Source organism: Sorangium sp. So ce834, assembly GCF_051521425.1.
GTDB lineage: Bacteria > Myxococcota_A > Polyangia > Polyangiales > Polyangiaceae > Sorangium > Sorangium cellulosum_D.
Genome location: NZ_CP150351.1, coordinates 1 through 57,671, shown reverse-complemented (window position 1 = coordinate 57,671; position 57,671 = coordinate 1). Strand labels below are relative to the sequence as shown.

General features: G+C 72.7%; 40 protein-coding genes and 1 tRNA gene (1 of these 41 running past the window's edge). 23 read left to right on the top strand and 18 right to left on the bottom strand.

What is annotated here, in order from left to right; genetic code table 11:
* A protein-coding gene (locus tag WMF20_RS00205; protein ID WP_437609581.1) for an alkaline phosphatase PhoX crosses the window boundary here: on the top strand, window positions 1–853 show its 3' portion. 470 nt of this gene lie to the left of the window's left edge; only the last 853 of its 1,323 coding nucleotides appear in the window; the start codon falls outside the window, past its left edge; its stop codon occupies window positions 851–853.
* 25 nt (window positions 854–878) lie between these two features.
* Here the strand turns inward: WMF20_RS00205 and WMF20_RS00200 are convergent, their stop codons facing one another.
* Complete coding sequence (locus tag WMF20_RS00200) at window positions 879–3,515, bottom strand: penicillin-binding protein 1A (protein WP_437609579.1); 2,637 nt, start codon at window positions 3,513–3,515, stop codon at window positions 879–881.
* 399 nt (window positions 3,516–3,914) lie between these two features.
* Window positions 3,915–5,108: a serine/threonine-protein kinase gene (locus WMF20_RS00195; RefSeq protein ID WP_129572400.1), complete on the bottom strand. Its 1,194-nt coding sequence runs from the start codon at window positions 5,106–5,108 to the stop codon at window positions 3,915–3,917.
* Window positions 5,109–5,182: 74 nt separating this feature from the next.
* Between WMF20_RS00195 and pgeF the strand changes: the two genes are divergently transcribed.
* Window positions 5,183–6,007 carry a peptidoglycan editing factor PgeF gene (gene pgeF / locus WMF20_RS00190; RefSeq protein WP_437609576.1) on the top strand — a complete coding sequence of 275 codons (825 nt, stop codon included), beginning with the start codon at window positions 5,183–5,185 and terminating at the stop codon, window positions 6,005–6,007.
* Window positions 6,008–6,016: 9 nt separating this feature from the next.
* Window positions 6,017–7,279 carry a bifunctional nucleoside/nucleotide kinase/histidine phosphatase family protein gene (locus WMF20_RS00185; RefSeq protein ID WP_129572399.1) on the top strand — a complete coding sequence of 421 codons (1,263 nt, stop codon included), beginning with the start codon at window positions 6,017–6,019 and terminating at the stop codon, window positions 7,277–7,279.
* Between the two features lie 38 nt (window positions 7,280–7,317).
* Here the strand turns inward: WMF20_RS00185 and WMF20_RS00180 are convergent, their stop codons facing one another.
* The 3 genes from WMF20_RS00180 to rpoN all read right to left on the bottom strand — a co-directional run bounded on the left by WMF20_RS00180 (window position 7,318) and on the right by rpoN (window position 10,979).
* On the bottom strand, window positions 7,318–8,316 hold the full coding sequence (locus WMF20_RS00180) for a hypothetical protein (protein WP_129572398.1): 999 nt from the start codon (window positions 8,314–8,316) through the stop codon (window positions 7,318–7,320).
* Window positions 8,317–8,416: 100 nt separating this feature from the next.
* Window positions 8,417–9,400, bottom strand: coding sequence for a hypothetical protein (locus WMF20_RS00175; protein ID WP_437609574.1), 984 nt, complete (start codon window positions 9,398–9,400; stop codon window positions 8,417–8,419).
* A 58-nt stretch (window positions 9,401–9,458) separates the two neighbouring features.
* Window positions 9,459–10,979 carry an RNA polymerase factor sigma-54 gene (rpoN, locus tag WMF20_RS00170; protein ID WP_129572396.1) on the bottom strand — a complete coding sequence of 507 codons (1,521 nt, stop codon included), beginning with the start codon at window positions 10,977–10,979 and terminating at the stop codon, window positions 9,459–9,461.
* Window positions 10,980–11,324: 345 nt separating this feature from the next.
* Here rpoN and WMF20_RS00165 point away from each other — a divergent pair, with 345 nt between their 5' ends.
* Entirely contained in the window at window positions 11,325–12,074 is a 750-nt protein-coding gene (locus WMF20_RS00165) for a Crp/Fnr family transcriptional regulator (RefSeq protein ID WP_437609571.1), read from the top strand.
* Here WMF20_RS00165 and WMF20_RS00160 read toward each other — a convergent pair.
* The gene (locus tag WMF20_RS00160) at window positions 12,028–12,666 is read right to left on the bottom strand and encodes a response regulator (RefSeq protein ID WP_437609569.1); all 639 of its coding nucleotides are present in this window, start codon (window positions 12,664–12,666) and stop codon (window positions 12,028–12,030) included. The genes WMF20_RS00165 and WMF20_RS00160 overlap by 47 nt on opposite strands.
* A 547-nt stretch (window positions 12,667–13,213) precedes the next feature.
* Here WMF20_RS00160 and WMF20_RS00155 point away from each other — a divergent pair.
* From WMF20_RS00155 to WMF20_RS00135, 5 genes are all read left to right on the top strand, one after another.
* Window positions 13,214–13,298: transfer RNA gene (locus WMF20_RS00155), tRNA-Leu, on the top strand.
* A 330-nt stretch (window positions 13,299–13,628) separates the two neighbouring features.
* Window positions 13,629–16,664, top strand: coding sequence for a preprotein translocase subunit SecA (gene secA / locus WMF20_RS00150; protein ID WP_437609567.1), 3,036 nt, complete (start codon window positions 13,629–13,631; stop codon window positions 16,662–16,664).
* 143 nt (window positions 16,665–16,807) lie between these two features.
* Window positions 16,808–17,458 (top strand): fructose-6-phosphate aldolase, encoded by a 651-nt coding sequence (gene fsa, locus WMF20_RS00145; protein WP_437609565.1) that lies wholly within the window; start codon window positions 16,808–16,810, stop codon window positions 17,456–17,458.
* Between the two features lie 77 nt (window positions 17,459–17,535).
* Complete coding sequence (gene ybeY, locus WMF20_RS00140; RefSeq protein WP_437609563.1) at window positions 17,536–18,075, top strand: rRNA maturation RNase YbeY; 540 nt, start codon at window positions 17,536–17,538, stop codon at window positions 18,073–18,075.
* Window positions 18,076–18,139: 64 nt separating this feature from the next.
* On the top strand, window positions 18,140–18,448 hold the full coding sequence (locus tag WMF20_RS00135) for an HU family DNA-binding protein (protein WP_020464737.1): 309 nt from the start codon (window positions 18,140–18,142) through the stop codon (window positions 18,446–18,448).
* Here the strand turns inward: WMF20_RS00135 and lnt are convergent.
* A complete protein-coding gene (gene lnt / locus WMF20_RS00130) occupies window positions 18,435–20,204 on the bottom strand; it encodes an apolipoprotein N-acyltransferase (RefSeq protein ID WP_437609561.1) in 1,770 nt (589 codons plus the stop codon). The genes WMF20_RS00135 and lnt overlap by 14 nt on opposite strands.
* A gap of 237 nt (window positions 20,205–20,441) precedes the next feature.
* Window positions 20,442–21,374, bottom strand: a complete 933-nt coding sequence (locus tag WMF20_RS00125) for a hypothetical protein (protein ID WP_437609559.1) — start codon at window positions 21,372–21,374, stop codon at window positions 20,442–20,444.
* 234 nt (window positions 21,375–21,608) lie between these two features.
* Here WMF20_RS00125 and WMF20_RS00120 point away from each other — a divergent pair, with 234 nt between their 5' ends.
* The 3 genes from WMF20_RS00120 (at window position 21,609) to WMF20_RS00110 (ending at window position 25,735) form a co-directional block, all read left to right on the top strand.
* Window positions 21,609–22,808 (top strand): class I SAM-dependent rRNA methyltransferase, encoded by a 1,200-nt coding sequence (locus WMF20_RS00120; protein WP_165373718.1) that lies wholly within the window; start codon window positions 21,609–21,611, stop codon window positions 22,806–22,808.
* Between the two features lie 10 nt (window positions 22,809–22,818).
* On the top strand, window positions 22,819–23,661 hold the full coding sequence (locus tag WMF20_RS00115; protein WP_437609557.1) for an HAD hydrolase family protein: 843 nt from the start codon (window positions 22,819–22,821) through the stop codon (window positions 23,659–23,661).
* Window positions 23,662–23,842: 181 nt separating this feature from the next.
* Window positions 23,843–25,735, top strand: a complete 1,893-nt coding sequence (locus WMF20_RS00110) for a serine/threonine-protein kinase (RefSeq protein WP_437609555.1) — start codon at window positions 23,843–23,845, stop codon at window positions 25,733–25,735.
* A gap of 70 nt (window positions 25,736–25,805) precedes the next feature.
* Here WMF20_RS00110 and WMF20_RS00105 read toward each other — a convergent pair whose 3' ends face one another.
* On the bottom strand, window positions 25,806–26,417 hold the full coding sequence (locus WMF20_RS00105) for a zinc-ribbon domain containing protein (protein WP_437609553.1): 612 nt from the start codon (window positions 26,415–26,417) through the stop codon (window positions 25,806–25,808).
* Between the two features lie 369 nt (window positions 26,418–26,786).
* Between WMF20_RS00105 and WMF20_RS00100 the strand changes: the two genes are divergently transcribed.
* Genes WMF20_RS00100 through WMF20_RS00090 form a run of 3 tightly spaced genes read left to right on the top strand, consistent with a single transcriptional unit; the run spans window position 26,787 to window position 31,974 of the window.
* Window positions 26,787–28,202, top strand: a complete 1,416-nt coding sequence (locus WMF20_RS00100; RefSeq protein ID WP_437609552.1) for a hypothetical protein — start codon at window positions 26,787–26,789, stop codon at window positions 28,200–28,202.
* A gap of 26 nt (window positions 28,203–28,228) precedes the next feature.
* Window positions 28,229–30,025, top strand: coding sequence for an ABC transporter ATP-binding protein (locus tag WMF20_RS00095; RefSeq protein WP_437609550.1), 1,797 nt, complete (start codon window positions 28,229–28,231; stop codon window positions 30,023–30,025).
* A 29-nt stretch (window positions 30,026–30,054) separates the two neighbouring features.
* Window positions 30,055–31,974 carry an ABC transporter ATP-binding protein gene (locus WMF20_RS00090; protein WP_437609548.1) on the top strand — a complete coding sequence of 640 codons (1,920 nt, stop codon included), beginning with the start codon at window positions 30,055–30,057 and terminating at the stop codon, window positions 31,972–31,974.
* Here WMF20_RS00090 and WMF20_RS00085 read toward each other — a convergent pair.
* From WMF20_RS00085 to WMF20_RS00075, 3 genes are all read right to left on the bottom strand, one after another.
* A complete protein-coding gene (locus WMF20_RS00085) occupies window positions 31,971–32,498 on the bottom strand; it encodes a hypothetical protein (protein WP_437609546.1) in 528 nt (175 codons plus the stop codon). The two genes, WMF20_RS00090 and WMF20_RS00085, sit on opposite strands and share 4 nt — an antisense overlap.
* A gap of 3 nt (window positions 32,499–32,501) precedes the next feature.
* Window positions 32,502–33,485 carry a porphobilinogen synthase gene (gene hemB / locus WMF20_RS00080; RefSeq protein WP_437609544.1) on the bottom strand — a complete coding sequence of 328 codons (984 nt, stop codon included), beginning with the start codon at window positions 33,483–33,485 and terminating at the stop codon, window positions 32,502–32,504.
* 207 nt (window positions 33,486–33,692) lie between these two features.
* The gene (locus tag WMF20_RS00075) at window positions 33,693–34,076 is read right to left on the bottom strand and encodes a DUF4339 domain-containing protein (RefSeq protein WP_437609542.1); all 384 of its coding nucleotides are present in this window, start codon (window positions 34,074–34,076) and stop codon (window positions 33,693–33,695) included.
* A gap of 110 nt (window positions 34,077–34,186) precedes the next feature.
* Between WMF20_RS00075 and cobA the strand changes: the two genes are divergently transcribed.
* The gene (cobA, locus tag WMF20_RS00070) at window positions 34,187–35,878 is read left to right on the top strand and encodes a uroporphyrinogen-III C-methyltransferase (protein WP_437609540.1); all 1,692 of its coding nucleotides are present in this window, start codon (window positions 34,187–34,189) and stop codon (window positions 35,876–35,878) included.
* 335 nt (window positions 35,879–36,213) lie between these two features.
* Here the strand turns inward: cobA and WMF20_RS00065 are convergent, their stop codons facing one another.
* Window positions 36,214–39,153, bottom strand: coding sequence for an ArnT family glycosyltransferase (locus WMF20_RS00065; protein WP_437609538.1), 2,940 nt, complete (start codon window positions 39,151–39,153; stop codon window positions 36,214–36,216).
* Window positions 39,154–39,404: 251 nt separating this feature from the next.
* Window positions 39,405–40,274 carry a response regulator transcription factor gene (locus tag WMF20_RS00060; RefSeq protein WP_129572379.1) on the bottom strand — a complete coding sequence of 290 codons (870 nt, stop codon included), beginning with the start codon at window positions 40,272–40,274 and terminating at the stop codon, window positions 39,405–39,407.
* 187 nt (window positions 40,275–40,461) lie between these two features.
* On the opposite strand from WMF20_RS00060, the gene WMF20_RS00055 reads away from it, so the two are divergent.
* The gene (locus WMF20_RS00055; protein ID WP_437609535.1) at window positions 40,462–41,535 is read left to right on the top strand and encodes an RluA family pseudouridine synthase; all 1,074 of its coding nucleotides are present in this window, start codon (window positions 40,462–40,464) and stop codon (window positions 41,533–41,535) included.
* Here the strand turns inward: WMF20_RS00055 and hrcA are convergent.
* A complete protein-coding gene (gene hrcA / locus WMF20_RS00050) occupies window positions 41,528–42,571 on the bottom strand; it encodes a heat-inducible transcriptional repressor HrcA (protein WP_129572378.1) in 1,044 nt (347 codons plus the stop codon). The genes WMF20_RS00055 and hrcA overlap by 8 nt on opposite strands.
* Window positions 42,572–42,876: 305 nt before the next feature.
* Between hrcA and WMF20_RS00045 the strand changes: the two genes are divergently transcribed.
* The 3 genes from WMF20_RS00045 to WMF20_RS00035 all read left to right on the top strand — a co-directional run bounded on the left by WMF20_RS00045 (window position 42,877) and on the right by WMF20_RS00035 (window position 45,463).
* A complete protein-coding gene (locus tag WMF20_RS00045) occupies window positions 42,877–43,671 on the top strand; it encodes a hypothetical protein (RefSeq protein ID WP_437609533.1) in 795 nt (264 codons plus the stop codon).
* 70 nt (window positions 43,672–43,741) lie between these two features.
* Window positions 43,742–44,812, top strand: coding sequence for a hypothetical protein (locus WMF20_RS00040; protein ID WP_437609531.1), 1,071 nt, complete (start codon window positions 43,742–43,744; stop codon window positions 44,810–44,812).
* A 138-nt stretch (window positions 44,813–44,950) separates the two neighbouring features.
* Window positions 44,951–45,463, top strand: a complete 513-nt coding sequence (locus WMF20_RS00035) for a Fur family transcriptional regulator (protein WP_020464720.1) — start codon at window positions 44,951–44,953, stop codon at window positions 45,461–45,463.
* Between the two features lie 32 nt (window positions 45,464–45,495).
* Here WMF20_RS00035 and WMF20_RS00030 read toward each other — a convergent pair whose 3' ends face one another.
* On the bottom strand, window positions 45,496–47,922 hold the full coding sequence (locus WMF20_RS00030; RefSeq protein ID WP_437609529.1) for an HAD-IC family P-type ATPase: 2,427 nt from the start codon (window positions 47,920–47,922) through the stop codon (window positions 45,496–45,498).
* 1 nt (window position 47,923) lies between these two features.
* A complete protein-coding gene (locus WMF20_RS00025) occupies window positions 47,924–49,174 on the bottom strand; it encodes an aspartate aminotransferase family protein (RefSeq protein ID WP_437609527.1) in 1,251 nt (416 codons plus the stop codon).
* 297 nt (window positions 49,175–49,471) lie between these two features.
* Here WMF20_RS00025 and grpE point away from each other — a divergent pair, with 297 nt between their 5' ends.
* The 3 genes from grpE to WMF20_RS00010 all read left to right on the top strand — a co-directional run bounded on the left by grpE (window position 49,472) and on the right by WMF20_RS00010 (window position 56,152).
* A complete protein-coding gene (gene grpE, locus WMF20_RS00020) occupies window positions 49,472–50,056 on the top strand; it encodes a nucleotide exchange factor GrpE (protein WP_129572373.1) in 585 nt (194 codons plus the stop codon).
* A gap of 189 nt (window positions 50,057–50,245) precedes the next feature.
* The gene (gene dnaK / locus WMF20_RS00015) at window positions 50,246–52,108 is read left to right on the top strand and encodes a molecular chaperone DnaK (RefSeq protein WP_437609524.1); all 1,863 of its coding nucleotides are present in this window, start codon (window positions 50,246–50,248) and stop codon (window positions 52,106–52,108) included.
* A 120-nt stretch (window positions 52,109–52,228) separates the two neighbouring features.
* Window positions 52,229–56,152 carry a serine/threonine-protein kinase gene (locus WMF20_RS00010; protein ID WP_437609522.1) on the top strand — a complete coding sequence of 1,308 codons (3,924 nt, stop codon included), beginning with the start codon at window positions 52,229–52,231 and terminating at the stop codon, window positions 56,150–56,152.
* A gap of 103 nt (window positions 56,153–56,255) precedes the next feature.
* On the opposite strand, the gene dnaA is transcribed toward WMF20_RS00010, so the two are convergent.
* The gene (gene dnaA, locus WMF20_RS00005) at window positions 56,256–57,671 is read right to left on the bottom strand and encodes a chromosomal replication initiator protein DnaA (RefSeq protein WP_020464715.1); all 1,416 of its coding nucleotides are present in this window, start codon (window positions 57,669–57,671) and stop codon (window positions 56,256–56,258) included.

Below are 57,671 nucleotides of genomic sequence, written 5' to 3'. Positions count from 1 at the left end.
CGCCGGCGGCGTGAGCCCCTGGGGCTGGCTCACCTGCGAGGAGAACGTCGACCCGCGCCACGGCTATGTCTTCGTGTGCGCGGCGGACGCCTCCAGGGTGGCGCCGCCGCAGCGCCTCACCGGCTACGGCCGCTTCTTCCACGAAGCGGCGGTCGTCGACCCCGCGACGAACATCGCTTACCTGACCGAGGATCGGGCGGACGGCTGCTTCTACCGCTTCAAGCCCGCGGATCCTGCTGCGCCGTTCGAGGGCAGGCTGCAGGCGCTCGCCGTCGTCGGCGCCCGCAAGGCCGACACCTCGGGCTGGGCGCTGCGGGAGCCGCGCGAGATCGCGTGGGTGGACATCGACGATCCCGATCCGCGGGACGACACGGTCCGGAAGCAGGCCCAGGCCAAGGGGGCCGCGCTGTTCCGGCGCGGGGAGGGCGTCTGCCTCGCGCAGGGCGTGGTGTACGTCTGCGCGACGATCGGCGGCCCGGCCGGCGCCGGGCAGATCTTCCGGCTGGCCCCTGCCGGAGACGGCGGCGCGCTCGAGGTCCTCGCCCACGCGACGAGCACGGACGAGCTGGACGCGCCCGACAACATCACCGTCGCTCCCTGGGGAGAGCTCTTCATGGCGGAGGACGGCAGCCGGGGGAACTACCTGCGAGGCGTGACGAAGGACGGGCAGATCTTCGACTTCGCGCGCAACGCGCGGAGCCCGAGCGAGCTCGCCGGCGTGTGCTTCTCGCCCGACGGCAAGGCGCTCTTCGTGAACATGCAGGAAGACGGCCTCACGCTGGCCGTCACGGGCCCGTTCCCCGAGATCGCCGCGGGCGCCGGGAGCCCGAGCCAGGCGGGGGCGCCGGGGTAGAGCGCCGACCGGCCCGAGCGGCCGCTCAGAACGGCGGCGGCGCCGTCTCGCCGATCGGCAGCGGACCCGGCTCCGGCGCGTGCTCCGACTCGCCCGGCGCCGGCCCTGGCTCCGCCGTCCCCGGCTCCGCCGGCCGCGGCCCCTCGCCCGGCGCCGGCACGACCCCCTGCAGCTCCTCCGGCGCTCCGCCGTCGGCCGCCTCCGCGCCCGCGTCCGCCTCGGGGACCGGCGCCTCCTCCGCCGGCTCCGTTCCGGCGACGAACACCTCCTCGACGGCGTCCTCCTGCCCCTCGCGCGCGAGGAGGCCCGTCTGCGGATCGATCTTCACGCGCACCACGCCGCTCGGCACCGGGAAATCGGCCACCGGGCGCTTCGCGTGCGCCTGCTTCATGAAATCGACGAACGCCGGCAGCGCCGCCGTGGCGCCCGCCTCGCCCTTGCCGAGCGGCGCGGCGTCGTCGTAGCCGGTCCACACCGCGCACGCGATGTCGGTCGAGTAGCCGACGAACCAGGTGTCCTTCGACTGGTTCGTCGTCCCCGTCTTGCCGGCGATCGGCCGCCCGAGCGAGCGCGCCTGCTTGGCGGTCCCGGTCTGCACGACGGACGTCAGCAGGCTCGTGAGCACGTACGCCTCCGGCTCCTCCATCACGCGGCGCGCCGGGGGGCGCGGCGGCAGCGGGATCTCCGCCCCGCCCGGCCCGACGATCTTCGTGATCAGGACCGGCTGCTCGTAGACGCCGCCCGCGGCGATGCTCGCGTACGCGGCCGCCATCTCGCGCGGCGTGACCTCGTAGGCGCCGAGCGCGAGCGACAGGTCCGCGCCGAGCTTCGACTGGATGCCGAGCGCGCCGGCGAAGGCGACCACGTTCGAGGGGCCGACGCGCGACATCGCCGACACCGCGGCCACGTTCACGCTGTGCGCCAGCGCCTCGCGCAGCCGCGCGGGCGACTGCCCCTCGCTCTCGTCGTGGTTCTGCGGCTTGTACCCGGCGACGGCCTGCGGGTTCGTCTCGAGGATCGTCGACGGCGTCAGCGTGCGCGCGTGGATCCCGTAGCCGTAGACGAACGCCTTGAACGTCGACCCCGGCTGCCGCCGCGCGAACGTCGCGCGGTCGAGCCCGCCGCGCACCGCCTCGTAGCCGCCGACCAGGGCGACGACCTCGCGCGTCCGCACGTCGATCGCGACGAGCGCGCCCTCGGGTCCGAGCTCGAGCCGCAGCGGCACCGGGGCCGCGGGCTTCGCCGGGCTCCCTGCGGGCGCGGCGCGCCTCGCCTCTCCGACGGCGGCGTCCTCGTCCTCGTCCTGCACCGTCGCGGCCGCCTCGACGACCGGCTCCGGCGCGGGGCCGATCAGGCTGACGCGCACCACCTTGTCGACGTCGGCGAACTTGCTCGGCGCGAGCCCGTTCGGGTTGTATCGCTGCGCGCCGCGGAGCGCGACCGTGCCGTCCAGCGTGCCCACGCGCACCGCGAGCGTGCCTCGGGCGTCGTCGGCGCCGGTCACGACCCCCCGGAAGACCTTGTGGCCGGCCGGCGTCCCCTCGAAGGGCGGCGGCTCCTTCTTGGCCCGCGCGAGCGGGCCGAACAGCTTGTGCCGCTTCGCGTACGCGTCGAGGTTCTTGCGGACGGCCGCGCGCGCCGCCGCCTGCAGCGCAGGATCGATCGTGGTCGTGATCGTGTACCCGCCCTGCTGCGCGGCGGGCCCGACGACCTCGCGCAGCACGCGCTGCGCCTCGCTGACGACCTCGGGCGCGAGCTCGGCGAGCGACTCGGTCTCGATGGCGAGCACCACCGGCTCCCGCTTCGCCTGCTCGACCTGGCCCTCGTCCGCGAAGCCCTTCCTGTGCATCTGGTCGAGCACGAAGTCGCGCCGCGCCACGGCGCGCTCGAGGTTCGCGCGGGGCGAGTACACCGACGGCCCCTTCACGACGGCGACGAGCAGCGCCGCCTCGGCGAGCGTCACGTCGCGCACGCTCTTGCCGAAGTAGTAGCGGCTCGCCTCCTCGACCCCGTAGCGGCCGTGGCCGAAGTAGATCTTGTTGAGGTAGAGCTCCAGGATCTCGTCCTTCGTGAGCTCCTGCTCGATCCTGCGGGCCAGGATGATCTCGCGCGCCTTGCGCTTGTAGGTCCGGTCCGGCGTGAGCAGGACGTTCTTCACGACCTGCTGCGTGATCGTGCTCGCCCCCTGCCTGGTCTGGGTCGAGCGGAGGTTCACCGCGAGGGCGCGGAGCATGCCGAGGTAGTTCAGCCCCGCGTGCTCGTAGAAGCCCGCGTCCTCGGCGGCGAGCGTGGCCAGCTTCACCTGGTTCGGGATCTCGCCGATGCGCACGACGGTGCGCCGCTCGGTGAAGAGCTCGCCGAGGCGCGTCCCGTCGCGCGCGAGGATGCGCGTCACCTGCGGGGGCCGGTAATCCTTGAGCTCGCGGGTCGAGGGGAGATCCGCCTCGTAGTGCCGGACGACGAGCACGACGCTCGCGGCGGCGAGGACGAGCAGCGCCGCGAGCGCGATCCCGATGCGCTTCGCCCAGGTGGCGATCCTGGCGCCCCGGTCCTGTCCGGCCGCCGCGTCGTCGGGAAGCGCCGGCGGCGGGCCCTCGAGGCGCGGCGCGCTCGCCGTCCGCGCCGCCGTGCTGATCCGTTGCGGCGGCTCGCTCCCTCGCACCGGCGGGCTGGATCTCCGCGCGGGGGGCTCCGACGCCCGCCACTGCGGCTCCGACGCACGCCGCGGCGGCTCCGACGCACGCCGCGGCGGCTCCGAAGCCCGCCACTGCGGCTCCGACGCACGCAACTGCGGCTCCGAAGCCCGCCACTGCGGCTCCGACGCACGCCGCGGTGGCTCCGAAGCCCGTCGCGGCGGCTCCGACGCATGCCGCGGCGGATCGGCGCTCCTGGCCGGATCGTTGTCGTTTCCCCCTGGGTTCCCTGATTGCTCCGAGGCCATGACGTCGTCCCCGTGAACGCTGGCGCCTGCGATGCGCATCCAGAGCGCCCGGCGCGCCGGAGCGGCGACGCTAGCACGCCCGCGGTGGCTCGCCTCGTTTCAGGCCTCGGCCGCGGGAGCTCAGCCCTGGAACAGCCGCATCGCCACGATGGTGATCAGGACGCCGGCGATCAGGCACCCCGCTGCGATGCCGACGAGGAGCAGCGGCTTGGTCTCCGCCTTGGCCGGCGCCTTGGCGAGCGGCGCAGGCGCGGGCGCCGGCCTGATGGCGGGCGCCGGCGGCTGCTGGACCATCTTCACCGTCTTCGCCGGCGACTTGAACGGCGACGACGCGGGCGCCTTGCTCGCCTGGAGCGCGGCGGCGTGCTGTTTCGCCGCCTGCTCGAGCACCGCGTTCGCGTTCTTCGGCATCATCGCCGTGTAGCCCTTGCCCGCGCCGCCCGCGAACGGCTTGAGCGCGTCGGCGAACTCCGCGGCCGAGTCAAACCGATCCTCGGGGCGCTTCTCGAGCGCCTTGGCGAGCACCACCCCGAGCCCCGGCGGGAACTGCTTCCCGGGCACGCGCTCGTCGAGCGGGATCGGGTTCCGGGTCACGTGGTGCTGGATGTATTCCATCGGCGTCCGCGCCTCGAACGGCAGCTTGCCCGTGAGCACCTCGTACAGGATGGTCGCGAGCGAGTAGATGTCGCTGCGCGCGTCGAGCACCTTGCCCTGCGCCTGCTCGGGCGACATGAACTCCGGCGTCCCGAAGACCATGCCCTCCTGCGTGAGCATCACCGACCCCGGCCGGAGCTCGCGCTCCGTCACCTTCGCGAGGCCGAAGTCGAGCACCTTCGGGTAGTCCTTCAGCCCGCCGTTGGTCGACAGGAAGATGTTCTCGGGCTTGAGATCGCGGTGCACGATCCCCTGCATGTGCGCCTCCTGCAGGGCGCCGCAGACCTGGATCAGGATCGGGATCGCGCGCTCGACCGGCAGCGGCCCTTCCTTGCGGACCACCTGGTTCAGGTTCTTGCCCTCCAGGTACTCCATCACGATGTACAGCGAGCCGTCCTCGAGCTCGCCGTAGAGCAGCACCTTCACCGTGTTCGGGTGGGTGAGGTGGCTCATCGCCCGCGCCTCGCGGCGGAAGCGAGAGACGAGATCCTTTCGGTTCGCGAGCTTGGGGTGGAGGATCTTCACCGCCACCATCCGGTTCATCGCCGGCTGGGCGGCCTTGTAGACCGACCCCATGCCGCCGGAGCCGATCTTCTGAAGGATCTGGAACTGCCCCCCGAGCAGATCTCGACCGATGTTCGGGTCCGGACCGGCGGCCATGCGTGGAGCCGGAAAATACCACGCAACCCACCCGTATCGTCTATGACCGAAGCAGCGGACCCATCGGATCCGTCGTGGCACTGAAAATGACCGTAAAAATTGAAGCCCCCGGGGCGGCCGAGGCGCTCGAGAGCCCGCTCCTCGCCGCCGCCGGCTTCTCGCACGCCTTCTTCACCCGGCGCGGCGGCGTCAGCGCCCCCCCGTGGGACACGCTGAGCTTCGCCATCGCGCTCGGCGACGACCCCGCCGCCGTCCGCGAGAACCTGGAGCGCGCCGCGCGGCGCCTCGGCATCCCGGCGGCGCGGCTCTATTACCTGAGCCAGGTCCACGGCGTGGCGGCGCGCGTCCTCACCGGCGACGAGGATCGCGACGAGGTCGTCCGCCAGGTCGGCGACGTGACCCTCTCGCGCGTGCCCGGGGTCGGCTGCGGCGTCCGCAGCGCCGACTGCGCCCCGATCCTCCTCGCCGATCGCCGGAGCGGCGCCGTCGCCGCGGTCCACAGCGGCTGGCGCGGCACCGCGCGCCGGGTCGTGGTCGAGGCGGCCCGCGCGCTCAGGTCGCTCGCCGGCCCCGGCGCCGATCTCGTCGCGGCGATCGGCCCGCACATCGAGGCCTGCTGCTTCGAGATCGGCGACGACGTCGCCGCCGAACTCGCCGCCTGCTCCAGCGCCGGCGACGCCGCCATCGTCCGCGGCGCCCCCGGCGCGCGCCCGCACGCCGACGTCCGCCGCATCCTCAAGGCCCAGCTCGCCGAGTCCGGCCTCGACGCAACGTCGGTCGATGACGTCCGGGGGTGCACCGCGTGTGACCCCGCCCGCTTCTTCTCGTACCGGCGCGACGGACAGCGGAGCGGCCGGCTGCTCTCCGTCATCGTCGCCGGCGGTACCGTCATCGGCTAAAACGCTCCCATGGTCTCGCTCGCGCGCGACTCGTCGCCGATCGTCCTCGCCATGGTGGGCCTGCCCGCGCGGGGGAAGACATCCATCGCCCGCAAGATCGCGCGGTACCTCTCGTGGCTCGGCCACCCCACGCGGCTCTTCAACGTCGGCAACTACCGCCGCGCGCACCTCGGCACCGCGCAGCCGCACCAGTTCTTCGACCCCGACAACACCCAGGGCCGCCAGGCGCTGCTCGGCATGGCGATGACGGCGCTCGACGACCTCATCGGCTGGCTCAGCTCCGGCGGCGAGGTGGCGATCTACGACGCCACGAACAGCACCCGCGCCCGCCGGAACCTCGTCACCGAGCGCTGCCAGGCGCACGGCTTCCCGGTCGTCTTCATCGAGTCGATCTGCAACGACGAGTCGATCATCGAGACGAACGTCCGCGAGACAAAGCTCCGCTCGCCCGACTACCAGGGCGTCGATCCCGAGGAGGCGCTGCGCGATTTCCGCGCGCGCATCGCGCACTACGCCCGCGCGTACGAGCCGCTCGGCGAGCCCGAGAAGAGCTACATCAAGATCATCGACGTCGGCCGCCAGGTCGTGCTGAACCGCATCCACGGCTACCTGCCGGCGCGCCTCGTCCCGCTCTTGATGAACATGCACCTCACGCCGCACCCGATCTGGCTGACCCGCCACGGCGAGAGCGTGTTCAACGAGAAGGGGCTGCTCGGCGGCGACTCGGACCTCAGCGCGCGCGGCGACGACTACGCGAAGAACCTCGCCGTCTTCATCCGCGAGCGGGCCGGCGACGAGCACGTCAACGTCTGGACGAGCACCCTGCGCCGCACCATCCAGACCGCGCGCCCGATCACGCAGAACCACGTCGCGTGGCGCGCCCTCGACGAGATCGACGCGGGCGTCTGCGAGGGCATGACGTACGAGGAGATCCGCCAGCAGATGCCCGAGGTCTTCAACGCGCGCGCGGCCGACAAGTTCCGCTACCGCTACCCGCGCGGCGAGTCGTACGAGGACGTCATCCAGCGCCTCGACCCGCTGATCATCCAGCTCGAGCGCCAGCGCTCGCCCGTGCTCGTGATCGGCCACCAGGCGGTGCTGCGCGCGCTCTACGCCTACCTCGTGGATCGCCCCGCGCCCTCGTGCCCGACGCTGCCGATCCCGCTGCACACCGTCATCGAGCTGACCCCCACCGCGTACGCGTGCGAGGAGCGCCGCTTCCAGCTCGCGCCCGCGGTCCAGGGCGGCGACTCGAGCACCGCGCACCCCTGATCCTCCCGGCGCGACGGCGCCGCGCGCGCCGCGCCGGGTCAGCGATCCCGGCTGATGAGCTTGCGGAGCAGCTCCAGCGGGTGGAACGGCAGCATCGCGGCCATCTCGCTGTCGGTGCCGGCCCGCTCGAGCACCGCACGCATCGCGGGCGCCACGATCCCCATCGGATCGATCCGCTCCGCGATCGCGCGGAGGGCGCTGAGCGCCGCGCGCCCCGCGTCGATGCCGAGCGGGATGGCGAGCGCCGCCGGCACCGGCGCGAGGATCACGTCGCGCACCGCGACCGCCCGCGCCCAGGCGCCCGGGCTCGGGTCGACCTCGAGCTTCCGGATCGTCTCCGCCTCGGCGAAGCAGCCGAGCGACAGCTCCCCTGCCCGCTCCTCGATGGCGCGCGAGAGGTGCCGGTAGTCGCGCCGCCAGTCGCCGGCGAGCAGCCCCATGTCCTCCCGCACCTCGTCCGGCCCGAGGATCAGGTTGATGCCGCGCGCGTCGCGGCGGAGCGCGACGCTCGTCCAGAGCTCCCCGCCCTCGAACAGGCCGATCACCATCGTCTTGCCGACCCCGGCGAGCGACTCCAGCGTGCCCCGCACGACGCCCGGCGACGGCATCGGCACGCCGCGCAGCCGCGCCGGCCAGAGATCGATCCTCCCGGCGAGGAGCTCCTCGCGCGCGAGCTGCAGCAGCAGGAGCGTCTGCGCGACGAGGTCGTCGCCGCGCCGCACCCGCGCCCCGAACCGCTCCACGATGGCCTCGAGGGCGCCGGCCTCGATCACCGCGGCCCAGCTCGCGTGGTGGCCCGCGGCGAGCTCCTCGGCGGAGAGCCGGGCGGCGCGCTGCGCGTCGTCGAGCCGGAGCCGGCCGGCGTCCGTGTGCATGAGCTTCCTGAGCCTGCCGCCCGCGCGGACCGCGACGACGCCGCCGCGCGGCCGGTCGACCTCGCGCTCATCGATGCCCGCGCGTCTGGGCCGGAACAACGACAGCACGCGGACCCAGTCGGTCGCGGTGAACCCCTCGAAGCGGACGTCGGGCGAGAGCACGGGGCGAGCCTACTCCTGGCGCGCTCGGTGCGCGAGCGCCGGGCCGGAGCGCGCCGTCAGCCCGGCGCGCCCGCCGGCCGCTCGGCGCGGGCAAGGCCGGCTACGCCCCCCACCAGAGCATCTCGTGCGCCTGCGTCTCGCCGCGGATCGGCACGATCACCCGGATCTTCTGGCCCTCGATCTGGACCACGTGGGCGGGGAAGCCGTCGGCCGGGTAGTACACGGATTTCACGAAGCCGTTCGCGTCGAGCCAGAACAGGTGCACCCCCTCCACGGTCGCCCCGTGCATGAGGAGCATCCGCCCGCCCCCGAGCAGCGCGAACTCCATGCTCTTGAAGGCCATCTCCTCGAAGCGCTCCGGGGACGGGAAATCCTCCCCCACCGACCTGAGCTCCGGCAGGTGCGCGCGCAGGTGCTTGTAGAGCGTGTCGTAACGCACCTTCGCGAGCCTCGGGATCCGCCGGTCGCCCGCCGCGATCACGGGCAGCCGCTCCGCGTCGAAGGTCGGCACCTCCACGTGGGTGCGGTAGCGGTCCGCGAGCCTGCCGCGGCCGATCTCCTCGTCGCTGAGCGCCTTCAGCCACCACTGGAAGATCGCGAGATCGCCGGTCCCCGCGCTCGACTCGAGCCGGACCAGCGACTCCCACAGCGGCCTCCGGACCTGCCATTTTCCCCCGTGGTTCCTGGCGACGCACGCGCCGACGTAGAGCGCCCCGTGCGTCACGAGGGTGACCAGCATGGGCGGCGCCCCGGCCCCGCTCTCGGCCGACGTACCTCGCGCATCGGCGGCGCCCTCGGCCGGCGAGAGCCAGGCGTCGCGCCGCTCGCGCGTCAGCGCCGCGCCCAGCCGGTGGACCGACGCGTCGGAGAAATCGAGCCCGAGGTCGGGCGCGCCGAACGCCCCGGGCGCGAGCCGGGCGAACACCTCCGCCGCGTGGTCGATCTGGACCAGGATCGACGGGTTTCCGGCCGGGTTCGCGTCCGTGGAGCGCGCGGCCGCGAGGTCGGCGAGCGCGTCGGGCGGGTAGTGCGGCACGAAGATGCGCTCGAAGAGTTGGGCGGCCGTGATCGGTTCGGCGGGCATGGCGTTGGGCCGGGAAAGAGGCCGGGGACGGGGATCGGGCGGGCGCGTCCGGCGCCGCTCAGAACATCTTCTTGCGCTTCGACGAGCTCAGGATGCCGAGCATCTCGCGGTACTTGGCCACGGTGCGGCGGGCGATCTTGATGCCGTCCGTCTCCTCGAGGATCTTGACGATCGCCTGGTCGCTGTAGGGGTTCGACTTGTCCTCGGCCAGGATGATCTTCTTGATCGCCTGCTTGACGCTCTCCGACGCGATGTCCTCGTCAGCCACCCTGTGGATCGACGAGTTGAAGAAGTACTTGAGCTCGAAGAGCCCCTGGGGCGTGTGCACGTACTTGTTCGACGTCACGCGCGAGATGGTCGACTCGTGCATGCCCACCGACTCGGCGACGTCCCGCAGGATCATGGGCTTCAGGTAGCCCACGCCGCGCTCGAGGAACTCGCGCTGCTTCTCGACGATGCACTCGGTCACCTTGATGATCGTGCGCCGCCGCTGCTCGATGGCCCGGATCAGCCACTGCGCGCTCCGGAGCTTCTCGCTGATGAACTCCTTCGCCTTCGGATCCTTGAGCATCCGCTGGGCGAGGTTCTCGTTGATGTACAGCCGCTGGAGCCCCTTGTCGTTGTCGGTGACGACGAACTGGCTGCCGTCCTTGATGACGTAGACGTCCGGGGTGATGGCGATGGTCTTCTCGTCGACCTCGGCGAAATTGCGCGCCGGCACGCTCTCCAGCTTCTGGATCTCCTGGACCGCGTCGTAGACGTCCTCCAGCGAGATCTTCAGCGCCTTCGCGATCGCGGGGAAGTTGCGCCGCTCCACGTTGTGGAGGTGGTCCTTGATGATCGCCATCTCGATCTCGTCGAAGCCGAGCACCTCGGCCTGGACCCGCAGGCACTCGGACAGGTCGCGCGCCGCGACCCCGACCGGGTCGAAGCGCTGGATCATGGCCAGCACCTCCTCGGCGTCCTCGGGGTGCAGCTCCGCCTCCCGCGCCAGGTCGGCGAGGCTCAGATCCGGCCCCTTCGTGCCGTCCGGACGTTCTCCCCCCTTGAGGTCGAGGTACCCCTTCTCGTCGAGGTTGCCGATGACGAGCAGGGCGAACTGCCGCTCGTTCTCGACGAAATCGCTCATCTGGAGCTGCCAGAGCAGGTGGTCGCGCAGGTTCGACGGCTTCGTCAGGTTCTGGTCGATCGGCGGCAGCTCCTCGAAGCCGCCCCGGTGCGCGGGCATGGCCTGCTGCAGCTGGCGGTTTTCCAGGAATTGCTCCCAGTCCACCTCCTTGACCCGCTTTTCCGTCTCGCGCGCCGCGATGTCGGTGTCTCGGTCGAACCGCTCGCCGTTCTCCAGCCGCTGCTCCGTCGGCAGATCGGCGTTCCTCCCCCTCTGATCCCCCTTCTCCCCGTCCCGCGCCTTCGGGTCGGTCATGTCGTCCGCGAGGACCGGGTTGCCGTCCAGCTCCTTCCTGATCTCGTCGACCAGCTCGAGCCGCGAGAGCTGCAGCAGCCGGATGGCCTGCACCAGCTGCGGGGTCATCACAAGCTGCTGGGACAGCTTGAACTGGAGCTTCATCTCCATGCCCATGAGGAGCTCCTTCTCTCAGTTCGCCGCCTGCGCCACCCGCCGAACGGGGGCCGGGGCATTGCGCGAGGTTCGTGCCATCGAGTGTTTCATTGGTGGCCTCACCCCCAACGTAGCATCGAACGGGGCAGCGGCCCGGGTCTTGCTTTCACGTCTGTACCAAAAAATCGCGCATGACCTGCGTCCTGCACCGCTGAACGCGTTATCAGGCTCCACCATGGCAGAATTTCTCCGCCCTGTGCGGAGCGCTGTCTTTGGCCTGTTCGGCGTGGCCCCCGTCGACGGATCGTTGCACCATCGGCGCCCGATCGGGAGGCTTGAAATCCCGAAAGATTGGGCGATGCCGCGATGGGACAGCCGAAGGTGCGCGGACCTGCGCTGGGGAACGAGGGCGTGCGCGACGACGCCTCGCAGGATCTCGAGAAGGAGCGGATCCTGTCTTGCTCGCCCCTGACCCAGCTGACCTCACCGAGCCGGCGCGCGCTGCTCGACCTCGGCACGCTCGAGCGGCTTCCGCGCCGGCAGTGCCTCTGCCAGCAGGGCGCGCCGCCGAGGCACCTGATCCTGCTCGGGGCCGGCCGCGTGAAGGTCGAGCGCGTGGCCGAGGGGCGGGTCGTTCCGCTGGGTCACCGCGGGCCCGGCGACCTCGTGGGCGAGAGCGCGCTCGCGGGCGCGCCGGTCGCGTCCGAGAGCGCGATCGTGCTCGACGAGGGGAGCGGGCTCGTGGTGCCGCTCGCCGGGCTCACGCGGCAGCTCGCCGCCGACGCCGCGCTCCGCGAGGCGCTCGCCGCGGCGCTCGTCTCGCGCAAGCTCGAGACCGAGGCGCGCCTCGGCTCCCTGCTCCTCTGCACGGTGGAGGTGCGCCTGCTCGATTTCCTCCGCGCCGCTGCCCGGCGGTGGGGCCGGCCGCACGCGTCGGGTCAGCTGGTGTCGGCCCCGTTCACGCACGCCGACATCGCGCTGCTGATCGGGTCCACCCGCGAGACGGTCACCCTGCTGCTCGGCAAGCTGAAGCGCGCCGGCCTGATCGCGTTCGACCGGCGGCGGATCGTCATCCGGGATGGCGCGCACCTCGCGGCGCGCGCCGCGTCGACCTGATCGTCCGCCCGGAGGGGCCGCTGCGGGCCCTGCGCTGCAGCCGGACGACGGCGGCGCCGCTCGCCCCCGCGACGGCGTCCTCGCGCGGCTCCGCCGGCCGGGTCGCCGTATCGAGCTGCGCGGCTCCGCCGGGGACGCGCGCGCCTCGATCGCCCGGCGCACCGCGCTCCGGGCTGGCGAGGCCGCCGCGGACCAGCCGGAGGCGAGGGAAGACCCCGGACCTCGTTGACGGCCGGGGGCTCTGCTCGACGAAGATCGTGCTGAGCAGCCGGCCGAAGGCGTACGGCTTGAGCAGGACCTCGCTCACGTCGTCCGCGCCGCCGCACGAGACCGGCTCCTCGGCGCAGAAGACGATCCGCCGCGGCATCGCGCCCTCGCGCCGCAAGCGGCCCAGGATCTCGCGGGCGCCTTTCGTCCCGGGGGCGAGATCGATCAGCGCGACGTCGTAGACGCGCTCGCGGGAGAGGGAGATCGCTTCCTCCAGCGTCGCGGCCGGGCTGACGAGGGCGCCGCGGTTGCCGAGGAGGAGCGCCGTGGCCCTCCGGAGGACAGGGTCCTGATCGAAGAGGAGAACGTTCGGTTGGTACGTCATCGGGGTTCCCTGCGGCTTGCAGTCGAAGTGCGCCGCATCGACGGGGACGGCGACGCGCGCGCGTCCCACCGCTCGGCGGCAGCATCCGCGTCCGCGGACGGCCCCCGTCTTCGCAACGCACGTGCCGACGGCGCGGCGGCGGCGCCGCCCGGCCCCCGCCGGCCGCGGTTCTCGGCGTCAACGCGGCCCTTTCGCGCGTCGCCGCCGGTGAGGTCGCCTCGCCGAAGCCCCGGCCGCCGCTGTGCCCATTTCGCGCTCCCTCCGCGGCGCCCCTCCGCCCCGACGACGAGCGCGCCCCCATGCTGTCGGCTCGCCTACCCCGCCCACGGCCGCCGGTGCGCGGTTCGTGCGCACGAGCCAGCCCAGGTTTGCGCCCCCTCCAGGGCGGCGCGGTCCGCCGATCCGCCCGTTGCTCCAGGCTCCGCGTCCAGTGCGGGTGCCAACGTCCGGGCCGCTCGCGCACCCCGCGCTGACGCGATCGGCGCACCGCGGCAAACTGAATTTCCCGCTTGATGAGGCTGGCGTAGGGTGCCACAAGCGTCCGCGCGCACGAGTGGCGGAATTGGTATACGCACCGGTTTTAGGTTCCGGCGCCGCGAGGCTTGGGGGTTCGAGTCCCCCCTCGTGCACCATGGCTTAAATCCTGGAGGACTCGACCGCCCAGCGGCGCGATGCGCCCCGTCGTTTCGGGGGGACGGCTCTCCGGGGCGGCTCGGTCCGGGCGTGGTCGCCGGTGCGCGGGCGTGGTCCGCTGGGCGCGCGGGGGCGAGCGCGCGCCGGCGCGCGTCGACGGAGGAGGAGGAGGCCGGCGCCATCCGGGCCGCGGGGGGATCGCCTCGGCGGCGTCGTCGACGGAGCGCGCGGTCCCGGAATTGCGCGACGCCCGCGGCGCGACTACGTTCGCGTTCCTCGGCCGGACCCTTTCCTCCCACCTGACCGCCGCGGAGCCAAGGCACGTAAAGATGTTCACTTGGGCGATGAAGAAGATTTTCGGCACCTCGCACGAGCGTGCCATCCGCCGCATGCGACCGCGGGTCGAGGCGATCGGCAGGATGGAGCCGGAGCTGCAGAAGCTCTCGGACGCCGAGCTTCGGGCGAAGACCGCGGAGTTCAAGGAGAAGCTCTCCAACGGGGCGACGCTGGACGACATCCTGGTCCCGGCGTTCGCGGTCTGCCGCGAGGCCTCGAAGCGCGCGCTCAAGATGCGCCATTACGACGTGCAGCTCATCGGCGGCATGGTGCTGCACAACGGCTGCATCGCCGAGATGCGCACCGGCGAGGGCAAGACCCTGGTCGCGACGCTCCCCTGTTATCTGAACGCCCTCGAGGGTAAGGGCGTCCACGTCGTCACGGTGAACGACTACCTGGCGCGGCGCGACGCCGAGTGGATGGGCAAGCTCTACGGCTTCCTCGGCCTGTCGACCGGCGTGGTCGTCAACCAGCAGGGCGACGCGGAGAAGCGCGAGGCGTACCGCTGCGACATCACGTACGGCCAGAACAACGAGTTCGGCTTCGATTACCTGCGCGACAACATGAAGTTCTCGGCGCTCGAGTACGCGCAGCGCCCGCTGCATTACGCGATCGTCGACGAGGTCGACTCCATCCTCATCGACGAGGCGCGGACTCCGCTCATCATCAGCGGCCAGGGCGAGCGCTCGAGCGACAAGTACCGCACGATCAACGAGGTCATCCCCCAGCTCCGGAACGAGGAGCACTTCGCCGTCGACGAGAAGGGTCACTCGGTGACGCTGACCGACGAGGGCGTGGAGACGGCGGAGCGGCTGCTCGCGGCGCTCAAGGTGCTCAAGGGCACGAACCTCTATGACCCGGTGAACCTCGAGACGCTGCACATCCTGAACCAGTGCCTGCGCGCGCACTCGCTCTACAAGCGCGACGTCAACTACATGGTGCGCGACGGCAAGGTGCTCATCATCGATGAGTTCACCGGCCGCGTCCTCGCGGGCCGGAGGTGGTCGGACGGCCTGCACCAGGCCGTCGAGGCGAAGGAGAACGTCCGGATCCAGGAGGAGAGCCGGACGATGGCGACGATCACGTTCCAGAACCTCTTCCGGCTGTACAAGAAGCTCTCCGGGATGACCGGCACCGCGGACACCGAAGCGGCGGAGTTCCACAGCACGTACAAGCTCGACGTCGTCATCATCCCCACGAACAAGCCGGTGATCCGCGTCGACTACGAGGATCTCGTCTACAAGACCGAGAAGGAGAAATTCACGGCGGTCATCAACGAGATCCTCGAGAAGCACGAGCTCGGCCAGCCGATCCTGGTGGGCACGACGAGCGTCGAGAAGAGCACCGCGATCAGCCGGATCCTGACCAAGCGCGGCGTGAAGCACAACGTGCTGAACGCGAAGCACCACGAGAACGAGGCGTACGTGGTCGCGCAGGCGGGCCGCAAGGGCGCCATCACGGTGTCGACCAACATGGCCGGGCGCGGGACGGACATCATCCTGGGCGGCAACGCGGAGATGCTCGCGAAGCTCAAGTTCAAGGAGCAGAACCGCCAGCCCGAGGCGGAGCCCGAGGCGTTCGAGGCCCTCGTCGAGGAGCTCAAGAAGGAATGCACCGCGGAGGGCAACGAGATCCGCGAGCTCGGCGGGCTGTACATCCTGGGCACCGAGCGGCACGAGTCGCGCCGCATCGACAACCAGCTGCGCGGCCGCGCCGGCCGCCAGGGCGACCCCGGGACGTCGAAGTTCTACCTGTCCCTCGAGGACGACCTCATGCGCATCTTCGCCGGCGATCGGGTGAAGAACCTGATGGAGCGGATGGGCATGCCCGACGACGAGCCCATCGAGCACCCGTGGGTGACGAAGAGCGTCGAGAACGCGCAGAAGAAGGTCGAGGAGCGCAACTTCGACATCCGCAAGAACCTGCTCGAGTACGACGACGTGATGAGCGCGCAGCGCAAGACGATCTACGACATGCGCCAGTCGCTGCTCCTCGGCCGCTACTCCCCCGAGATCCTCGACGAGGAGGGGAAGCCGACGGGCGAGAAGCGGGCGATCAAGCCGCTCGCGTCGATCGTGGAGCTCGTCCGGCCGGACGTCGGCTACCTGCTCGGGATGTTCGCGAACGATCCGGTGATGCCGCTCGACGAGGACGGCAACCGCCGCGAGATCGTGCGGAAGGACTTCGAGAAGACGGATCGGTTCGTCGAGCTCGAGAACCTGCAGCGCGAGCTCTACACGCGCTGGGGCGTGAAGGTCGAGCTCGAGTCGCGCGCCGACAAGGTCCTCGAGATCTACGACGAGTGCGCCGAGCTCGTGCCTCAGGCGCTCACGGAGCAGCGGGAGCGGCTGCTCGATCTGATGGACCGGCTCATCGGCGCGATGGTCGAGGAGTCGTGCCCGGCGCGCAAGCCGCCCGAGGACTGGGACTGGGGCGGCATCTTCCAGGGCTTCCGCGAGCACTTCGGCGTCGAGCTGCCGGACGACGTCGCGCACATCGGCGACCAGGAGGCGCTGGCGCACGAGCTCTACGACCGCGCCGAGAAGGCGTACGAGAAGCGCGAGGAGGAGATCGGGGTCGAGCTGTCGCTGCGCATCTTCCGGCACCTCTACCTGGAGGAGCTCGACAAGGCCTGGGTCGACCACCTGACCGACATGGACCACCTCCGCGACGGCATCGGCCTGCGCGGCTACGGGCAGAAGGACCCGAAGCAGGAGTACAAGAAGGAGGGCTACAACATGTTCGTCAACATGGTGGCCCGCGTCTCCTCGAACGTGGTCACGAAGCTCTTCAGCGTGAACGTCAGGCGCGCCGAGCAGGAAGAGGCGCAGATCGAGGCGGCGGATCGCCAGCGCCACGCGGCGGCGCTGCTCGACGCGGTCGCGCAGCACGACGAGTCGCTTCCGATCGGCGCGAACCCGGCGGCGGCGCTGCCGCAGCCCGCCGTCACGCAGGAGCAGGAGTGCCCCTGCGGCAGCGGCAAGCCGTTCAACAAGTGCCACGGCGCCGAGGACGAGGCGACGGTCTGAGCCGGCGCGCCCTGCCCGCTCGCCCCGCTCGCAAGGCGCCTGCGACGCGCCGGCGAGGGCCCGCGCCGGGCCCTTGCTCCGGCGCCTGATCCCAGCATGGACACCGCCTGAGGGCCGACGCGTCGGCTCCGGGAGGCAGGACCATGAAGGTGTTCATCGACTCAGGGGACATCGCGGAAATCAGGGAGGCGCAGTCGATGGGGGTCATCGACGGCGTGACCACGAACCCGTCGCTCCTCGCCAAGGGCGGCAGGCCGACCAGGCAGGTGATCGCCGAGATCTGCGAGGTGGTCGACGGCCCCGTCTCGGCCGAGGTGGTGGCGGTCGAGCGGGACGCGATCCTCCGAGAGGGCCGCGAGCTCGCCAGGATCCACCCGAACGTGGTGGTCAAGGTCCCGCTCATCGACGAGGGGCTCAAGGCGGTCCGGATCTTCGCCGCCGAGGGCGTCCGGACGAACGTCACCCTCTGCTTCTCGGCTGCCCAGGCGCTGCTCGCGGCCAAGGCCGGGGCCACGTACATCTCGCCGTTCGTCGGCCGGGTCGACGACGCCGCGGGGGACGGGATGGACCTGGTCCTGCAGATCGTGACGATCTACAGGAACTACGGCTTCCCCACGCAGGTGCTCACCGCGAGCGTGCGGCACCCCGTCCACGTCGTGCAGGCCGCCATGATCGGCTCGCACGCCGCCACGATGCCGCTCAAGGTCATCAAGCAGCTGACCAAGCACCCGCTGACCGACGTCGGCCTCGCGCAGTTCTTGGCGGATGCGAAGAAGATCCCGGAGCTGGTATAGCGAACCTCGTGGCCGAGAAGGACAAGGGAAGCCCAGGAACGAAGCGACGCGGGAGCCGCCCGGCGGCCCCCGCGGTCGTGTCCATCACGACGCAGGGCGGGCCCTTCAAGGGGGTGTCGACGGCGGTCGTGCGCCGGCGCGCGAGCAAGATGCTCGCCCACCTCGCCCTGCAGGGCGTGGAGCTCTCCGTGGCCCTGGTGAACGACGAGGCCATCCACGAGCTGAACCGCACGTACCGGCGCAAGGACAAGCCGACCGACGTGCTCGCCTTCCCCATGCTGGAGCAGAACGGCGCCACGTCGCGCAAGCGCGGCCGGCGAGGTCCCGTGGATCCGTCGGCGTGGCACGGCCTGCTCGGCGACGTGATCGTCTCGATCGACACGGCCGTCCGGCAAGCAGCCGAGCGCGGACGTCCTCTGCTCGACGAGATCACGATGCTGCTCGGGCACGGCTTGCTCCACCTGCTCGGTTACGACCACAAAACCGACGCGGAGGAGCGAGAGATGACGGCGTTGACCCAGGAGCTCGAGGCCGCCGCGACATCACGGGGCAGCAGTCCCACTGGAATCCGGCCTCGCAGCGGCGTCGCGAGACCGAATAAGACGGGGGCGCAATGACTTATCCCTTGCGATGCGAAACCTCGCTTGTTAAACGGACGCCCCCTTTCGACTTGGAGGAAACATGCCCGGTTCGAACAAGCTGACCAAGGCGCAGATGATCGTCGGTCTTGCCGAGGCCACCAACCTCGACAAGAAGTCCGTGGCCAGCGTGCTCGATGCGCTCAGCGAGCTGGTGAAGAAGGAGCTCGGTCCGGAGGGGCCGGGCGAGGTCACGGTCCCGGGCCTCGTGAAGATCAAGGCGAAGGAGATCCCGGCGACGCAGGACCGGGAAGGCATCAATCCGTTCACGAAGCAGCCGATGACCATCAAGGGCAAGCCGGCGAGCCGCAAGCTCCGCGCGGCGCCCGTCAAGGCGCTCAAGGACGGCTGAGCGGCGCGTCGGTGGCCGCGGCTTGCGCGGCCGCATCCGGCGACGCGAGCTCCGGAGGTCCAGGGACTGGGCCCGCCCCCGCGGCGGCGCCCCGAGCTTCGGGCGATGCTTTCGCCGTGGAGCGTCGTGCCCTGAACGCGCACGCGACGATCGCGAGGGCGAGCAGCGCCGCCAGCGGGGCGTCGCCCAGGCGGGTGTAGAGTGTCAGCGGAGTATCCCTGACGGCCGGGGTCGCGAAGGTCACCCCCGGCGCAGCGCTCTCGTCCCGGCCGCGCACCACGCCGCGGGCGTCGATCCACGACACGACACCGAGGTTCACGGCGCGCACGAGATCGCGGCGCAGCTCGACGGCGCGCATGACCGCGAGCCGCGCGTGCAGCTCGGGCTCGGCGCTTCCCGTGAACCATGCGTCGTTCGTGATGTTGACGAGGAGGTTCGGGGCGAGCGCTCCGGTGATCCGCCGCCCCACCCCGGTGAGCGTGTCCTCGTAGCAGTTGAGCACCCCGATCCGGAGCGCGGGCCCCTGCTCCCGGGGAAGCGCGAGCGCGCGCGGCTCCGCCCCCGGGACGAGCCCACCGCTCTTCTGGAAGATGCGCCGCAGCCAGGGCAGGTAGGCGCCGCCCGGGACCGTCTCGCCGAACCAGAGCAGCTGCAGCTTGTCCTGGGTCGGCTGCATGCTCCCGTCGGGGAGCACGAGGGTCGCGGAGTTGTAGCTGTTCCGTTCCTCCACGCCGTCGTCGGCCTTCACGGGCGTCGCCTGGGTGATGAGCCCGGCGAGGACCGGACCGCGGACGCCGGGCCCGAGGATCGCTCGGCCGCCGCGCGGCGCCTGCCGGGCGCTGTGCGGGAGGGGGTACGGATACGCCGCCTCGGGCCAGAGCGTGAGCTCGGCGCCGCCGGCCTCGGCCTTCCGGGTGAGCTCTTGCAACGTGCGCAGGATCCGCGGGTGGTTCTTCGTCTGCCAGCGCTCGTGAGGCCCCACGGCCTGGTTGACGAGCGCCACGCGCGCCGTCGGCAGGCCCGCGCTGGCGCGCTCCACCGCGGCCATCCGGAGCGCGCCGTGGGCTGCGAGCCCGCCGAACAGCGCGGCGCTCGCGAGCGCCGGGTAGAGGATCGCGCGGCGCTGTCGACGGCGGGCGGACCGCGGCTCCGGCGCGGGCGCCAGCGGACGCCCGCCGGGCGCCACCCCGACGGCCGCGAGCCCCGCGCGGGCGAGCAGGGCGGCACCGACGGCGAACAGGGCCGACACGCCACGCTCGCCGATGAGGTCGGCGAGCTGCACGAGCGCCGGCCACGGGCTCATGAGGCCCGCCGGCGTCCAGCCGAAGACCGTCGGGAGGACCACGGCGGCGAACACGCCCGTCGCGAAGGCGAGCTCGATCGGGGCGCGCAGGCGCCGGAGGAGCACGCTCGTGATGCCGCCGCAGACCGCCCAGACCAGCGACTGGGCGGCGGCGAGCAGGACGAGCGCGAGATAGGAGGCCGGCGCGCCGAGCGACGTGAAGCGCTGGATCACCTCCGGCACGAAGCGCAGGCCCACGATGCCCGCCGCGGTCCCCCAGGCAGCGCCGCGCCCGAACGCGCGCCAGAACGTCGGGGCGTCGTGCACGGCGGCCGCCAGCAGGGCGAGGCCGGCGATGACGGCGGGATAGAGATCCGTGGGCGGGGCCGTGAGGGCGAACGTCGCACCGCCGATGACGGAGAGGAGCAGCGGGGCGCGGCCGCGGGGCGCGCGTCGGGTCGAGGCCTGGGGCACGATGCGGCGTTATACCGCGTGGGAGCCGCCGGGATGCCGGCGGCCGCCCGAGGAGATCGAAGCCGGCGCGAGCCCCGCACGGTCAGGGCGGACAGGAGGCGAGGCCTTGTCCGATGAGCTGCTGCACGGCGCGATCCGTCCGTCGAGCTCGCTCGCGAGCCCGCAGCAGTCGTCGCTCGCTCTGTCCAGGCTCCGGCCCGTTCGCGACGTTCGCCAGGGAGGGCCTAGAGCGATCGCTCACCAGTAGACGGTGAGCCCACCGCGGAAGAGCCCCCCGCCCGACGTATCGGTCGTGCGTCCGGTGTCGGGATCCCTGAACTCGGGGACGACGCCGTCGTCCGTGCGGCTGCGCACGAACCCGAGCGCATCGATGTTCAGGGCGAGGCGGGGGGAGAGCCGGAACTCGAGGCCGATGCCGCCGTGCACGCCGAAGTAGTCGTACTCGGTGTTCGGAACGAACTCCTCGCCGCTGGCCGCGGCCTCGCCCCAGGGCCGCTCGACCTCGGCGTGCGACATGTTCAGGCCGCCCGTGAAGTAGAACTGCGTGCGGCTGCGCGGGTTGACGAACAGCATCCCGCTCAGCGAGAGCGGCACTTCCGTCCGCTCGTAACCGTTGTAGTCGGTGCCCGCGAGGAGGTCGGCGCCGAGGTCGAGCGCGAACGCGGGGACGGGCCGGTAACGCAGGCTGATCCCGACGCCGCCCATGCCGGCCTCCTCCGCGCCGCCGTGCTCGCGGCCCATCATGAGGCCCTGGAGGCGGAAGTTGACGCCCCACTGGCGGCGCCAGCGCAGTTTCGGCGGCGGCGGCGGAGCGGGCGGGGTCATGCGGCGCACGACCACGCGCGGCGGGGGAGCGGACCCGGGCGTCACGACGATGACCTGCGGCGGCGGGCCGGAAGGCGAGGTCTGGTAGACGACGACCGGGGGCGGGGCCGGACGGGTCGCGCGCCTGCCCCGCGGCGGGGGTGGGGCCGGCGGTGGGGGGGGCAGCGCCTCGGCCGGGGGGGGCTCGGCAGCGGCGGCGGGCGGCGGCTCAGCGGGATCGCTGGGCGGCTCCACTTCCTCACAGAACCACGCGCCGGGAGGACAGTTGTTGTTCTCCTGCGCGAGCGCGCTCATCGGCGCGGTCATCGCCACGGCAACAAGGGCATGGGTCAAGCAACGGCGCATCGGGCGACTCCTCTTCGGTGCAGGGAAGTTAGCAACCGGGATGCCATCGACCATCTCGCGGGATTGGCGTCACCATGGCCATGAAGCACGCCGGCGTGCATCGGCCGCCACGGCGCGCTGTGGCGGAAGGTTCACACGCGCGCCGTCCCGCAGGGTACTAGCTCCCACGGCAAACGTCACGGCGCGGCCGCCCCGCCGGCAGCCCCGCCACCATCGAGAGCAATCGGGTTCATCATGCCTACGGTTACGTTGAAGCAGGGTCATGTTCGGCCGGTGTGGTCGGGGCATCCCTGGGTGTTCGCTCAGGCGATCGCGCGCATCGAGGGCGGCGCCGTGGCCGGCGATGAGGTCGTGGTCACCGACCCGTACGGCAGCGTGCTCGGCCGCGGGCTCTACACCCCCCGCTCGGCCATCCCGGTGCGCATGTACACGCGCGAGGACAGGCCGATCGACGCGGCCCTGTTCCGGCACCGGATCGAGCGCGCCATCGCGCACCGCCGCGAGCTCGGCCTGCCCGCCCGGGCGCCCGGCCACGAGACCGACGCCTTCCGGCTGATCCACGCGGAGGGCGACGGGCTGCCCGGGCTCATCGTCGACCTGTTCGGCGACACGGCGGTCGTGCAGCTCGGGACGATCGGGATCAAGCGCCGCGAGGGCGTGATCTTCGACGCCCTCCAGGCCGCGCTCTCGCCGCGCGCGATCGTGGACAGGACGCCGGAGTCGCTCGCGAAGCTCGAGGGGTTCACCGCCGACGCCGGCGTGGTGCGCGGCGACTTCGGGCTCGATCAGCTGCGGTTCGTCGAGCGAGGGCTGCGGTACACGATCCCGCTCGCGCTCGGCCACAAGACCGGGTTCTACCTGGACCAGCGGACGCTGCGGACCCGCGTGGAGCAGCTCGCCCACAACCGGCGCGTGCTCGACGCGTTCTGCTTCGTCGGCACCTTCGCCATGGCGGCGGCCCGCGGCGGGGCGAGCGAGGTCCTCGCGATCGACGAGAGCGCGACGGCGCTCGAGGTCGGGGCGGAGTGCGCGCGGGAGAACGGGCTGCTCGACCGGATCAAGTTCACGCGCGACGACGCCCGCAAGGCGCTGCAGAACGCGTCGAGGCAGGGGGGCTTCGACCTCGTCATCTGCGACCCGCCGAAGCTCGCGGGCACGCGCGCCTCCAAGGACGCCGCGCTCACCGCCTACCGGCGCCTCGCGTCCGGGGCGTGCCGCGCCACGCGGCCGGGCGGCATCCTCGTGCTCTGCTCCTGCTCCAGCGCCGTGAGCCTCGACGACCTGACCCGGGTGCTCGCCCTCGGCGCGCGCGACGCCCGCATGCAGGCGGCGGTGTTCGACCGGCACTTCCAGGGGGGCGACCACCCCGTCCCCGCGGCCTTCCCCGAAGGGCTCTACCTGAAGAGCCTCATCGCGCGCGTCGACGCGCTCTGACGATCGACCGATGGACCCGCTCTCCCTCTTGACCCCCGACGCCGCGCGCGGCCTCGCCGGGGTGATCTTCGACCTCGACGACACCGTGCTGGATCACGGCGCCCTGACCGAATCCGCCTACGGAGCGCTCTTCCGTCTGCGCGAGACGGGCCTCGCGTTGATCGCCTGCACCGGCAGGCCCGCCGGATGGGGCGAGGTGATCCAGCGGCAATGGCCGATCGACGCGACGATCGTCGAGAACGGCGCCGTCGCGCTGGTCCGCGAGCGGGCCGGCCCCGGAGAAGCGCTCGCCCCGACCGCCGGCGCGAGCCGCGTCGTCACGCTCGACGCGCTGGACCGCGGCACGCGGCGGGCCCGTCGGGCCGAGCTCGTCGCGCTCGCCGATGACATGGTGCGTCGTTTTCCCGCGGCGGCGCTCGCAGACGACAACGACCAGAGGGTGACCGATGTCACCATCGACATCGGCGAGCACCGGCGCGTCCCGCCGGAGGACGTGCAGAGGATGCGCGCCGAGCTGCGCGAGCGGGGGGTGAGGACGCTCGTCTCGAGCGTCCACCTCCACCTCACCCGCGACCCGTCCGACAAGGCGACGGGCGCCGTGCGCCTGCTCTCGAGCCGGTTCGGCGAGGATCCGACCCGCGCGCGGCACCGCTACGCCTTCGTGGGCGACAGCGGCAACGACGGCGTCGCCTTCGCTGCATTTGCGTTGACCTTCGGCGTAGCCAACGTGCGCGCCCACCTCGGCAAGCTGTCGGTGCCGCCGCGGTTCGTGGCCTCCCAGCCCATGGGCCGCGGGTTCGCGGAGATAGCCGGCCGGATCGCCGAACTGCGGAAGAATGCACCTGAACCGTGATCTGCCCGCGCGCAAGGGCCTCGCGTGCGATCCGCCCCACACCTAGAGCAGGTAGCCTAGCCGCGACGCAACCCAAAGGAATAGGATCGAGCTTTCGGGAGGGGCGTGCCTCCCAACCCTTTACAGGGGCGCGTGTTCTCGGGGACCATGACCTTGGTCCCTCGCCCGCCAGCGGCAGCAGATGGCGTTTCGACCCCCGACCCCCGGCCTCCTCGTCGACAACAAGTACCGCCTCGCGGAGCGCATCGGCGGGGGCGGCATGGGCGACGTGTTCCGGGCGGAGCACGTGCTCGCAGGTCGCGCCGTTGCGATCAAATTCCTCCACCCCGAGCTGGCGGACAACTCGGAGCTCTCCCACCGGTTCTTCCAGGAAGCGCAGGCGGTCAACCGGATCCGCCACCCGAACATCGTCGACGTGATCGACGCGGGCGTCGGCGAGCTCGGTCCGTACATCGTGATGGAGCACCTCGACGGCGAGTCGCTGGGCATGGCGCTCGCGCGCTTCGGCCGCCTCGACATGGAGGCCGCCGTCGGGGTCGCGATCCCGGTGCTGGAGGCGCTCGACGCCGCGCACCGCGCGGGGATCATCCACCGCGATCTCAAGCCCGAGAACATCTTCATCGCCTTCGATCCGAGCCGCGGATCGGCCGTCGTCCGGCTGCTCGATTTCGGCATCGCCAAGGTGCTCGACTCCGACGGCCCCTCGCCGCGGACGCGCACGGGCGTCGTCTTCGGGACGCCGGACTACCTGTCGCCGGAGCAGGCCACGGGGGAGTCGCCGCTCGACGGGCGCAGCGATCTCTTCTCGGTGGGCGTCCTGCTGTACGAGGTGCTCACGGGCACGCGGCCGTTCCGCGCGCCGACCGCCGTGGCGACGGCGTTCCGCGTCGTGCACGCGGAGGTGCCGACGCTCGCCTCGGCGGGCGTGACCGTCGACCCGCGGCTCGAGGCGATCGTGCAGCGGCTCTTGCAGAAGGATCCCGCGAAGCGCTTCCAGACGGCCGGCGACGTCGTCCGCGAGCTCGAGCGCGTCGCGCCCGAGCCGCCGCGGCGGACGGCGGCGCTCGGCCGGCTCATCAACGTGCAGCGGCGGATGGCCCTGAGCCTCGGGAACGCGCCGGAGAACGAGCGCGATCGGCTCTCGTCCTCGCGCGACCGCTCGCGCGCGGGCACGTCGTTCGACGTGAGCCCCGCGCCGCCGATGCGCATCTCGCCGCCGCTCGTGTCGGGCAGCCGCGTCACCGAGCCGCCGCCCGTCATGCGGCCGTCGTCCGAGCCGGCGAAGCCCGCGCCCGGCGTGACGCTCTCGAACGCGCTGCGGAGCCGCGGCTCGGAGCCCACCCTGCTCTCGCAGCGCGGCGAGTCGCTCCCCACGGTGCGCAGCGCCGACCTCGGCCTCCGGGCCGAGCCGACCGTGCGCAGCGCCGACTTCGGCGCCCTCCTCAACCGGCAGCGCGACACGCGGCGGCCCAACGTCACCCCGGTCCGGCCGCTGCCGGCGCGCTTCGCGGGGCAGTACCATGTGCGCGGCCCCGTCCTGCGGAGCGTCGACCGCACCATCGTCGACGAGTACGGCAGGAGCGCGCGCGACGAGGTCGTCGCGCAGATGCCGCTCCGCTACGCCGACGACTTCAAGCACGACTCGATCAACGCGCTCGTCGGGTACGATCTCGAGGCGCTCGACGCTTACATGGAGCTCGCGACGTCGCTGGTCCTGCGCGATCTCGAGCGCTGGCGCGACATCGGGAGGCTCGGCGTTGGCGGCGAGCTGCACAGCCTCGTGCGCACGCTCTTCGCCCGCCCGCTGACCGACATCGCGTCGCTCATGCGCCGCGGGACCTCGATCTGGTCGCGGCTCTTCACGTTCGGCTCGTGGCGCGTGGCCACCGGGCCGACCGGGCGGGTGACGCTCCACATCGGCGACTTCGACCCCGCCTCGCTGCCGCTCCGGCTGTGGGTCGTGGGGATGGTCGAGGAGACGGCGCGGCGCGCGTCCGGCGGGGGCGTGAAGGTCACGATCACGCTCGGCGAGCTCGGCTTCACCTCCGAGCTCGCCTGCGAGATCAGCCTCTAGCTCCGTCCGCCAGAGGTCCGGCCTACGATGGCCGGACCTCTGCGCGCTCGCAGCTGCGCTGGCGGGGTCTTCAGGAAGGCTTGCGCGCGCGGTAGCACGCCTGACAGAACACGTCGCGGCCCTCGACCGGCTTGAACGGGACCTCGCCCTCGGAGCCGCACGACTTGCAGGTGATCGAGAACGTCGGACGGTTGCGCGGCGCGCGCGGCGGCTGCGCCGCGGCGCGGCCCTGCGCAGGAGCACGGCGCTCGCCGGCGAACGACGGCGCGCGGTAGTTGCCGTCGTCGCGGGCGGGCGCGCCGCCGCGCGGACGGCGCGGGTACTGGCTCGGCACCGTCCACGCGGGCGCGAGCCCCGAGTACGCGTCCTGCATCGGGCTGCGGTACTCGTTCACGTCACCCGTGTACTGGGGCTTCCGAGGCCGACCGTCGCCGCGCGCCGCGCCGCGGTACCCGCCGCCGGCGCTCCGGGCCGGCCCAGGGCGCTGGTGCTGCGCCGCGCGGGCGGTCGACGCGCTCTCGTGCTCCCCTCGGTTGTCCTTGCGCGCGCGGCGGCAGGTCCGGCACCGCTTCGGCGGGGCCGCGAGCCTCCGTTCGGCGTAGACGGCGGCTTCCGCAGCCGAGAATAGGAACGACGTGCCGCAGCTCGCGCAGACAATGTGCTCGTCTCGATGCTGTTCCATGATTCCTCTTTCGTCAGGCCGACGGGCCTCGCAGGCTCACGGGCTCGGGTGCTCGGGTGACTGGGGTAAACGAGAGCGCCCGGGAGCGACCCCGCTGCGCCGGAGATGCGCAATTTACGCGGGGATCTCGATGAACTGGGTGGGATCGCCCTCTTGAGGGGGCACGGGAGTGCCTACGGTGACATGCTTGTCATGGCGGTCAAGCGTGCCGCCTCCACGCGTCGCCGGGATCGATCGCGCGGCGTGGAGGCTTTGATTTCGTAGCTCCTCACGATACCATCCGCGCGACTTTCACGAGGAGCGCAGCTCCTCCCGTGACCGACCGCGGGCTGCGCCCGCCCACGCCGCGCCCCGCACCCAGTCGAAGCAATGAGCCATCCCTCCCTGCACCTCACCGCTCGTGACTTCGACGCGTACGCCGCCGAAAAGGCGACCTCGAAGGCTTATTCGCGCCCCCGCCTCGAGGTGAAGCAGCGCGCGCTCGCCTGGGCGCGCGGCGTCGTCGCCCGGCTGAGCGAGCTCGGCATCTCGGTCGACGTCCATGGCTCGGACGAGCACCCGTCGATCCGCAACAAGCACCGGGCCGACTGCCAGTGGGTCTTCTTCTGGCGCGACCAGGCCGCGCGCGACGAGCTGGATCGCCTGCTCGACCGCGGCCGCTCGATCTCCGATGCGATCGACGATCCGAGCCCCTACACGCGGCACGCGTTCCTCGCGCTGCGCATCTCGGAGGGCGAGGTGCAGGTGTGCTTCGCCGTCCACCCGGACGCGAAGGTCGACGTCGACAACCTCCGGGCCCGCCTCTCGGCGAGCGAGGAGGCGACCGGCGAGCCGGCCTCGCCGCTCGCCGCCGAGCTCACGAGCGCGCTCCACGCGCTCCCGGAGCAGTTCTCCTTCGGCGCCGGCGGTGGCGATCGCGTGGCCTGCAGCGCGGCCACGCCCGACGCGATCGCGGAGATGCTCCGCCGCGCCGCCGACGGTCAGGTGCCGCTCTGGATCGGCTGGTCGGTCCCGCGCGAGACCGCGGTCGAGCACGCCGACATCCTCGACGAGCAGCTCGAGGACGCGCTCGTCGCGCTGGCCCCCATCTACCGGCTCGTCGCGTGGTCGCGCGAGAACGATCGCATCGCGCTCGACCGCAAGCTCGAGGGCATCGAGCAGGAGCGGGCGCGCGCCCACGCCGAGCTCGAGGCCGAGAACGAGCGGTGGCGCTCCGAGCAGGCCCGGGCGCGCGAGCGATCGATGGAGCAGGCCCGGGCCCGCGGCGACGAGCGCGTCGAGGCCGCCCTCCCCGCCCGCCGGCCGACCCTCGCGACGCTGTTCAAGTCGACGAGCGGCGCCGGCGCCGCCCGCGGAGGAGAGCCGCGGCCCGCGCCGAGGCACGGCGCAGAGGGCGGCGCCCCGACCCGGCGAGCGCCGCACGGCGAGGCGGAGCCGCAGGCGAGGGCCGAAGCCCCGCAGAGGCCGCCGGCCGAGCCCGCGCCGCGGGCGCAGCGCGCCCCGTCCGGCGAGCCGGACGCCGCGGCGAAGGCCGCGCCCGAGCCCGCGAAGGGCGGCGCGATCGAGAAGGGGAGCCGCGTCCGCGTGCGGCGAGGGCCGTTCGGCGACAAGATCGGCGTGGTGAGCGAGCTCGATGGCCGCGGAGGGGCGCGCGTCCTGCTCGGCCTGCTCGCGACCAGGCTCGAGCTCGACGATCTCGAGCTCGTGGTCGAAGGGCGGGATCGGCCCGCGCTCTCGACTTCGCACCGCAAGCCGCTCGCGCCGACGCCGCGCAAGGCGCGCTGAGCGTCGCCGCGCGGCACTCCCCCGCAATGGTCAAGCGCGATCCTTCAACCTACCCCGTGGGCCTCGGCGCCCAGTTCCGCAGCAAGCTCCCGCTCTACCTGGCCGGCTCGGCGCTGCTCGCGACGCAGCAGCTGCTCATGGCCAAGCGCGACTTCCTCGTCAAGGACGCCGTCGACGCCGCCGTGCAGCTCCAGTCGGGCGAGGCCTCGCGGGCGGCGCTCGTCATGCTCGCGGTGAGCGTGGGCGCCGCGATCATGCGCGTGTTCTCGCGCGTCACCATCTTCACGGCGGGCCGCAACGTCGAGTACGAGCTCCGGGCGGTCCTTCTCGCGCGCCTGCACAAGCTCGGGCCGGCCTTCTTCCGCAAGATGCCGACCGGCGACATCATGAGCCGGGCGACGAACGACCTGACGCAGGTCCGCCTCCTCCTCGGCTTCGGCCTGCTGAACGTCGTCGGCTCGCTCTTCGCGTTCGCGAGCGCCCTGTACGTGATGCTCAACATCTCGAAGCGGCTCACGCTCGCGGCGCTCCTGACGATGCCGGCGCTGATGCTCGTCACCCGGTCGTTCTCGACCAAGCTCTTCCTCCGCACCCGCGACAACCAGGAGGCGATCGGCGCCATGAGCGACCGCGTCCTCGCGAGCCTCGCGGGCGTCCGGGTCGTCCGTTCGTTCGCGCTCGAGGCGTCGGAGATGGCCGCGTTCTCGAGCACGAACCAGGCGTACCTCGAGAAGAGCCTCTCGCTCGCCAAGCTGCGCGGCTCCATGGGGCCGCTCATGGGGGCGATCAGCTCGGTCGGCGTGCTCATCGTCTTCTGGTACGGCGGGCAGCTCGTGCTGGAGCAGCAGATGACGAGGGGAGACTTCGTCTCCTTCTGGCTCGCGCTGCTGCGGCTCACGTGGCCGGTGCTCGCCCTCGGCTTCGTCGCCGCCATCGTCCAGCGCGGCCGCGCCGGCTACGTGCGGCTCAAGGCCATCTTCGACGCCATCCCCGAGGTCGTGAGCGGCCCGGTGCCCGCCCCCGAGGTCGTCCGCGGCGCCATCTCCGTCAAGGAGCTGAGCTTCTCCCACGGCGCGAGGAAGGTGGTCGACGGGGTGAGCTTCGACGTCGAGGCGGGCGGCTCGCTCGCGATCGTGGGGCGCACGGGCTCGGGCAAGAGCACCATCGCCACGCTGCTCGCCCGGCTCATGCCCACGCCGCGCGGCGCGGTGTTCCTGGACGGCGTCGACATCTGCGACCTGCCGTTGGAGACCGTGCGCGCGAGCATCGGCTATGCGCAGCAGGACGCGTTCCTCTTCTCGACCACGGTGGCGCGCAACATCGGCTACTCGCTGGACGATCCGGACTCGCCCGCCGCGCTCGAGACCATCCGCGCCGCCGCGGCCGAGGCCGAGGTGCTGAACGAGGTCCTCTCGCTGCCGGACGGCTTCGACACGGTGGTCGGCGAGCGGGGCGTGCAGCTGTCCGGCGGGCAGCGCCAGCGCGTCGCGCTCGCGCGCGCGCTCGTGCGCGAGCCGAGCGTCCTCGTCCTCGACGATCCGCTCTCCGCCGTCGACGCGAAGACCGAGCAGGCGATCCTCGCGGCGATCGAGCGGCAGGCCGCGCGGCGGACCGTCATCCTGATCACGCACCGGGTGGCGGCCGCGCGGCGGTGCGACGCGATCATCGTGCTGGAGCAGGGCCGGATCATCGAGCGCGGCACGCACGACGAGCTCGTCCGCGCGGGCGGGCTGTACGCGTCGTTCGCCGAGGAGCAGCAGCTCGAAGAGGATCTCGCGACGCTCGAGGCGACGCCGTCCTCGCGGCCGGTGGAGCTCTCGTGACGCAGCCGAGCTCAGGAGAAAGCGCGACGATGCAGGCGAAACCGAGCGGCGCCACGGCCGCTGGAGAGGCGGGCGCGAGCCCGCGGCGGCCGGCGCCGCCCTCGGCGAGCAGGGGCCGCGCGGCGAAGAAGGCGAGCCGCACCGAGGACGTGCTGAGCCGCTTCCACGAGGAGGCGCAGCTCGGCGAGGCGTACGACGCGCGCATGCTGCTGCGGCTGTGGCCGTTCGTGCGCCCGCAGGGCAAGCAGCTCGCGATCTCGCTCTCGCTGCTCGTCGTCACCGCCCTCCTGGCGCTCTTGCGCCCGCTCATCATGCGCGACGCGCTCGACGCCTTCGACGCGCCCGGCGGGCTCGATCGCCTCACGCGCAACGGCTTCTTGCTCACGGGCGTCATGCTCGCGGAGCAGTCGCTCGCGTTCCCGCAGCTCTACCTGATGCAGCTCGCCGGCGCGCGCGCCATGGCCGACCTGCGCATGCGCGTCTTCGGGTTCTTGCACACCCGGCGCCTCGGGTTCTTCGATCGCACGCCGGTCGGCCGGCTCGTCACGCGGGTGACGAACGACGTGGACGCCATCGGCGAGATGTTCGCGTCGGGCGCGCTCAACGCGTTCGGCGACCTGCTCCGCCTCGCCGTCATCGTCGTCGTGATGGTGTCGCTCGACTGGCGCATGTCGCTGCTCGCCTTCGCGGCGGTGCCGCCGGTCGCGCTCGGCGTCAACTGGACGCGGCGCCGGATCCGCGACGCCTTCCGGGAGGTGCGGGCGAAGACGGCCCGGATGAACGCGTACCTCAACGAGCAGGTCTCCGGCATGGCCGTCGTGCAGGCCTACGCCAGGGAGGAGCGCTCGGCCGAGGAGTTCGACGAGATCAACGCCGCCTACCGCAACGCGAACAACCGCTCCATCGTGCTCGACGCGACGCTCGACGCCGCCATCGAGATGGTCTCGAGCGTCTGCATCGCCGCGGTGCTCTGGTACTCGGGCGTGAAGAGCTTCAAGGAGGAGATCTCGTTCGGGACGCTGTTCGCCTTCGTCGCCTACATCGACATGTTCTTCGTCCCGATCCGCGATCTCTCGGCCCGGTACACGCTGCTGCAGTCCGCGATGGCCGGCGCGGAGCGCATCTTCGAGCTGCTCGACAACAAGGACGAGGACGCGACGGCCACGGCGAGCTGTACCGGCGCGGCGACGGCCGCGGACGAGAGCGTCGCGTTCGAGCTCGACGACGTCGTGTTCGGCTACAAGCCGGGCGCGCCCGTGCTGCGGCAGGTCTCGATCGCGGCGAGGAGCGGCGAGAAGGTCGCGCTGGTCGGCGCGACCGGCGCCGGCAAGAGCACCGTGGCGTCGCTGCTGCTCCGCCTCTACGACGTGGAGGAGGGCACCGTGCGGGTCTTCGGCCGCGACGTCCGCGCGTACGCGCGCGACGAGCTGCGCCGCAAGTTCGCCGTCGTCCCGCAGGACGTGTTCCTGTTCCCCGGCACGGTGCTCACGAACATCGCGGCCGGCGACGCGATCCCGGATCGCGCGAAGGTGGTGAACGCGCTGAACCGCATCGGCGCGCTCGATCTCTTCGAGCGCCGCGAGGGCGGCCTCGACGCCCCGGTCCTCGAGCGCGGCAGCAATTTCAGCGCCGGCGAGCGCCAGCTGATCGCCTTCGCCCGCGCCCTCTACCGCGACCCGCCGCTGCTCATCCTGGACGAGGCCACGGCCAACGTCGACAGCGACACCGAGGCGCGCCTGCAGCGCGCGCTCGAGGGCGCCATGGAGGGGCGCACCGCGCTGATCATCGCGCACCGCCTCTCGACGATCCGCGCCGTCGATCGCATCGTCGTCTTCCACAAGGGCTGCGTCGTCGAGCAGGGCACGCACGAGGCTCTGCTCGCCGCCGGCGGCGTCTACAGCAAGCTGTACCGGCTCCAGTTCGCCCGGCAGGCGGCGGCGCACGCCTAGGGGTCAGCGGGCGTCGGGTCGTCGTCGCCGTAGCACTTGCCGGCGCTCGCCGCGCCCTCGCCGGCGCTCGCCGCGCCCTCGTCGGCGCCGTCCGCGCCGCCGACGACCACGCGCAGCCAGTACTCGGAGCAGCTGTCGTTCATCACGATCAGGTGCTCGTCGTCCGCGCACGTCACCTCGGCCTGGTTGCCCGCCGCGTGCGCCAGCGTGCCGCCGCGCCTCGTGCCGTCGCTCTCGAACGACAGGTACACCTGCCACCATCGCGGCCGCGCGCCGAGGCCGTGCTTGAGCGCGTACCGCATGCCCCCCGGGAAATAGAGGAGCTCGCCGTCCGGCGCCGACGTCTCGTAGATGCCCCCCGCCGGCGTGGCCTCGGTGAACTCGACGGGCGGGTTCGCGCTCTCGGACCGGTCGCACCGGCTCGGCGCGCAGCCCGCAACGAGGGCGGCCGCCGCGCCCACCGCGCAGGCGGCGGCCCACCCCGAGCGTCGCGCAGCACCCCCGCCCGCTCCCTGGCTCCGCATGGCTCAGCCGAGCCAGCGCGCGGCGTCGAGCGCGTGGTAGGTGAGGATGAAATCGGCCCCGGCGCGCCGGATCGACGTGAGCAGCTCGAGCACGGCCCGCTTCTCGTCGATCATGCCGCGCTCGGCGGCCGCCTGGATCATCGCGTACTCGCCGCTGACGTTGTAGGCGCCGAGCGGCAGCGTCGTCGCCTCGCGCACGCGCGCGATGACGTCGAGGTACGCGAGCGCGGGCTTCACCATGAGCATGTCGGCCCCCTCCTCCTCGTCGAGCGCCGCCTCGCGCAGGCCCTCGCGCGCGTTCCCGGGATCCATCTGGTAGCCCGCTCGGTCGCCGAACTTGGGCGCGCAGTCCGCCGCCTCGCGGAACGGCCCGTAGAAGCCGGACGCGTACTTCACGGCGTAGGAGAGGAGCGCCGTCCCCGTCAGCGACTCGGCGTCGAGCGCGCGCCGGATGGCGGCGACGCGGCCGTCCATCATGTCGCTCGGCGCGACCACGTCGGCCCCCGCCTTGGCGTGGACCACCGCCGCCCGCGCGAGCACCTCCAGCGTCGCGTCGTTGTCGACGTCCACCGCGCCGGACGCGTCCTGCCGGAGCAGGCCGCAGTGGCCGTGATCGGTGTACTCGTCGACGCACACGTCGGTCATCACGAGCAGCTCCGGCACCGCGTCCTTCATCGCCTTCACGGCGCGCGGGACCGGGCCGTCGGGGTCGTAGGCGCTCGAGCCCGACGCGTCCTTGGTGCGCGGCAGCCCGAACAGGATCGTCCCGCCGATGCCGTGCTCCTTGCAGAGACGCGCCTGCGCCGCCGCGGCGCTCACGGGCAGCTGCGACACGCCCGGCATCGTCCCGACCGGGCGCGGCGCGTCGAGCGCCTCGTTGAAGAAGAGGGGGAGGATGAAATCCCCCGGGTTCAGGGACGTCTCCCGCACCAGGGCGCGGAGGGCGGGCGTGCGGCGGAGCCGGCGCGGTCGCTTCGTGGGGAACACGGCGGCGGAGCATAGCAGCCCTTCGCCCGCGGGGACCGCTCCGGTCTCGCCGCGCGCGATCCGTGGATCGCCAGAGCGCTGGAATCGGCTAGTGTTCGCCCGAAAGCGCCCGCATGAGACCGGCCCTCCACTTTCCTTCTGCCGGCCGCGCCTGCCCCGCCGCGCGCGGCGCCCGCCCCCGGCGCGGGCCGCGCGCGCGGACATCGCTCAACGCTGGGCCGCGCCAGGGCGCACGGTCTGGCGCACCGTCGGCCCCGGGCGCGGCGGGGTCACCGGTGGGGGCGTCTGCTGGGACGACAGCGGGACCGTATCGTCGTCGTCCGCTTCGACGGCCAAGACCTCGTCCGGCTGTTCCGCAGGCGTGTCCGTGGCGGCGACCGTGACCATTGCAATGTCGGACAGCGGGCACCACACGGTCCATGCTTCATTGCGGACGAAGCTATCGAGCGGGACGTTTCCATTCTCGATGCCGCGCGCGAGCTGGTCGAGCCTGACCGGACCGACCGATCGCTCGCCGTTGGTGACGTACCATCGGTCCGTAAAGCCGCGCTCCGAGCTCCGCAGCTCCTGGGACAGTTTCACAGATCTCATTGAATGGACTCCAGAAACCGCCGGACGTTGAATCGAACCGGTGCGATTCTATCCCCTTAACGCACCGAGTCAACATCACTGCAGATTCGCTATGACAATCAACGTCTGCCATGAGTGAACGACAGAACGACGAGAGTTTGACGGTGCTTCCAAGGCGCGACGACCCCTCCGACGAGGGCCACGGCGCGGCGGCGCAGCGGGCCGCGGGCGGGGGGCCCGGCGCTGCCAGGCCGGGCGTCGTGTACCTCGTCGGCGCGGGACCGGGCGACCCGGGGCTCTTCACGCTGCGCGGCGCGGAGCTCCTCGCCACGGCCGACGTCGTGCTGCACGACGAGCTGGTCCACCCGGCGCTGCTGGACGGCGTGCGGGAGGGCGCCGAGGTGCGCTCGGTCGGCAAGCGCGGCGGCGACCGGGTCGTGAAGGACGCGAAGCAGGCGGAGATCGACGCGGAGCTCGTCGCGCTCGGGCTCGCGGGCCGCAGCGTCGTCCGCCTGAAGGGCGGCGATCCGTTCCTCTTCGGGCGCGGCTCGGAGGAAGCGGAGGCGCTCGCGCGGGCCGGGGTGCCGTTCGAGGTGGTGCCGGGCGTCTGCTCTCCGCTCGGCGCGACGGCCTACGCCGGCATCTCGCTGACGCACCGGCACATCGCCTCCAGCGTGATGATCGTCAGCGGCGTCACCCGGGCGGGCAAGGCGTTCGACTGGAGCGAGCTCGCCTCGGTCCGCGGGACCATCTGCGTCCTGATGGGCATGCAGGCCCTCGACGCGGTGGTCGCGGGGCTGATGGGGCCGGGTCGCCGCGATCCCGCGACGCCGGCGGCGGCGATCCAGTGGGGCACGCGGGCCGACCAGCGCGTCGTCTCGAGCCGCCTCGACGAGCTGCCCCGCCGCGCCCGGGAGGCGGGGCTCCAGAGCCCCGCGGTCATCGTCGTCGGCGCCGTCACCGGCCTCAGGGACGCGCTGCGCTGGTTCGACCGGAAGCCGCTGTTCGGCAAGCGCGTGCTCGTGACCCGGCCGCGGCACCAGGCGCGCTCGACCTCGCGGCTCATCCGCCTCCGCGGCGGCGAGGCGGTGGAGCTCGCGACCATCGAGATCCACCCGCCGCCCGACCCGGCGCGCGTCACCGCGGCGGTCCGCGGGCTCACCGGGTACCACGCCGTCGTGTTCACGAGCGAGAACGGGGTCTCGCGCTTCTTCGAGGAGCTGGATCGGCTCGGCCTGGACGCGCGCGCCTTCGGCTCGGCCCGCCTCGCCGCGATCGGGGTCGGGACAGCCGCTGCGCTCGCCGCGCGCGGCGTCCGCGCCGACATCATCCCGAAGGAGTTCCGCGGCGAGGAGCTCGCGGAGGCCATCCTCGCCGACCCCGCACTGGCCGAGCGCAGGGCGGCGCGCTCCCCGGTCCGCGTCCTGCTCGCGCGCGCGCTCGTCGCCCGCGAGGTGCTCCCCGAGCGGCTCCGCGCCGCCGGCTGCGAGGTGGACGTCGTGCCCGTCTACGAGACCCGCCCCGCCTCGAGCGATCGCCGCGAGCAGCTGCTCCGGGCGCTCGCGGCGGGCGAGATCGACGTCGTGCTGCTCACGTCGAGCAGCACCGTCGACAGCCTGTGCGATCTCCTCGGCGAGGGCGCCGCGGCGCGCCTCGACCGCGTGCTCCTGGCGAGCATCGGCCCGATCACGACCGCCACCGCCGAGAAGCGGGGGCTCCGGGTCGGCGTGACCGCCGAGGTGAGCACCACAGCAGGTCTCCTGGACGCGCTGGATCGATATTTCGCTGCGTTGCAAGCTGCACCGACGAGCGCCGCCGACTGAGGAGCTGCTCGCACGGCATGCGGCGAGCTCCTCAGTCGGCGGCGCAAAGAAAGAGCGTCGCAGCGGACCTGGGGGGGAAAGGTCTCCGCCGCGACGCTCGGGCCCGGAGAGAGCAGGAGGCGTGCCTGCGCCTTCCCACAGTGAATTCGAATACTTAGGGCGTCCGCGCAGGACCTCCCTTGCGCTCTTGCGCTACCGCACGGACATAGCTGCAAGGGATTTCCCGACGTCCAGGCGCTGTCGTGATCCACGACCGCACGCCTCGGTTCGGAGCAGGCGTACACCCTCACATCCGGACAGCGGTGGTGCGATAAAGGCCTTCCGTCGCCGTCCGGTCACTCGAAGGTCGCTCGGACGACGAGGAACTTGTTGTTGAGCTCGATGGACGTGAGCCGCTCGAAGATGCGGGGGTTGCCGAGCTCGTTCGACAGGGAGTTGATGCGCCCGTGCTCGGTGACGAAGTAGAAGGTCTTCACGCCCTTCTTCTTCTGCTCGTTGATGTAGTCCTGAAACTTCTTCCCGCTCGAGACGAAGGCGGCCAGCTTGTTGCCGGCGTAGAAGTTCTCGCCCTTCCAGTTCATCTGGTAGGCGACGAGCGGCCCTGGGATCTCCTGGCTCGCGCGCGCGTAGGCGAGCAAGGTCTCGCGCTGCCCCCAGTGGGGCGACGTCCGCACGAAGTACACGTCGAGCCCCCACGCCGTGAACGCGATCGCGAGCGAGGCGAGCGCATAGAGGGCGAGGCGGCGAAAGCGCGCGACCACCAGCAGCAAGCACAGGAGGGCCGCCCCGGCGGTGAAGGCCCACAGGGTCGCGGAGAAGTCGAGCGACTGCGGCCAGGGTCGTTTGTAGTTGTACGTGAACAGGTGCAGCAGCCTCGCCTGGCTCGGCTGCCCCTCGCGCGCCATCGCGAGATCGCGCCCGACGAGGAAGACGAGGAGCGCGGCGCCGATCGCGACGGCGCCGAGCATCGCGCGCTCGTAGGCGACCGTCGCGAGCGCGCGCGAAGGCGGCGCCGGCGCGGAGGCCGCGCCCGAGCCGAGCGCGCCCGCGCGGGCCTCCAGGCGCAGCATGTCGTCGAGCAGGATCCCCGTGAGCATCGCCGCCGGCGGGACGGCCGGCAGGATGTAGTGGTGGAACTTCGTCAGCATCAGCGAGAAGAGCGCGAAGCCGAAGAGGAACCACATCGCCAGGAACACCGAGGCGTCGCTCCTTCGGACCTCGGCCGAGCCGGGCTCGTCCGGGGCTCCCCCCTCGCGCCGCCGGAGCCACCACACGAGCGAGGCGGGCACGAGCCCCGTCCACGGGAACATCGCGTAGCCGAGCTGCCACACGTAGTAGCGGAAGCTCACGTCGTCGCCCTCGTTCGTGTCGTGCACGTGGGTGAAGGCGCGCTTGAACATGTCGTGGAACAGGAGCCTGTCGGTGAACGGCTGGCCGTGCCGCGCGTACATGGCGACGAACCAGGGGAGCGCGACGCACGCGAGCACGAGCAGCCCGACGGGGATCTCCATCTTGAGCAGGTCGCGGTAGCGGCGCGAGACGACGACGTAACCGAGGGCGCAGAGCACCGGGAGCCCGAAGCCGGCGGGCCCCTTGGCCATCGTGGAGAGGGCGGCGAAGAACCACGCGGCGAGGAAGAGGAGCCGCTGGACGCGCCGCTCGCCCCAGCAGGCGTACAGGACGATCCCGAGCGTCTGCGCCCAGATGATCGCCTGGAGCGCCGGCTGCAGCCCGGGGAGCACGGGCAGCACCGACCGGCAGGCCTCGTTGCCGGGGAGCCCGCAGTTGCCCGGGGAGCCGGAGCTGAAGACGTCGCCGTGGAGGCGCAGGCCGAAGGGCGCCGTGTGGATCTCGACGTGGCGCGACAGCAGGTAGAGGACCTGCGGCAGCGCGCAGGCGACGATCGCCCCGAGCACGAGGTGGTAGAGCGAGAGGCCCACCTTGAGCGCGCCGAGATCGACCTCGTAGACGCGCGCCTCCTCAGCGTCGTCGGTGTGGATGCCGAGCAGGAGGAGCGCCATCGCCGCGGCCATGGTCGCGACGAAGGGCATGTCGGTCATGGTCTGGTGGGAGACCATGAACCACTGCGGCATGGTGGTGAGGACGACGCCCGCGAGCAGCCCCGCGCGGCGGCTGAAGATCCGCGAGACGGCCTTGTAGAGGAGGTAAACGGCGACGAGCGTCAGCGCGAAGATGGGCAGCCGGACCGCCCACTCGGGCCACGGCGTGCGTCCGTCGGCCACGGCCGAGAGCATCTCTCCCGACCGGTAGCGGACGCCGAAAGCCGCCATGGCGAGCGCCTGCATCCAGAAGTCGAGCACCGGCTTCGACCAGAACCAGCCGTCCTGCGCCCACCAGAGGGAGATCCAGTCGTTCCTGGCCAGGATCTCGCGCGCGACCTCGCCGTAGTGCGTCTCCCACGGGTCGGTGAGCGCGTGGCTCCCGAGCATGGGGAGGTAGAGCAGCGTGACGAGGGCGACGAGCCAGAAGCCGTGCCGCCGGAGGAGGGGGCGCGGCGCGCCGGTCTCGTCGACGCGGCAGGGGCCGAGGCGCTCGCCGACCCGGAACGCGCCGACCACGGCCGTGAGGAACGCGGCGGGGACGGCGACGGCGGGCACCGCCAGCGAGAGCAGCGTGCGCGCGCCGCCCCCCGAGAGGGAGCTCGGCGAGAGGTAACCCGCCACGGCGAGCGTGACGAGGGCGAAGAACGCGGCGAGCCCGGACCCGAGCAGGGCGAGCGGGCCGAGCAGGTCCCGGATCCCGACGCGCGCGGCGACGTGCTCCGGCGGGTCGTCGAACGTGCCGAGCAGGTCGAGCAGGCCGAGCGTCGCGACGGCGACCCCGAGCGCGCCGAGCGGGACGCCCCAGCGAAGCTGAGGCGCGAGCGCCATCACGACGAACGCGAGCAGGGCGCCCGCGGCGGACACGGCGGCGCCGCGCCAGCGGAGCGGGTTGCCCTGCGGCACGAGGCGCACCTCGTCGGTGTCGGGCGCGGCGTCGTCCGCACCGGCCGAGCCGTCGCGCGCCGCCGCCTCGTCCGCGCCGGCCGCGCCGTCGCGCGCCGCCGCCTCGTCCGCGCCGGCCGCGCCGTCGCGCGCCGCCGCCTCGTCCGCGCCGGCCGCGCCGTCGCGCGCCGCCGCCTCGTCCTCCGCGGGGGCGCGTGGCTCCGCGGCGCCGGAGCCCTCCACGCCGCCCTCGGTCGTCTCGTCCGCCGCGGTCGTCCCGTCGCGGGCGTCCGCGGGCGCGCCGCTGCTCTTGTCGTGCGTGTCGTTCATGGCTGCGCCGAACGCGGAACGCGGCGCGGCCCTGACGTAGCAACTCTGCGTCGCCGGGCAAAGCAGCGGTCGCGCTCGCTCGCGCAGCGCACGCCGCTCGATCGACGCATGCGCGCGCCGGCATTGCTCGAGGTCTGCACGGGCTCAACCCGAAGGCGGCCGCTCATGAGGACACGCCGCCCCGGATCGCGCGCCGCGCCGGGACAGCCGGCACGGCGCGATGACCGCGGCCGCGCGACGGCCGCGGCGCGCTACTTCGTCAGGCGCGCGATCTCTTCCTTGATGATCGTCTCGGCCAGGACCGGCACGACCTCCCAGACGACGCGCTCCACGACGTCGCGGGACAGCGCCATCACGGCCTCGACCTGCTCGGAGGTGAGCCCGAGGCCCTCGAGCTTGCTCGCCATCTGGCCGTTCACCTGCGCGGAGGCGGTGGCCGCGACCGCCGCAGGACCGGACGCCGTCTTCGGCACGCCGGACACCGGCGTCGGCGAGAAGGCCATCGTCGTCGTGACCGGCACGTTCGCCGCGCCGCCGGGCGCCGTCTTGACCGAGGCCTGGGCCGGCGCAGCGGTGGTGGCGGCGGGCGCGTTCGGCGTGTAGATGAGCGTCTTCGCGCGCTGGAGCGGGCTCGCGCCCGCGGCGGCAGGTTGCGCCGCGGCGGGCTGCGCTGCGGCGGCGGGCTGCGCTGCGGCGGGAGCCCGCGCGGGCGCGGGCGTCGCAGCAGCAGGAGCCGCGGCGGCGGGCTTCGCCTCGCCGCGCGACGCCAGCAGCTTCTTGACCTTGTCGATCATCTGCTGCGTGTCGAACGGCTTGTCCATGTGGTCGTCGGCTTGCGCGCTCGAGCCCTTCGCGGGATCGAACGGGTTCTGCTTGGACGACAGGATCAGGACGGGCGTCGCCGGTGAGGCCTGCTTGATCGCCTTGCACAGCTCGTAGCCGTTCTTCGGCTCGAGCGTGACGTCGGCGATCACCAGGTCGGGTTTATCGCTCTTGAGCTTCTGCAGCGCAGCGTCGGCGCTGCTCGCCGTCACGACGCGGAAATCCTGACCCGCAAAGGTGATTTCGAGCACTTTGCGCATGGTCACGCTGTCGTCTACGGCGAGAAGGGTGCTGGCCACGAACGGGTCTCCTCTCAGATGGCGAGAAAGCGATGACGGCTCTGGATATCTTCGGCTCCGGTCGCGCGATGTGTCAACATTCGCGGTGTATTTCGCCCCCGCGGGCCCCGCGGATGTGCGTTTTCCGCGCCGGTAGAGCCCGGTCCCACGCCGGTGGGCGGGGCCGAGGCGCCCCCCACGAGCCCTCATGCGCCCGCGCCGCCCCGCCGCCCCGCCCCCTCACCCCCCCCAGGACGCCGCCGACCCGATCGACGAAGGCCCGGCCGCCCCGGTGCGCCCCCCGCAGGACGGCCGCTGGACCGTGCCGGCCGCGCTCGACCGGCGGCCGCTCGACGGGGCCGTCCGGGAGCTTTCGTCGGTCTCGTGGTCCGACGCGCGCCGGCTGATCGAGACCGGCAAGGTGCTCGTCGGGAGCGCGGTGGCGACGAGCGCCCGGCGGCGGGTGCTCAGCGGGGAGCTGATCGAGGTCCGCCTGCACGCGCCGCGGCCCGAGACGGTGCGGCGGCGCAAGCTCGAGGGCGAGCTCGTGGTCTACGCGGACGCGAGCGTCGTGGTGGTGAACAAGCCCGCCGGGGTGAGCACCATCCCCTACGGCGACGAGGACCCCGCGGAGCAGGCCGCGACGCTCGACGCGCTGGTGCGGGAGGTGCTGGCCCGGCGCGACCGCCTGCGCGGGCGGGCGCCGCTCGGCGTGGTGCAGCGCCTCGACAAGGGGACGAGCGGGCTGCTCGTCTTCGCGCGGACGCTCGCCGCGAAGAAGCACCTCGCCCAGCAGCTCCGCGTCCGCGCGATGCACCGGCAGTACCTGGCGCTCGCGCACGGCGCCGTCGCGCGCGGCACGTACCGCAGCTACCTCGTCGAGGATCGGGGCGACGGGCTGCGCGGCTCGGCCAGAGGAGGCCGGCGCGAGGGGCAGCTCGCGGTGACGCACGTCGAGCCGATCGAGGCGCTCCGCGGGCCCGAGGAGGCCGCCGGCGCCGCGGGCGCGACGCTGGTCGCCTGCCGCCTCGAGACGGGGCGCACGCACCAGATCCGCATCCACCTCGCCGAGGCCGGGCACCCGCTCGTCGGCGAGGCGGTCTACGTGCGGGACTACCGCGGGCCGAAGATCCCCGCCCCGCGGCTGATGCTCCACGCCGTCGAGCTCGGCTTCGACCACCCTGCCGACGGCCGGCCGATGCGCTTCCAGGCGCCGCCGCCCGCCGACTTCGACGAGGTGCTCGAGCGGCTCCGCGAGCCGCGCCGGAAGGACGCTACCTGACCTTGCCGCGCGCCTCGCTCATCGCCGCGGCGGTCGCGTCGACGAGCGGCATCACCTTCGCGTAGTCCATCCGCGTCGGGCCGAGCACGCCCACGGTGCCGGCGACGCGCCCGTTCTCCATGTACGGCGCGGCGACGAGGCTGAGCTGGCCGCCGCCGAGGTCGCCCGCCTCGCTGCCCACGAAGACGGTGACCTCGCCCGCGCCGGCGGCGAGGGTGCGATCGAGCAGATCGACGAGCTCCTCGCGCTCCTCGAGCGCCTTCATCAGCTTCCTGAGCCGGTCGACGTCGGCGTACTCGGGCAGATCGATCAGGCGGTTCTGCCCCTCGATGACCACCTCGCTCCGCCGCGTCACGTCGGCCGTCGCCTTGCTGCCGAGCTCGAAGGCGCGGCGCCTCAGCGCGTCGATCTGGAGGCGCTCGTCGGCGAGGCGGCGGGCGAAGAGGTCCCGGATCTCGCCCAGCGTGCGCCCCTCGATGACGTCGGCGAGCAGGTTGTGGATCCGGGTGAGCTCCCCTTCGCTGATCGCCTCGTCGATCGAGATGAAGCGGTTCTCGACCGAGCCGTCGGCGAAGACGAGCACCGCGAGCAGCTGCCCGGGCTTCGTCGGGATGAAGCGCAGCTGCCCGAGGGCGCGGATCTCCGCCCGCGGCGCCGCGACGACCGCCGCGGCGCCCGACAGCTCCGACAGGTAGCGCCCCGTCTCGCGGAGCGGGTCGCTCGCAACGGCGTAGATCTCGGCGAACCTGGCGCTGAGCTCGGCCTGCTGCGCGGGGGAGAGCGACCGGAGCTCGACGAGCGCGTCGATGAACAGCCGGAGCGCGCGGTCGGTCGGGATCCTGCCCGCGGAGGTGTGCGGCTGGTGGAGGTAGCCGGCCTCCTCGAGGTCCGCGAGCACGTTGCGGATCGAGGCAGCCGAGAGATCCAGCCCGTACTTGCGCGCGAGCGTCCTGCTGCCTACGGGGTCGCCCGTCGCGATGAACTCGGTGACCGCGGCGAAAAGGATCTTTCGAGCGCGATTGGAAACATCTCCCATGTCAACTGCAGGCGGCGCGTGCGCGCCGCTGTGGCCACCTGGACCAGGGACCGCCCGGACCGGGAAGCCATGCGGGCCGGACCTTCGCTCCCATACGTCAAGACGCGCATGCGGGCGCTGGGCCCACGGATGCGCATGAGAGCTATTTTGAGGCGATCGCGCGGCCCGGTCAAATGGCGCGGTAGGATGGGCGCCGCCGCCGCGCCCGAGGGTTCGGCATAGCCGCTGGTCCCTGGCCTTCCTCCTTCTTCACTTCTTCAGCTCCAGCGGGCACCTCGCCGCGCCGGAGGCCGTCCCCGCCAACGATGCCGTCCGTACGCCACGCCGCCACCGCCGCCGCCCTCGCCCTCGCCCTCGGCCCGCTCGCCGCCGCGCCGAGCGCCCAGGGCAAGCCGAAGGTGCGGTTCCACCAGGACTGGGCCAAGCACCCGTCGGCGCGCTACGCGGCCATGAGCGCGGAGCAGTGCCGCGCGGCGCTCGCGCGGCGGAAGATCGCGTTCGAGCCGGTGCCGCGCGCGCCGGGCGTGCTCGCGCCGGTGCGGCTGACGCAGGGGGTCGGCGGGGTCCTCTACCGGACGGCGCTGCCGGCTCACCGGCGCGCGGACAACCCGAACGACGTCTTCGACTGCCGCCTCGCGCTCGCGCTCTCGGACTTCAGCCGGATCCTGCGCGTGCACGACGTCGTCGAGGTGCTGATGTACTCGGCCTGGCGGCCTCCGTCGAGGATGTGGCCCGAGGGCAAGCTGGGCACGAGGCACCCGGGCGGGCTCGCCATCGATGCTTACAGGTTCGTCAAGGAGCGCGCCGGCGACGGGTTCGCGGAGGAGTGGCTCGACGTCGAGCGCGACTTCGTCGGCAGGCGCGGCGCGCCGGTGTGCGGCGAGGGCGCCAAGGCGACCGGGCGGCCCAGGGCGGCCGGCGGGGGCGCGAGCGGCGGCCCGCCCGCGGACGCGGCGGCGCGCGAGCTGCGCTCCATCGTGTGCGAGGCCGCGGATCAGCACATCTTTACGTCGATCCTCACGCCCAACTACGACCGGGCGCACAAAAACCACCTGCATCTGGAGGTGACCCCCGGCGTCCAATGGCATCTCGTGCGCTGATCCGGGAGGGGCGGCCCTCCCGGGCGCAAACCCGCTCTCGCCCCGAGGTCGACCCGCTATGTTACCCCGCGTGCCCGCACGAAGCTCCCCGCGCCCCCGCGCGTCCGCCGCCTCGGCGGCGCTGACGCTCGCCGCCCTCGCGCTGTCGTTCACGTTCGTCGGCTGCCCCTGCGTCAGCGGCCCCGTGAACGCGAGCCCCGGCCTCCGCTGGTTTCTGTTCTCGAACTTCGGCGCCAGCAAGATCTGCCCCGAGATGCTGAAGAGCGGGGTCTCGCTGCGCCTCCAGGACCGATCGTCGAGCATCGGGCGGTTCTTCCCGATGCAGTGCTCGTACGACGTCAACGACTCCGCCCAGACGGTCACCGTGCACATCTCCGGCACGGGGTACGGCTACATGCAGCCGGCCAAGCGGGTGGGCTTCTCCCTCACCACCTCCGTCGAGTACCGGCCCGACTTCCAGATCGCGGGCGACGACGTCTACGTGTGGGGGCGGCTGAACCGGATCGTGCAAGGCCCGAGCTTCCAGCTCGGCTACGTCGAGAACCCCGTCATCGACGTGATGGCGAACGTCGCGCCGTTCGGCGGGATCGCCAACCTGATCGGCAATCAGCTCGTCGCGGGCGAGATGACCCGCGGGTTCACCGTCCTCTACAACGAGGAGACCGGGAAGGACTTCACGCTGGGGATCCTCATGCCGCCGCAGCGGCCGCACCACCCGTTCGAGGTGGAGGACGACGAGCGGTATACGTTCGCGAACGAGGTCGTCGAGGTGCAGGCGCACCAGCGCGACTACCTCGGGCCGTTCGAGGTCGCCGACGCGGACCAGGCGCTCTACCTCAAGGTGAGCGTGCAGGGCGCGCCGGTGGACATCATGATCGTCGACAAGCTGACGGGCGACGCGTGGCGCGAGGCCTACCAGACCGGCAAGCCGCTCGGCCCCCCGCCCGGCCCGGTGCAGGCGGGCGGCCCGCTCCAGCCCGGGATCGTCGAGACGCGCCGCTACAAGCTGCGCCCGGGCCTCTACTACGTCGTCATCGACAACACGGCCGCGGCCGGGCTCGTCGCGCCGCCCGTCACGCTGCTGAGCCCCCTGGGAGGCTCGGCCGCGCAGGTCAGCTACATGGCGCAGGTCGGCGAGTAACGCGGCAAGTAACGCGGCAAGGAACGCGGCAAGGAACGCGCGCGTAGCGACGGGGACACGGCCGCAACGGGCGGGTCGCGTCGAGCAGGCGCGGTCGCCGGCCTTGACGCGGTTCGCCGCGAACGGGATAAACTCGTCATGGCCGTCGTTGCAAGAGAGGGGGACAACGTGACCCACGTCGACAAAGTTGCCCTCGACCGGCTGCGGGCTCGCCTCCAGGCGTACATGGCCAAGAAGGGGCTGAGGTCGACGGCGCAGCGCCGGCTGATCGTCGACACGTTCTTCTCGGGCGCGCCGCACATGACCATCGAGGACCTGCTCACGGAAGTGCGCGCGCACGACCGCGGCATCGGGTACGCGACCGTGTACCGGACGCTCAAGCTGCTCGCGGAGTGCGGCGTGGCCTCCGAGCGCCGCTTCGGCGACGGCCTCAGCCGTTACGAGCTGGCCGACGACGCCAGCGCGCACCACGACCACCTCATCTGCGTGAGCTGCGGCAAGATCATCGAGTTCGAGGAGCCGCGCATCGAGGCGCTCCAGGAAGAGATCGCCGCGAAGTACGGCTTCGAGGTGACCTGGCACAAGCACGAGATGTACGGCGTCTGCCTGGACTGCCGCGATTCCAAGGACGCGGCGTCCGGCATCTCGTAGCCCGAGGCGCGGCGCCGCCGGCCGCGCCGCGCTCAGCTCTTCGCGTCGAGCGCGCGGGCGTGGACGACGGCCATGACGCCGCCGAGCAGCGAGGCGATGGGGGCATAGGCCGGCGGGAGCACGAACGCGGAGATCACCGCGGCGCCGACGAGCGCCGGGGCGACGCTCAGCGCGAGACCGACGCGCGCCTCGAGGCGCGTGCGGTGCGCGAGCGCGAGGGAGAGCGCGGCGTCGCGGACGTCGTCCGAGGCGAGGACGACGGAGAAGTCGGCGGGCGCAGCGCCGGCCGCGCCGAGCGCCACGGAGACGTCCGCGGCGCCGAGCGCGGCGTCGTCGACGCCCGCGTGGCCGAGGACGGCGACGCTCGTGCCCGCGTCGATCAGGCGCCGCACCTCGGCGCCGCGATCCGCGGGGAGCACCTCGGGGCGAATGTGGTCGATGTCGAGCGAGCGGCCGATCGCCTCGCACGTCTCGCGCGCGTCGCCCGACATCAGCACGGGCTCGACCTGCGCGTCGAGCAGGTGCTGGATGGCGGCCCGCGCCCCGGGGCGCAGCCCGTCCTGCAGGCCGATGAGGCCGACGAGTCGCGCGCCCACCGCGACGAGGACCACGGTGCGCCCCAGCGCCTCGAGCTCGGCGACGCGGCTCTCGGCCGCGGCGATCGAGATCCGCTGCTCGAGCATGAGCGCGCGGTTGCCGACGCAGAGATCCTCGCCGGACGAGGTGACGGCCGTCACGCCGAGGCCCGGGTGGAAGTTGGGGTTGCGCACCCCGTCGGGCCGCAGGCCGCGGACGCGGGCGGCGCGCACGATCGCCGTGGCGACCGGGTGCTCCTCGGTGCGCTCGGCCCCGGCGGCGAGCGCGAGCACGTCGCTCGGCGTGAGCTTCTGGCCGGTCGCCTCCAGCTCCGCGAGCTCGGGCTCGCCGAGCAGCAGCGTGCCGCGGGCGCAGAACACGGCGACCGAGACCTTGCCCGCGCGATCCCAGGCGTCGGCGCTCTTGTAGACGATGCCCCGGCGGAGCCCGAGCAGGATGCCCCGAGCGACGTGCACCGAGGCGATGGAGGCCGTGATCGCCGTGGCCAGCGCGGCGAGCACGGCGGCCGCGGTCATCGCGATCTCGACGGGCGTCCTGCCGGCGACGAAGGCGGAGAGCGCGCCGATCACCGCGGCGCCGATCGCCCAGCGCTCGGTCAAGGCGCGGGAGGCCTGCGCGATGGGCGCGAGGGCGTCCGCGCGCCGGCGGACGTCGAGCAGCACCCGCGCGACCGCGCGATCGCCGCCGGAGAAGGTGCACGCGCCGACGAGGCGGCCCCGGACCACGGTGGCCCCGGCGACGACGGGGTCGCCGTCGCGGCGGCGGGCCGGCGTGGTCGCGCCGATCCAGGGGAGCACCTCGACGTCGCCGCCCGTGACCACGAGATCGACGGGGACGACGTCCCCCGCGTCGACCTGGGCGCTCTCGCCCGGCCGCAGCTCGTAGAGCTCGCCCTCGGCCGCGCCGTCATCGCCGCGCGGCAGGGCTCGGTCGGCGGGCGCCGGGCTCGGCGCCCACGCGACGTGCGGCCGGCGCGCCGGCGTGGAGAGCACGGACGCGATCCAGGCCCGCTCCGCGAACACGCGGTGGCGGGCGCTCTCGATGAGCCACGCGCTGATCGCGCTGGCGGTGGCGATGACGCCCGCGAGCGAGGCGGCCTCGGCCGCCAGCGCGCGATCCTCGCCGAAGAGGGCCCAGACCGCGGCCACGAGCCCGCCGAGGACGGGGGCGAGCATCGGCGCCGGGTGCGGGTCCGTGGCGTCGCGCGCGGTCGTGGCGGCGCGGCCGAGGAGCATCCCCGCGCTCACCGTGGCGAGCACGATGCGCGCGCCGATGACGAGCTTCGCGTCGCCGGCGAGGGTGAGCGCGACCGCGAGCGTCCCCGCGATGATCGCGAGCACGAGCAGGAGCGCGCCGATGTCCCGCGCCTCGACCGCCTCGTAGCGCTGCGGCTCCTCGCTCAGGATGGTGTTCCCGATGGGCTCGAGCAGCGCGCGGTCGTCGTCGAGGACGGGCAGGTCCGGGAGCTTCTCGTCGAGCGACACGGGCGGGAACGCGTCGACGATCGGCGCGTCGAGATCGGCGAGGCGCGCGGCGCCGTCGTCCGCGCCCGCCCGCGCGGGCTCGGCGCGCGGCGCCGAGGCGTGCGGCCCTGCGGCCACCGGCGGCGCGGCCGGCGAGATCCCGCGGGCGGGAGCGCCGAGCAGCGGCGCGCCGTGCGCGGCGGGGCCAGACGGCCGGGCGTCGCCCGGCGCCGGCGAGGCCTCGCCGAGGAAGACGTGGCGGCACCGGGCGTTGCAGAAGTAATGGAAGCGCTGATCGAAGATCGCGACGTGCCCTGCGCGGAGCGGATCGATCAGCTTGCTGCAGCCCGAGCACGGGAGGGGCGCGACGGCGGGCCCGGCTGCGCGCGAGGCGGCCACCTCAACCCGCAGCCGGCGTCTCGGCGAGCGCGGCCTCGACCTCGGCCAGGGCCTCGTCGATCTGCGCCTCGCTCACGATGAGGGGCGGCGTGAACCGGAGCACGTTGCTGCCCGCGATCGTGAGCAGCACGCCCCGGTCGCGCGCGCGGCCGAGCGCGGCGCGCGCGTCGACGCCCGGCGCGAGGATGAGCCCGCGGAGCAGGCCGCGCCCGCGCTCGCCGGCGCACACGCCCGGCAGCCGCGCGGCGATCGCGGCGAGGCCGCGGCCGAGCTGCTCGCCGCGCTTCAGGGCGGCCTCGCAGAGCTTCTCTTCCTCGATGACCGCGAGCACCGTGCGCGCCGTGGCGGAGGCGAGCGCGTTGCCGCCGTAGGTCGAGCCGTGCGAGCCCGGGGGCAGCGCGCCGTTGAGCCGCTCCCGCAGCACCAGCGCGCCGATCGGAAAGCCGCCGCCGAGCCCCTTCGCGAGCGCCGCCGCGTCGCCCTGGACGCCGTCGACCGTCGCCCCGAGCCAGTGCCCCGTGCGCCCGATGCCGGTCTGCACCTCGTCGAGGAGCAGCAGGGCGCCGTGCTCGTCCGCGATGCGCCGCAGCTCGGCGAGGAACCCGGCAGGGGCCGGCAGGACGCCGCCCTCCCCCTGCACCGGCTCCACGAGGATCCCCGCGACGTCCGGGCCCATGGCGGCGCGCACCGCGGCCGCGTCCCCGTAGGGCACGTGGGTGACGCCCGCGAGCGAGGGGCCGAAGCCCTCGCGGTACTTCGGCGTCCCGGTCAGGGCGACCGCGCCCAGGGTGCGGCCGTGGAACGCGTTCTCGAACGCGATGATCCGGTAGCGCTCGGTCTCGCCGCGGTTGAAGAAGTGGCGGCGCGCGAGCTTGAGCATCGCCTCGTTCGCCTCTGTGCCCGAGTTGCAGAAGAAGGCGCGGTCGAAGCCGGTCTTCGCGCAGAGCTCCTCGGCGAGGCGGAGGTTCTCCGCGTTGAAGAAATAGTTGGAGACGTGCATGAGGCGGCCCGCCTGCTCGGCGATGGTCGCCACGAGCCGCGGGTGAGCATGCCCGAGCGAGGCCACCGCCACCCCCGCGCACATGTCGAGATACCTGCGCCCATCCGTGTCGAAGAGCTCGCATCCCCGGCCGCGGTCGAGGACGAACGCGGGCTGGCGGTAGTTGCCGAGGAGGTGCTTCTGCGCCGCGAGGAGCGGCGAGCTGGCGTTCGCCGGGGCTGGTGCGCCGGCGGGGCTGGGGGCGATGCTCATGGGGGCGATCTAACGCCGGGCAGGGGGTCGGAGCAAACGGTGGATGCACGGCCGACCGCGGATCGCTGAGACCCGGGCAAAACGCGCGTCCGGAGCGACCGCCCGCGAGCGTCCGAGGCAGGTCTGCGCCCGCGGCCGTTCCCGGAGCGCCCCGGGCCGGTCCCGAAGCGCCTGGGGCCGGTCTCGGCGAGGCGCGGCGCGCTGCTGACGAGGCGCGCCGGCGCTCGCCCGCCGCGGACCGACCTTCGGCCTGGCGATTGCCAGCGGATCGCGGCTGGCTATAGTGCCGGCCGTCCTATGAGCGATTCGGAACAAAATGGGTCGAGCCAGAACACCGGGGAGACGGCGGAGGCGCAGGCGGAACGCGCAGCGCCCGCGGAGCAGCGAGCCCCCACCCCCGAAGAAAAGCTCGGCGAGGCGCAGGCCGAGGCCGCGCGGGTGCGCGAGCAGCTGCTGCGCACCGCCGCCGATTTCGACAATTTCCGGAAGCGCTCCCGGCGCGAGGCCGAAGAGGCGCAGCGCCGCGGGCGCGAGTCGATCCTGAAGGACCTGCTCCCGGTCTTCGACAACCTCGAGCGCGCCGCCACCCACGCGGAGAGCGCGCCCGACGTGAAGTCGGTCGCCGAGGGCGTGCGCATCGTGGCCAAGCAGTTCGTCGACACGCTCGATCGCATGGGCATCAAGCGCATCGCCGCCGTCGGCAAGCCCTTCGATCCCAGCGTGCACGAGGCCATCCAGCAGATCGAGTCGACCGAGCACCCGGCCGGCGTCGTCATCGCGGAGGTCCAGCCGGGATACATGCTGGGCGATTACCTGATCCGCGCGGCGATGGTCGTCGTCTCGAAGGGCTCGCCCGGCGAAGCCGCCCCCGCGGCGAGCTGAGCTTCCCGCTGCGCAGCGCGCCGGCTCCCTCCGGCGCACACCGCCTGCCTCGTGCGCATCATGGCGGTGGCCCGCTCCGTGATCTGCTGTGCCCCGCCACCTCGCCGCACGATCTCCCCAAATATCGCGGGCGCCACGGTCGTCTCCCCACCCAGCGAGCATCCAGGCCTGTAGTATCTTTCGCCGCATATGGGGAAGGTGATCGGCATCGATCTCGGGACGACGAACTCGTGCGTGGCGGTCGTCGAAGGGGCAGGGGTCGCTTCGGCCAACGACGTGCGGGTGATCCCGAACGCCGAAGGCGCGCGCACGACCCCCTCCGTGGTCGGCTTTCCCGCGAGCGGTGAGCGCCTGGTCGGGCAGGTGGCGCGGCGCCAGGCGGTCACGAACCCGCAGAACACCATCTATGCGGTGAAGCGGCTGATGGGCCGCAAGTTCAGCGCGCCCGAGGTCAGCAAGCAGATCCTGCTCGCCCCCTACAAGATCGCCGAGGCGCCGAACAGCGACGCCTGGGTCGAGGTCAAGGGGCGCAGCTACTCGCCCCCCGAGATCTCGGCGATGATCCTCGGCCAGATGAAGCAGGTCGCCGAGCGGTTCCTCGGCGAGCCGGTGACCGAAGCGGTGGTGACCGTCCCGGCCTACTTCGACGACGCGCAGCGGCAGGCGACCAAGGACGCGGGGCGGATCGCCGGGCTCGAGGTGCGCCGGATCATCAACGAGCCGACCGCCGCCGCGCTCGCCTACGGCCTCGACAAGGTGAAGGCCGAGACGATCGCGGTCTACGACCTCGGCGGCGGGACGTTCGACATCTCGATCCTCGAGATCGCGAGCGGGGTCTTCAGCGTCAAGGCGACCGGCGGCGACACGCACCTCGGCGGCGAGGATTTCGACCAGCGGATCATCGACCTGCTCGCCGACGAGTTCGAGGCCAAGCACGGGATCGATCTGCGCCGCGACCGCATGGCGCTGCAGCGGCTCAAGGAGGCGGCGGAGAAGGCGAAGCACGAGCTCTCGTCGTCGCTCGAGACCGAGATCAACATCCCCTTCATCGCCGTCGGCCCGGGCGGCGGGCCGCTCCACCTCGAGCGGTCGATGCGGCGCAACGAGCTCGAGATGCTCTGCGAGAGCCTCATCCGGCGGACCATCGACGTCTGCCGGGCGACGCTCGGGGACGCCAAGCTCCCCGTCTCCGCCGTCAACACGGTGGTCCTCGTCGGCGGCATGACGCGGATGCCCGCCGTGCAGGCGGCGGTGCGCGAGTTCTTCGGCCGGGAGCCGAACAAGGGCGTGAACCCCGACGAGGTCGTCGCGGTCGGGGCGGCGCTGCAGGGCGCCGCGCTCTCGGGGCACGTCGACGAGGTGCTGCTCCTCGACGTGACGCCGCTGTCGCTCGGCGTCGAGACCGGCGGCGGCGTGATGTTCAAGCTCATCCCGCGGAACACCACGATCCCGACCGAGCGGAGCGAGATCTTCACGACGAGCGTCGACAACCAGAGCTTCGTCCCCGTGCACGTGCTCCAGGGCGAGCGCGAGATGGCCGCCGACTGCCGGAGCCTCGCCCGCTTCGAGCTCACCGGCATCCCGCCCGCGCCCCGCGGGCTGCCCAAGATCCAGGTCACCTTCCGCATCGACGAGAACGGGATCGTCCGCGTCGAGGCGCGCGATCTCGGGACGGGGAGGGTGCAGGAGATCCGGGTGACCCCGACGAGCGGCCTCACGCCGGACGAGGTCGACCGGCTCGTCTCGGAGGGCGAGCGGTTCAAGCAGACCGACTCGCTCCGGCGCGAGCTCGCCGAGCTCCGCAACCAGGCCGAGACCCTCGTCTACACGACCGAGCAGGCCCTCGACGGCTACAGCGATCTGCTCGACGCCGAGCTCCTCGGCGAGGTCCAGGCCGAGTGCTCCGCGCTGCGCAAGCTGCTCGACGGCGGCGGCGATCTCGACGCGCTCCGGGCGGCGTACGCGCGCCTCGAGGGGGCGGCGTTCCGGATCGCGGAGTCGATGTATGGAGGGGACGATGACGCCGGCGCGAACAAGGCGGTCGAGACGTGACGCGCGGCCGGGCGGCGGGGCCGGTGAGGCAGCGCCGGCGCGCGCGCCGAGCCGAGGCCGTCCCCTCCGGAGCGCCGCGCGCGCTCTAGACGCAAGGCTGCGCGGGGCTTCGACGCGACGATGCTGAACGAGACCTTCGGACGCTATCGCTTGCTCGAGCGCCTCGGCGAAGGCGGCATGGCCGAGGTCTTCAAGGCCAAGAGCTTCGGCGTCGAGGGGTTCGAGAAGGTCCTCGTCATCAAGCGCATCCTCCCCAAGCTCGCCGAGCAGGGGCGCTTCGTCGACATGTTCGTGCACGAGGCGAAGCTCGCCGTCCGCCTCTCGCACGCGAACATCGTGCAGGTGTTCGACCTCGGCCGCGTCGACCACCCGAACGGCGATCCGACCAGCTACTTCATCGCGATGGAGTACGTCCCCGGGCTCGACCTGGCGACGCTGCTCGCCCGCTGCCGGAGGTCGAAGCGGCCGATCCCCCTCGCCATGGCCGTCTTCATGACCGCCGAGATCGCGAAGGCGCTCGACCACGCCCACAGGCGCCGCGACGAGCAGTCGCGCCCCCTCGGCATCGTCCACCGCGACATCTCGCCCCAGAACATCCTGCTCTCCTGGGAGGGAGAGGTGAAGGTCACCGACTTCGGCATCGCTAAGGCGACGCAGTCGATGACCGAGGAGGAGGTCGGCGAGAAGCGCGCCGGCAGGATCCGCGGGAAGCTCGCGTACATGAGCCCCGAGCAGTCGCGCGCCGGCGCCATCGACGGCAGGAGCGACCTCTTCTCGCTCGGGACGGTGCTCTACGAGATGATCGCCGGCTCGAACCCGTTCGCGGCGCCGACGGCGTTCGAGGTCATGCGGCGGCTGCAGGCGAGCGAGTACCCGCCGCTCGCGCTCGTGCGCCCCGACGTGCCGAGGCCGCTCGTCGACATCGTGAGCACGATGCTCGCGAAGAACGTCGAGGATCGGTTCCCCGACGCCGGGCGGCTGCACGAGGCCCTCCTCGGCTTCTTCTACGCGACCGGCGAGCGGTTCGGGGCGAACGACCTCGCCGAGTTCCTCGAGCCGTTCCACGAGGAGAAGGCGGGCGCCGAGCTCGAGGCGAGCGCCGCGCTCGAGGAGGAGCCGCTCGGGGCCAACGACCGCACGCCGGTCGAGGTGCCGCACACGACGAGCACGCGCAGCCGCATCACGGCGTCGGGGCTCCTCCAGCTGCTCGAGAAGGCCGACAGCAGCCCGGCCGCGCGCGGGCTCGGCGAGCGGCGCGAGGTCACGGCGCTCGTGCTCATCTTCACCGGGTCCGAGGACGACGCGGCGAAGCGCATCGCCCGGGCCCGCGAGGTGCTGGCGCGCTACGGCGCGCTGCTGCTCGAGCAGGAGGCGCCGCAGCTCGTCGCCGTCTTCGGGCTCGGCGACGCCGACGGCCGCGACACCGAGGCCGCGGTGCGCGCCGCCCTCGTGATCCTGCGCTCGCGCGGCGGGGGCGCGGCGGTCTCGGCCGGCATCCACCTCGCCCGCATCCTCGTCGACGGCGCCGGCGCCCCGATCCGCGACGAGCGCCTCACCTCGCTCATCGCCTCGGCCCAGGCGCTCGCCCGCGCGACCGAGTCCCAGGTCGCCGTGTCACACCTCACCTGGCGCGTCCTCCGCAACGCCTTCACGACCGAGGAGCTGCCCGGCGCGGGCCGGACCGCGCCCGAGGGGGGGCGCGTGGTCACCTCGGCGGAGCCCCCGGACGGCGCGTACGGCCGCTTCGTCGGCCGCCGCGACGAGCTCAAGCAGCTCGGCGACATCCTCGCCGCCGCCACGAGGAAGCGCGCGCAGATCGCGGTCATCCAGGGCGAGCGCGGCATCGGCAAGACGCGGCTGCTCGCCGAGATGGAGCGGCGGCTCTCGAAGGGCGACTACAACGTCGGCGTCTACGTCGCGTCGTGCCCGCACAACGGCGCCGACGTGCCGTGGAGCGGCCTCACCGCGATGCTGCAGGTGCTCTGCGGCATCCAGGAGGGCGACGACGAGGAGCGCATCCGCGCCGTGCTGCCGCGGCTGCGGGCGCTCGGCCTGCGCGAGGACGAGTCCGCGGCCGTGCTCGGCCAGCTCGGCGCGGCGCTCGTCGACCCGCGGGCGCCGCAGGGGACGACCGCGATCCTGCGCGCGGCCTTCCCGCGGATGGTGCAGAGCCTCTGCGAGGATCGGCTCCACTGCTTCGCCTGGGACGACGCGCAGGCGATGGACCAGCTCACCGCCGAGACCCTCCTTGCCACGGCCGGCCGCGCCGGCGGGCTCCGCGCCGTGCTGATCCTGGCGACGCGCAGCGACCCGCCGCCGCTGCTCGAGGCGCACCCCCACTTCTACCGGATCCGGGTCGGGGAGCTCTCGGACAGCGACAGCGCGCGCCTCATGTCGGCGCGCATCGGCGCGACGTTCCTGCCGCCCGACGTGGTCGCCTTCTGCCGCGAGCGCGCCGGCGGCCACCCGCTCTTCCTCGAGGAGCTCATCAAGGAGCTCGGCGACTCCGGCGCGCTCACCGTCGTGAGCGGCGCGGTGAAGGCCCGGCTCGACGGCGCGTCGGCGGTGCCGCGCTCGCTGCGCACGCTCATCGCCACCCGGGTGCGGCGGCTCGACCCGAGCGACCGCGCCGTGCTCCAGGCCGCGGCGATCCTCGGCGATCCGGTGCCGACCGAGGTCCTCGCGGCCCTGCTCCAGCAGAAGCTCTCGCTCGTGAACCGCGCGATCTCCGGGCTCGCGACCCGCGATCTCCTGCGGCTCAAGGGCCCCGCGCAGGCGGGCTTCGCGTCGCCCATGCACGGCGAGATCGTCCTCGACGCCATCCCGCCGGAGCTCCGCCGGGAGCTGCACGCCGCGGCCGCGGCGGCGTACCTCGCGGTCGTCGGCGAGGACAGCGCCGAGCACGCCGAGCGCATCGGGCAGCACTTCTACCAAGCCGGCGACCGCGACCGGGCCGCGACGTTCTACGCGCGGGCGGCGCTCCACAAGATCCGCGCGAGCCAGCTCGACCCCGCGCTCCGGCTCATCTTCCAGGCGCTCGACCTCGGCGACCACGCCCACCGCTCGCCGGCGGAGCTCTGCGCGTGGCTCCGCGCGCTCGCCGACGTCGTGGTGCGCGTGCGCTCCGCGCCCGATCTCGGCGACGTCGCGGCCCGCGCGCTCCGGCGCATCGACGACGCCGGCGCCCCGGAGCAGAAGCTCTCGGCGCGCGTCGACGTGGCGCGCGCGCTCGGCGCGGTGGACCTCTTCGCCGACGCGTACGCGCGGCTGGAGGAGGCGTACGCCCTCGCCGGCGACCGCGAGGACCTCCGCCGGAAGGCGCTCGCGTGCGAGACGGAGATCGGCGTGAGGACGGGCGATTTCACCCGCGCGGTCCGCGCGGTCGAGCAGCTCGAGGCGATGGGCGACATCGACGACGAGCGGCTCCTGCTCGCGATCTCCCAGACGCGCGCGGCGACGGGCGACATCGAGGCGGCGCTCCGCGCGCTCGACCGGGCGGAGGCGCTCGGCCACCCGGGCGATCTCGCGGCGGCGAGCGAGCGCGAGAAGCAGCGCGTCCTCGTCCACGTCTTCCTCCGCGACTTCGCCGCGGCGGCGGAGACCTCGGCGCGCGCCGTCGACCTCGCCCGGTCGGCGGGCCTGCGCTTCGAGACCGCCGCCGCGCTGCACAACCTCGGCGACGCGAGCCGGCGGCTCGGCGATCTGCCGCGCGCGTACGCGTCGCTCACCGAGTCGAGGGAGCTCGCCGAGGAGAGCGGCCACGAGCGCCTCGTCGCGATCAACCGCGCGCACCTCGCCTACCTCGACGGCCTGAACGGCGCGGCCACCGCCGGCGATCTCTTGCGCGAGCTCGCGCGCTACGCCGAGGCGCGCTCGTACCGGACGGACGCCCTGGAGAGCCGGTACCTGCTCGGCGCGCTCCTGAAGCAGCGGGGCCAGGTCGAGGAGGCGCGGCGCGAGCTCGCGGAGGTGCTCGAGCTCGCCTCCGCCTACGGCAACAAGCTCGTCGCCGACGACGCGCGCGCCGCGCTGTCCGAGCTCTGATCGCCCCGCGGCGCGGCCTCCGCCGCGGCGATGGCGCGCGCCGCGGCGATGGCGCGCGCCGCGGCGATGGCGCGCGCCGCGGCGATGGCGCGCGCCGCGCGGCTCACTCGTCGGCGAGCTTCTTCTCGAGCGCCTCGAGGTGGGCGCGGACCTGCGGATCGGAGTCCCGCTGCGCCTCGATCTTGCGGACGGCGCTCATCACGGTCGTGTGATCGCGGTTGCCGAAGGCCCGCCCGATCTCCGGGAAGCTGCACTTCAGCCGCTGCTTGCAGAGGTACATCGCGACGTGGCGCGCGAAGGCGACGCTCTTGTGGCGGTCCTTCGACGTGAGGTCGATCGAGCGCAGGTGGAAGTGGTGGCACACCGCGCGCTGGATGTCCTCGACGCTCATCATCTGCGCCCGCGGCGGCGACGTGGCCGTGATCTCGGCGCGCGCGAACGGCAGGTCCACGGGGCGGCCCGTGAGCGAGCTCTTGGCCGCCAGCCGGATCAGCGTCCCCTCGAGCTCGCGGACGTTGGAGCGGACCATCTGCGCGAGGTAGAGCGCCACGTCGTCGGTGAGCGCGATGCCCTCGAGCGCCGCCTTGTTCCGGACGATCGCGACGCGCGTCTCCAGCTCCGGCACCTGGATGTCGGCGACGAGCCCCCAGGAGAACCGCGAGACGAGGCGCTCTTCCATGCGCTCGAGGTTCTGGGGGTACTTGTCGCTCGTCACCACGATCTGCCGGTCGAGCGTGTGGAGCGCGTTGAACGTGTGGAAGAACTCCTCCTGCGTCTGCTCGCGCCCGGCCAGGAACTGGATGTCGTCGACCAGCAGCACGTCGCAGCTCGACCGGTACCGCGCGCGGAACTCGTCCATCCTGTGGTGCTGGATGGCCGTGATGAAGTCGTTCGTGAACTTCTCGGCCGAGACGTAGATGATGCGCGCCTCCGGCCTGCCCTCGAAGACGCGGTGCGCGATCGCGTGCATGAGGTGCGTCTTGCCGAGCCCCGTGCCGCCGCAGATGAAGAGCGGGTTGTACCGGCGGCCCCCGCCGCCCGCCGCCGCGATCGCGGCGGCGTGCGCCAGCTGGTTCGACGGGCCCACGACGAAGCTCGCGAAGGTGTGCTTCGGGTTGAGGTCGTCCGGCATCGACGGGACGCGCCGGAGCGACGGCTCGGGGCGGGGCGCCGGCGCCGGCGCCGCGCTCGTCGGGCGCACCACGAGCGCCCGCGGACGCACCGGGGTCAGCTCCACGCGCTGGGCGATCGGCGAGTCGAGGTTCTGATCGATCGTCCACGCCACCTGGACCGACCAGCCGGTGAGCTCTCGGATCTTGTCCGTCAGCGCCGGCAGGAAGTTGTCCCTGACCCACTCGAGGACGAACTCGTTCTGGACACGCAGCGTAAGGACGCCGTCGGTCAGATCATCGAACTGAACTCCCCCGAACCACTGGTCGAAGGTCGCGGGGGAAAGCGTCCGCGTATGCTCGATCGCCCGATCGAAGACTTCGCGCGGCTCGTGTTTCGGAATCGTCAT

Excerpts from the sequence above, each read along its gene's own strand:
- WMF20_RS00195 (WP_129572400.1), bottom strand. The coding sequence starts at position 5,108 with ATGGCCGCCGGTCCGGACCCGAACATCGGTCGAGATCTGCTCGGGGGG.
- WMF20_RS00185 (WP_129572399.1), top strand. The coding sequence starts at position 6,017 with ATGGTCTCGCTCGCGCGCGACTCGTCGCCGATCGTCCTCGCCATGGTG.
- WMF20_RS00175 (WP_437609574.1), bottom strand. The coding sequence starts at position 9,400 with ATGCCCGCCGAACCGATCACGGCCGCCCAACTCTTCGAGCGCATCTTC.
- rpoN (WP_129572396.1), bottom strand. The coding sequence starts at position 10,979 with ATGGGCATGGAGATGAAGCTCCAGTTCAAGCTGTCCCAGCAGCTTGTG.
- WMF20_RS00165 (WP_437609571.1), top strand. The coding sequence starts at position 11,325 with ATGGGACAGCCGAAGGTGCGCGGACCTGCGCTGGGGAACGAGGGCGTG.
- WMF20_RS00160 (WP_437609569.1), bottom strand. The coding sequence starts at position 12,666 with ATGACGTACCAACCGAACGTTCTCCTCTTCGATCAGGACCCTGTCCTC.
- secA (WP_437609567.1), top strand. The coding sequence starts at position 13,629 with ATGTTCACTTGGGCGATGAAGAAGATTTTCGGCACCTCGCACGAGCGT.
- fsa (WP_437609565.1), top strand. The coding sequence starts at position 16,808 with ATGAAGGTGTTCATCGACTCAGGGGACATCGCGGAAATCAGGGAGGCG.
- WMF20_RS00135 (WP_020464737.1), top strand. The coding sequence starts at position 18,140 with ATGCCCGGTTCGAACAAGCTGACCAAGGCGCAGATGATCGTCGGTCTT.
- WMF20_RS00125 (WP_437609559.1), bottom strand. The coding sequence starts at position 21,374 with ATGCGCCGTTGCTTGACCCATGCCCTTGTTGCCGTGGCGATGACCGCG.
- WMF20_RS00120 (WP_165373718.1), top strand. The coding sequence starts at position 21,609 with ATGCCTACGGTTACGTTGAAGCAGGGTCATGTTCGGCCGGTGTGGTCG.
- WMF20_RS00115 (WP_437609557.1), top strand. The coding sequence starts at position 22,819 with ATGGACCCGCTCTCCCTCTTGACCCCCGACGCCGCGCGCGGCCTCGCC.
- WMF20_RS00110 (WP_437609555.1), top strand. The coding sequence starts at position 23,843 with ATGGCGTTTCGACCCCCGACCCCCGGCCTCCTCGTCGACAACAAGTAC.
- WMF20_RS00105 (WP_437609553.1), bottom strand. The coding sequence starts at position 26,417 with ATGGAACAGCATCGAGACGAGCACATTGTCTGCGCGAGCTGCGGCACG.
- WMF20_RS00100 (WP_437609552.1), top strand. The coding sequence starts at position 26,787 with ATGAGCCATCCCTCCCTGCACCTCACCGCTCGTGACTTCGACGCGTAC.
- WMF20_RS00095 (WP_437609550.1), top strand. The coding sequence starts at position 28,229 with ATGGTCAAGCGCGATCCTTCAACCTACCCCGTGGGCCTCGGCGCCCAG.
- WMF20_RS00090 (WP_437609548.1), top strand. The coding sequence starts at position 30,055 with ATGCAGGCGAAACCGAGCGGCGCCACGGCCGCTGGAGAGGCGGGCGCG.
- WMF20_RS00085 (WP_437609546.1), bottom strand. The coding sequence starts at position 32,498 with ATGCGGAGCCAGGGAGCGGGCGGGGGTGCTGCGCGACGCTCGGGGTGG.
- WMF20_RS00075 (WP_437609542.1), bottom strand. The coding sequence starts at position 34,076 with ATGAGATCTGTGAAACTGTCCCAGGAGCTGCGGAGCTCGGAGCGCGGC.
- cobA (WP_437609540.1), top strand. The coding sequence starts at position 34,187 with ATGAGTGAACGACAGAACGACGAGAGTTTGACGGTGCTTCCAAGGCGC.
- WMF20_RS00065 (WP_437609538.1), bottom strand. The coding sequence starts at position 39,153 with ATGAACGACACGCACGACAAGAGCAGCGGCGCGCCCGCGGACGCCCGC.
- WMF20_RS00055 (WP_437609535.1), top strand. The coding sequence starts at position 40,462 with ATGCGCCCGCGCCGCCCCGCCGCCCCGCCCCCTCACCCCCCCCAGGAC.
- hrcA (WP_129572378.1), bottom strand. The coding sequence starts at position 42,571 with ATGGGAGATGTTTCCAATCGCGCTCGAAAGATCCTTTTCGCCGCGGTC.
- WMF20_RS00045 (WP_437609533.1), top strand. The coding sequence starts at position 42,877 with ATGCCGTCCGTACGCCACGCCGCCACCGCCGCCGCCCTCGCCCTCGCC.
- WMF20_RS00035 (WP_020464720.1), top strand. The coding sequence starts at position 44,951 with ATGGCCGTCGTTGCAAGAGAGGGGGACAACGTGACCCACGTCGACAAA.
- WMF20_RS00025 (WP_437609527.1), bottom strand. The coding sequence starts at position 49,174 with ATGAGCATCGCCCCCAGCCCCGCCGGCGCACCAGCCCCGGCGAACGCC.
- grpE (WP_129572373.1), top strand. The coding sequence starts at position 49,472 with ATGAGCGATTCGGAACAAAATGGGTCGAGCCAGAACACCGGGGAGACG.
- dnaK (WP_437609524.1), top strand. The coding sequence starts at position 50,246 with ATGGGGAAGGTGATCGGCATCGATCTCGGGACGACGAACTCGTGCGTG.
- WMF20_RS00010 (WP_437609522.1), top strand. The coding sequence starts at position 52,229 with ATGCTGAACGAGACCTTCGGACGCTATCGCTTGCTCGAGCGCCTCGGC.
- dnaA (WP_020464715.1), bottom strand. The coding sequence starts at position 57,671 with ATGACGATTCCGAAACACGAGCCGCGCGAAGTCTTCGATCGGGCGATC.